Origin of the sequence: Neisseria subflava, assembly GCF_003044935.1 — a bacterium.
Lineage (GTDB): Bacteria > Pseudomonadota > Gammaproteobacteria > Burkholderiales > Neisseriaceae > Neisseria > Neisseria subflava_E.
The window spans coordinates 285,329-340,962 of record NZ_POXP01000001.1; the positions used below are offsets into that span (position 1 = coordinate 285,329).

The following is a 55,634-nucleotide window of genomic DNA, read 5'->3' on the forward strand; positions in this document are numbered from 1 at the left end:
ATGATGACAGGTTCGGTCGGTACATCGTCGTGGTAGCCGTGGCGTTTGGTAGAAACGCCTTCGATGGCATCGACAACGTCAAAACCGTCAACGACTTTACCGAATACGGCATAGCCCCAGTCTTGGACGACGGTTTTGCCGTACAGTTCTTTAGAGCGGAAGTTCAGGAAGGCGTTATCGGCAGTGTTGATGAAGAATTGCGCGCTGGCAGAGTGAGGATCGGAAGTACGCGCCATGGCGATGGTGTATTTTTCGTTGGGCAAACCGTTGGACGCTTCGTTTTGAATCGGATCGCGGGTTTCTTTTTCGTTCATGTTTTCATCCATGCCGCCGCCTTGAATCATGAAGCCTTTGATGACGCGGTGGAAGATTACGCCGTCGTAGAAGCCGTCTTTAACGTATTGCTCGAAGTTTTTAGCAGTAACGGGGGCTTTGTCGAAATCGAGTTCGATTTTGATGTCGCCTTTGTTGGTGTGCAGGATAATCATGGGTTTCCTTTCGTTAGAATCCGGTTTTAATCATTTTGTTAAATTGTGTCTGAACGACAAACTTCAAGGCCGTCTGAAAAATATTCTTTCAGACGGCCTCGACTATGTTTACGGGTTTACGGCATCAGGACGAAATAAGCCCACAGCGCAACCAATACGATACAGAGGACGTTCAGCAGCAAGCCGACGTTCATCATTTCGCGTTGTTTGATTAAGCCCGTACCGAACACAATCGCGTTAGGCGGCGTGGCAACCGGCAACATGAAGGCACAAGACGCGCCGATGCCGATGACGAATACCAAGACTTGTTCGGGCAGACCCATTTGCGTGGCGATGCTGGCGAAAATGGGTACGAGCAGCGCGGCGGAGGCAGTGTTACTGGTGAACTCGGTCAGGAAGATGATGAAGGCGGCAACCACGAAAATCACCAGCAATGCAGGAGAATGGGAGAAGGTGGAGGCAACCTGTTGACCCAATGCTTCGGACGCACCGGAAGATTGCAACAGTGCGCTCAAGCTGATACCGCCGCCGAAGAGCATCAATACACCCCAGTCGGTATTGCGGGCAACTTCTTTCCATTGAGCCACGCCGAATACGACGACGGCAACGGCAGCAATCAGGGCGATGACGGTGTCGGGGTTGGAAATACCGAATGCAGCTTTGATTTTGGAGCTGAATACCCAAGCAACGGCGGCAGCCAAGAAGATCAACAATGCGATCACGCGGTGCAGCGTCCAAGGGATAGACTCCTCTTTAACTTCCACGCGTTCGTTCAAATTAGGTTTGAGGATGACATACATGGAGAACAGCATCAGCGGCAGAATCAACAGCATCATCGGCAGGCCGAGCTTCATCCAGCCGACGAAGTCCAAGTTTAGCGCTTTGGCGGCAATCATGTTTGGCGGTGAACCGACCACGGTACCCAAGCCGCCGATACTGGCGCAGTAGGCGATGCCGAGCAGGACGAAAACGTAGGTTTTGCGTTCTTTTTCTTGATCGAGGTGGCTCATCATACCCATTGCCAAAGGCAGCATCATGGCGGCTGTTGCAGTATTGCTGATCCACATGGACAGGAAGGCGGTAACGGCAAACAGCATCAACACGGCCACTTTCATATTGCCGCGCGACAGGCGCAACAGGCTGACGGCGATTTTACGGTCGAGGCGCTGCATGTGCAGGGCGGTTGCAAGCGCGAAGCCGCCGAAGAAGATGTAAATCGTCGGATCGGCAAAGCCCGCCATCGCCTTTTTGATGTCCATGTCGGGGAAGCCGAGTACGACGGCGAGAATCGGCACCATCAATGCGGTTACCGTGATGTGGACGGCTTCGGTAAACCAAAGCGCGGCAACGAAAATCAACAGCGCGATGCCTTTGTTGGCGTCGGGGCTGTAGGGCAGGACGCTGTAAATGCCGAAACAGACGACGGCGGAAATGATGGTGGTCAGCAGGCCTTTAAAGTCGGTAATCGGCTTTTGTGCACTGAGCAGCTCGACGTTTTCCGGATGCTGGGTTTTGTCCTTTGCGTGCAGATCCATAGAATGTTCCTCTGAAGTTTGCTGGTTTTTCTTTTACGCTTGTGCCGACCGTTTTCAGACGGCCTGACAGCGACAGTATATTTGTAATTTAATGTAGTGTAAATAAATTGTAAATTATTTTTTAAAATAAAATAAAAAACGGACAAGCAGCAGGAGGGCTGTTTGTCCGTTCGATTAGGAAAGTGATTGGATTTTAAACGTTTTGTGTCGGGTTGTCTTGTGCTTTAACCAGTAGGCTGCACACGGCCAAAGCGGCTGCAGCCAAGAGTGCGCCTGCAATGCCGATATTGGAAAGGCCGAACCAAGTGGTCACGTAATGCCCCAAAAGCGCACCGCCGCCGATACCGACATTGTACAAACCTGAATAAATCGAGTTGGCCACATCTGTCGCATCGGAAGCAAACGACAATACTTTTGAGACCATGCCCAAGCTGACGATGACGATGGCCACGCCCCAAATAAACACCAGCGCATATACCGCATACGGGAAAGAGGCAAGCGGCAGAAGCAGCAGGGCGGAAAGCAGGATGACTGCCACTGCGCCGAGCATAAACAAACGTTGCGCTTTGGCAAACCATTTGCCGAACAGATAAGATGCAGCAAATCCTGCCAAACCGTACAGGCTCAAGACTATTGTTACTTGTTCGGCTTTAAAGTGGCCGATTTGCAAAACGAAAGGCTCGATATAGCTGTATGCCGTGAAATGGGCTGTAATAATCAACACCGTCATGACATAGAGCAGCATCAGGTTACGGCGTTTGAACAAACTCGGCAGGCTGCTTAAAGAGCCGGTATTTTGGCTGGGTAAAGCAGGCAGGTTTTTAGCCAACACCAGCATTACGCCGGCAGCGCAGACCCCGATCAGCAGGAAGCTGAGCTGCCAGCCGAAGTATTGCCCGACCACGCGCCCCAGCGGAATACCCAAAACCATCGCCAAAACCGAACCCGTACTGAGCAAGCCCAGAGCCTGATTGGTTTTGCCGGCGGGGGCAAGCCGTACCGCCAAAGAAGCCGTAATCGACCAAAAGATCGCGTGTGTCAGCGCAATCCCGACACGGCTGACCAAGAGGATGGTGAAGTTCCAAGAAAAGAACGACAGCGCGTGAAACAGCGCGAACAGTGCAAACAGCATCAGCAATAATTTGCGCCGTTCGATGTTTTTCGTCATCAGCATCAGCGGTAGCGATAGGAGCGCAACAATCCACGCATACACCGTGATCATCATGCCCACTTCCGTTGCCGGTTTGCCAAAGCTTTGACCGATGTCGCTCAAAAGCGCAATCGGAATGAATTCGGTGGTATTGAAAATAAACGCTCCCACCGCCAGCGCGCATACACTAACCCATTGTTTCAATGTTGAAGTCATTATTATGTCCGTTTGATGAAGTAAGGGACGTTATTATACGCCTATCTGCATTTTTCAGACGGCCCTAATGAAGAATTTGCAAGCTGTTTGTGTAAGGAGTAAAGTATTTGGCAACCATATTTGTTTGAATGAAAGGAAATACAAATGCAAACTGTTACCCTCAATATCGACGGCATGACCTGCGGCGGTTGCGTGAAAAGCGTAACCCGTCTTTTGGAAGGCGTAGAAGGCGTGGAAAAAGCAGAAGTCAGCCTGGAAAACAAAAATGCAGTGATTACTTTCGATGAAAGCAAAACAGATGCCGACGCGCTGATTGATGCCGTAGAAGACGGCGGCTACGACGTGGCTTTGTAACCGATAAGCGTATTTTGAAAAGGCCGTCTGAAACGCTTCAGACGGCCTCTGTCTCTTGATAACTTACTTTTTGCCATTATTTGGATTACACCGCCACACGGGTAAACAAAAGTTTTCGCGCATATCTGAAGCAAAGCGGCGGCAAGTGGCTGCCGTATTACGACGAGGCCTGTACCAAACCGTTAGCGGCCGACTAAGGCTACCTGAAACTTTTCAGGTAGCCTGTTTCTATTCTGCCCAAGCCGCCTAACGCTCCTCCAGCCCGGCCAAAATCGCACAATCCGGGCAGTCGTCTCCCGTGCAGGCATCGTGCCAACATTGCAGCTCGGCCACCATGCCCTGCAAGCGTTCAATTTTGGCTTCCAGCTCGGCGATGTGCCGCGCGGTGAGCGTTTTCACTTCGCGGCTGGTGCGCTGCGGGTTGTGTTGCAGGCTCAAAAGCTGCCCGATCTGCGGCAGCGAAAAGCCCACTTCCCGCGCATGGCGGATAAAGCGCAGCCGGACAAGGTCGGCCTGTCCGTAGCAGCGGTAGCCTGCTTCGCTGCGCGCGGCCGGGGCGATTAGGCCGTGCTTTTCGTAGTCGCGGATTTGTTTGGCGGAAAGGCCGCTCTCGGCCGCGGCCTGGCTGATGTTCATCATGATGCTTGACCTTTACTTCGGGTAAAGCTTTATAGTGGCGGCACTTAGCGGGAAAGCAAGAGCAGACCCATCATTTCAGGTTACCTGAAAGCTTTGGCTGCAACGGGCTTTAAAACCTCAGCCTCATTCCAACAGAAAGGAAACCCTATGCAAACCATCACATTAAACATCGAAGGCATGACCTGCGGCGGCTGCGTGAAAAGCGTTACCAGCATCCTCGAAGGCGTAAACGGCGTGGACAAGGCCGAAGTGAGCCTGGAAAACAAGAATGCCGTCGTGGAATTCGACCCCGCCCAAACCAACCCCGCCGCGCTGATAGAAGCGGTGGAAGACGGCGGCTTTGATGCGGCTTTGTAAATCGAATCGCAACAAATCGACCGCAACACCTCAAAGGCTACCTGAAAACCCTGCTCCGCTTTTTTCAGGTAGCCCAACCACATTCAGAAGGAAGAAACCATGCAACAAAAAGTCCGTTTTCAAATCGAAGGCATGACCTGTCAGGCCTGCGCTTCGCGTATTGAAAAAGTGTTGAACAAAAAAGATTTTGTCGAATCGGCGGGGGTGAACTTCGCCAGCGAGGAGGCGCAGGTTACGTTTGACGACAGCAAAACTTCCGCTGCCGACATTGCCAAAATCATTGAGAAAACCGGTTACGGCGCGAAGGAAAAAACGGAAGACGCGCTGCCGCAGCCCGAAGAAGCAGCGCATGTAAGCTGGCGGTTGTGGCTTTTGCTGGCCATTAATATTCCGTTCCTTATCGGCATGGCAGGGATGATGATTGGGCGGCACGATTGGATGATTCCGCCTGTATGGCAATTTGTACTGGCAAGCATAGTGCAACTTTGGCTGGCCATCCCGTTTTACAAAAGCGCGTGGGCGAGCATTAAGGGCGGACTGGCGAATATGGACGTGTTGGTTACCATCGGTACGGTGTCGATTTACCTGTATTCCGTCTATATGCTGTTTTTCAGCCCGCACGCGGCGCACGGCATGGCACACGTGTATTTTGAAGTAGGCGTGATGGTGATCGGTTTTGTGTCGCTGGGCAAATTTTTGGAACACCGCACCAAAAAATCCAGCCTGAACAGCTTGGGCTTGCTGCTCAAACTCACGCCGACCCAAGTCAACGTGCAACGCGATGGCGAATGGAAACAACTGCCCATCGACCAAGTGCAAATCGGCGACCTTATCCGCGCCAACCACGGCGAACGCATTGCCGCCGACGGCATCATCGAGAGCGGCAGCGGTTGGGCGGATGAGAGCCATCTTACCGGCGAATCCAACCCCGAAGAGAAAAAAGCGGGCGGCAAAGTGTTGGCGGGTGCGTTGATGACCGAAGGCAGCGTGGTGTACCGCGCCACACAACTCGGCAGCCAAACCCTGCTTGGCGACATGATGAACGCGCTGTCCGAAGCGCAGGGCAGTAAAGCGCCGATTGCGCGCGTGGCAGACAAGGCGGCGGCGGTGTTTGTGCCTGCCGTCGTGGGCATCGCGCTTCTGACTTTTATCGCCACTTGGCTGGTAAAAGGCGATTGGACGGTTGCTCTGATGCACGCCGTTGCCGTTTTGGTAATTGCCTGCCCGTGCGCGCTCGGTCTGGCAACCCCTGCCGCGATTATGGTCGGCATGGGCAAAGCGGTGAAACACGGTATTTGGTTTAAAGACGCGGCGGCAATGGAAGAAGCCGCCCACGTCGATGCCGTCGTGCTGGACAAAACCGGCACGCTGACCGAAGGCAGGCCGCAGGTTGCCGCCGTTTATTGCGTTCCCGACAGCGGCTTTGACGAAGACGCTTTGTACCGCATCGCCGCCGCCGTCGAACAAAACGCCGCTCATCCGCTTGCCCGCGCCATCGTTTCCGCCGCCCAAGCGCGCGGTTTGGACATTCCCGCCGCACAAAACGCGCAAACCGTTGTCGGCGCAGGCATTACCGCCGAAGTGGAAGGCGTGGGTTTGGTGAAAGCAGGCAAAGCCGAATTTGCCGAACTGACCTTGCCGAAGTTTTCAGACGGCGTTTGGGACATTGCAAGCATTGTTGCAGTCTCGGTCGATAACAAACCTATCGGCGCATTCGCACTTGCAGACGCGTTGAAAGCCGATACCGCCGAAGCCGTAGGCCGTCTGAAAAAACACAATATCGATGTCTATATTATGAGCGGCGACAACCAAGGTACGGTCGAATATGTCGCCAAACAACTGGGCATCGCACACGCCTTTGGTAATATGAGTCCGCGCGATAAAGCCGCTGAAGTGCAGAAACTCAAAGCCGCCGGCAAAACCGTGGCGATGGTCGGCGACGGCATCAACGACGCACCCGCGCTCGCCGCCGCCAACGTCAGCTTCGCCATGAAAGGCGGTGCGGACGTTGCCGAACACACCGCATCCGCCACACTGATGCAGCATTCGGTCAACCAGCTCGCCGATGCCCTGCTGGTGTCGCAGGCAACTTTGAAAAACATCAAGCAAAACCTGTTTTTCGCCTTCTTCTACAATATTTTGGGCATTCCGCTCGCCGCGCTCGGCTTTTTAAACCCCGTCATCGCAGGCGCGGCAATGGCGGCAAGCTCGGTTTCGGTATTGGGTAATGCCTTGCGCCTGAAACGGGTGAACATTGAGTGATAATATAAAGGCCGTCTGAAGATTGTTTTTTCAGACGGCCTGTCATCAAATATTTTTGGAGAAATAATCAGATGAAAACACTTCGTTTATTGTTTGGTTTAGCATTGGTTGCCACTGCATTTAGCGTGCAGGCTGAGGATTACAGCGAGAAGCAGCACGATAAGCTGATACGGGAATGCAATCGGAACAATCTGGAGAGTTGCGTCACTGCGGCCATTTGGATGCGCGATTATCTTGAAGCGCCTGCTCATGCGTATCCGTTTCTGAAAAAAGCCTGCGATGGCGGCAATATGCGCGGCTGCAATGTTTTGGGTAATCTGTATCTCAATCCGTCCAGCGGTTTGGGCATGGATTATGCCGCCGCAGTCAAGCTCTACGAGCGAGCCTGTAAAGGCGGTTATGAAAATGCCTGTACCAATTTTGAAGAAACTAAAGCAGAGATGGCGCAAGGCAATACACCAGACCGCGACAGCCGTTTAAACCAACTGAGCGAATCTTGTGCTTTGGAAAACGAATCCGCTTGTCAGGCGTTAATGATGGAAATGCAACGTTGAGCGTCACGCTGAGGCCGTTTGAAGATTGTTTTTCAGACGGCCTTTAATCCATATTTTCTGATTTCGAGACTTAAGCGGGAGTATGTCGTATGGACATGATGTTGTTTACCAATATTGTATTGATTGTTTTATGTATTTTTACCATGTTGCTGGTGTGGTCGCGTAACTGGAAACGCAAGCAGGCGTATTTTGAGAAAATCAAAAGCAATCCGGAAAACCTCAAATGGGTTGGGCAGAATCTGACTGGTCAGGAATGGAAGGATTTGAAAGCCGTGAGCGACCGTTTTGGGCTGCCCATGTTGCAGGCCAAGCAATTAATTGATTTTTATAAAAACAGTCAGCTCTAATTGATGATTTAACGATAGAACTTGACTGAAGTTAAGGCCGTCTGAAATAGCACTCTTATAATAATATAAGTGATATTTCAGACGGCCTTGCTGTTGATTCAAATAAAGGGAGGAGAACAAAAATGACCGTTTACTTAATCGGCGACTCCGTTCGGCTTGCTTCGGAGCCTTACACGCGCGCCGCTTTGCCTGAGGCGGAAATTGTTTCTCCATCGGAAAACTGCCGTTCGTCGCATGATGTGTTAGAGCATATCGGGCAATGGACAGAGGGCGCGACTGTGGGAGACATTATCCACATCAACTGCGGTTTGCACGACATCCGCCACAATCAAGGCTGTAACGGGCCGGTGGCCGATATAAAAACCTATCGCAGCAACCTGATTCAAATTTTCGATTATCTGAAACAGACAGGGGCAAAAATTATTTGGGCGAGCAGTACGCCGTTTTTGGAAAGCGTACACAATATCGTCAAACCCTCGCGCCGCTATCTGGCCGACTTGAAGGCCTATAACCGTGTGGCGGAGGATTTGGCAAGGCAATATGGTTTTACCGTCAATGATTTATACAGTCTGATGTTTGAGCAGGATTTGACCGATGTGATGCTGTGCGATGGACTTCATTTCAATGAGTTCGGCAGCAAGATGATAGGCGAGGCAGTAGCCGAAGCGATATTGAAACAGTTGTGCTAACTTGACGTAATCCATTTTTATTATGTTTTTAATATTGAGACAGACTTTAAGTTGCAACCCAATATCTATTGGGGTATAGTGATTACTCTTATCAACATGAAACTAAGAAGGAATAAATGATGACTGGCAAATTAGATCAAATCAGCGGTGAAGTAAAAGAGAAAGCCGGCGAAGTTCTTGACGATTCCAAACTCAAAGCTGAAGGCGTAGTTCAACAAGGCGTCGGTAAGACAAAAGAAGTTGCTGCGGATGCTAAAGAAAAAGCAGAAAACTTTGCAGGCGAGGCTAAAGAAAAAGTAGAAAACTTTGCAGGTGAAGCTAAAGAAAAAGCAGCTCATTTAGCCGGTGAAGCCAAAGAGAAAGTAGCACACTTGGCTGAAGAAGCCAAAGAAAAAGCTGAAGGCTTGATTAATGATATTAAAAGCAAATTTTAATATTTAAAGAATAAAAGGCCGTCTGAAAGATTTTTCAGACGGCCTTTGTTTATGGTTTTAAAGTTTAGGCAAACTGTTTGCCAAATTCGATAAACTCGTCTTTTTTGGCTTTGGCTTTGCCGGAGTCGATGGCTTCTTGCGCGGCTTTGACACCGTCCGCCAGCGATGCGACCACATTTCCTGCGTAGAGCGCGGCGGCTGCATTGAGGACGACGATGTCGCGTGCGGCACCGACTTTGCCATCCAGCACTTCGTTCATTTTTTGCAGGGATTCTTGCGCGTTTTCGACTTTGATTTCGTCCAAATTGCGGCGGATTTCCATGCCGAAATCGGCCGGGCTGATATCGTATTCGGTGATTTTGCCGTCTTTCAGTTCGGCAACGCGGGTTTTGCCGGTCAGCGTGATTTCATCCAAACCGCCTTCGCCGCACACAACCAAAACATGTTTGGAACCAAGCTGTTGCAATACGCGGGAAAGAATGCCGCACAAGTCGATGTGGAACACGCCCAAGAGTTGGTTTGCCGCGCCGGCAGGATTGGTCAGTGGGCCCAAGATATTGAAGATGCTGCGGAATCCGAGCGAACGGCGGACAGGGGCAACATAGCGCATGGCGCTGTGATGGTTGGGCGCGAACATAAAGCCGATGCCGGTTTGCTGAATGCTTTGGGCAACCTGTTCGGGGTTGAGATTGAGGTTGGCGCCCATTTGTTCCATGACATCGGCAGCGCCGCTGGATGAAGAAACGGAGCGACCGCCGTGTTTGGCAACTTGCGCGCCTGCCGCAGCCGCGACAAACATGGAAGTTGTGGAAATATTGAAGGTTTTGGCACCGTCGCCGCCTGTGCCGACAATATCGACCAAGTCATCGGCGTTTTCCAGCGGCACTTTGGTGGCAAATTCACGCATCACGCTGGCTGCGGCGGTAATCTCGGAAACGGTTTCAACTTTAATCCGCAGGCCGGTCAGGATGGCGGCGATTTGCTCGGGCGGAACTTGGCCGCTCATGATTTGGCGCATGAGGTCGGTCATTTCATCGTAGAAAAGTTCGTTGTTGCTGATGAGGCGTTCAATCGCTTGTTGAGGGGTAATCATGATTTTTCCTTTGTTCGTGTCCGATGTGATTCAGGCCGTCTGAAAATGCGGTTTGAACACTGTCAAACACATTTCAGACGGCCTTTCATTAAGATTTTTGCGGGTGATAATTTTTGAATTCTTCCAAGAAGTTTTTCAGCATATCGTGGCCGTGTTCGGTCAGCAGGGCTTCGGGGTGGAACTGTACGCCTTCAACGGCATATTCTTTGTGGCGTACGCCCATGATTTCGCCGTCTTCCGTCCACGCGGTAATTTCGAGGCAGTCGGGCAGGGTGGCGCGGTCGATGGCCAGGCTGTGGTAGCGCGTGCAGTTGACCGGATTGGACAGGTCTTTAAACATGCCTGTGCCGTGATGGAAAACGGGGGAGACTTTGCCGTGCATCATCGTTTGCGCGCGCACGACATTGCCACCGAACGCTTCGCCCATGGTTTGATGGCCGAGGCACACGCCCATGACGGGCAGCCTGCCGGCAAAGTGCTGCATGGCTGCAACAGAAATGCCTGCTTCTTTAGGGGAACAAGGGCCGGGGCCGATAACCAGATATTGCGGTTTTAGGGCTTCGATTTCTTCGATGGTGATTTCATCGTTGCAGCGAACCAAAACTTCCTGCCCCAATTCGGCAAAGTATTGGACGATGTTGTAGGTGAAGCTGTCGTAATTATCAATGAATAAAAGCATTTGCAAACCTTTAATGACATTTTGGCAGACAGGGTAAGGCCCGCCAAAAGTGTAAAAATCGTTTATGTTTGCATAATATCACAATCTTTACCTAAAGGCCGTCTGAAACGGCGGATAAGACAAAACAGCTAAAAAATGCTATGCTTTACGCTTTGAACCTAATCTGTTTGAAGTGATGAAAAAGTATCTTATCCCGACTGCCGCCGTCGTTGTCGCCGCTGCGCTCGGCACGCCTTATTATCTTGGTGTCAAAGCGGAAGAAAGCCTGACCGAGCAACAAAAGCTGTTGCAGGAATCCGGTTTCCTGACCGTTGAGTCCCACCAATACGATCGCGGCTGGTTCAGTTCAACCGAGACGACCGTCATCCGCCTCAAACCGACCCTGCTTCAAAATACGCAAAAATACCTGCCGGACAATTTGAAAACCGTCCTGCAAGAGCCGATTACGGTCGTCAACCACGTAACACACGGCCCGTTTGCCGGCGGCTTCGGTACGCGTGCCCATGTGGAAACCGAGTTCCAATACCATCCGGAAACCAAAAAAGTTTTAGACCGCTTCTTCGGCCAGCAAACGCCGTTGACCATGACCAATACGGTTTACCTTTCCGGCGACGGCAAACTCAGCCTCAATATTCCCGCCTTCGATTATGAAGAGCTTTCCGGTATCAAGCTCAACTGGAAAGGCTTTAGCGGCAATACCGATTACAGCCAAGGCTTCAAAAGCTATCGCCACGATTACCTTGCGCCGTCTTTACAAGTCAAATTGGCCGACAAAGGCGATGTGTCTTTGGAAAACCTGCGCTTCCAATCCGAGACGGAAGACGGCCTGACCAAGCTTGCTTTGGGCAAGAGCAGCATTACGCTGGATAAATTCCTGCTGCAATGGAAAGAAAACATCGATTACAACGTTAAGTTGAATGAGTTGGTCAACCTTGTGACCAACCTGCAAATCGGTGCATTTATCAATCCGACCGGCACGATTGCTCCGTCTAAAATCGAAGTCAACAAACTGCGTTTCGATACCCAGACCAGCGAAGTCGATAAATTCATCAACAGTGAAGGCCGCTTCCAATTTGAAAGCCTGACTTATGGCGAAGACAAATACGGCCCTCTGGACATCAATGTCGCTGCTGAGCATTTGGATGCGGCATCACTTTTGGCATTGAAAAACAAAATTGCCGAAGTGTCCGTGAAGAAAATGAGCGAAGAAGAAATTCAGGCTTCCTTGATTCAGACGGCCAAAAACGAGGCTTCGGGCCTGTTTACCAATAATCCGGTTTTGAACGTCAAAACCTTCAAATTCACCATGCCTCATGGTGATGTCGATGTCAGCGGCAAACTCGCGTTTAAAGGTTTGACGGCCAAAGACCTCAACAGCCTGGGCGATATGCTGAAAAAAACCGAAGCCGACTTCAACATGAGCGTACCGCAAAAATTGTTGGAACAACTCGCCGTCAACCAAGCAAGCAGCCTGTTTAGCGTCAATGCCGAAGATGAAGCCGCAGGCCGTGCCAGCATCGACGATATCAACGAGACCTTGCGCCTGATGGTGGACAGCACCATTAAAAGCATGGCAAGTGAGAAATATCTGACCTTAGAAAACGATAATGTCAAAACCCATCTGACTCTGCAAAACAGCGAGTTGAAATTAAACGGAAAAGTTCTTCAAAGCGACCCGGAACCCGAGTTTGACGAATCAGACTTTCCCAATAACTAATCCTCAATCACACAAACAGCGGTTTTAACTTCCCGGAAGTTAAAACCGCAAATCAACCCACAATCAAAAAGGAAACCCATGTTCCGTACCATGCTCGGCGGCAAAATCCACCGTGCCACCGTTACCGAAGCCGACCTCAACTACGTCGGCAGCATTACCGTTGACCAAGACCTACTGGATGCGGCAGGTATTTGCGTTAACGAAAAAGTCGCCATCGTCAACAATAACAACGGCGAACGTCTTGAAACATACACCATCCCCGGCGAACGCGGCAGCGGTGTCGTTTGCCTCAATGGCGCGGCCGCGCGTTTGGTTCAAAAAGGCGACATCGTAATTATCATGTCTTACGTTATGTTGTCCGAGCCTGAAATTGCAGCGCATGAGCCGAAAGTCGTCCTCGTCGATGAGAACAATAAAATCCGCGACGTGATTTCTTATGAGCCGCCGCACACCGTGTTGTAATATTCAAACAAAGGCCGTCTGAAACGTTTCAGACGGCCTGTTTCCCAAATTCAACTTATCTGAAAGGCTTTGCCGTGAATATCCAAATCAACAACATCACCGTCAGCAACGATGCGCCCTTTACCCTTTTCGGCGGCATCAATGTCCTTGAAGACCTTGACTCTACGCTGAAAGCCTGTGAGCAATACGTTAAAGTAACTAATAAACTCGGCATCCCTTACGTGTTCAAAGCCTCTTTCGACAAGGCAAACCGCTCTTCCATCCACTCTTTCCGCGGTGTGGGTTTGGACGAAGGTATGAAGATTTTTCAAGCGGTGAAACGCGAGTTTAACGTTCCCGTGATTACCGACGTTCACGAGCCTTACCAATGCCAACCGGTTGCCGAAGTCTGCGATGTCATCCAGCTGCCAGCCTTCTTGGCACGCCAAACCGATTTGGTGGTGGCAATGGCGAAAACCGGCAATGTCATCAACATCAAAAAGCCGCAATTCCTCAGCCCGTCTCAAATGAAAAACATTGTGGAGAAATTCCAAGAAGCAGGCAATGAGCAAATCATTTTGTGTGAACGCGGCGCAAATTTCGGCTACGACAATTTGGTGGTCGATATGCTCGGCTTTGGCGTGATGAAAAAAACGTGTAACAACCTGCCCGTTATTTTTGACGTTACCCATTCCCTGCAAACGCGTGAATCCGGCGCTGCTGCGTCAGGCGGCCGTCGCGCCCAAGTATTGGACTTGGCGCTTGCCGGTATGGCAACCCGATTGGCCGGTTTGTTTCTCGAATCCCATGCCAATCCCGACCAAGCCAAATGCGATGGCCCAAGCGCATTGCCGCTTGCCCAATTGGAAGATTTCCTGACCCGTGTTAAAGCAATCGATGAAACCGTGAAATCGTTTGCGCCTATGGATATTCGTTAAGGGCAAATAAGTTAAAAGGCCGTCTGAAAGCATTTTCAGACGGCCTTTTTATCGGCGTTACTGTCCGCGTAAAAACAACGCATCCAATTCTTTTAAAGTCAGTTTGACCCAAGTCGGACGGCCGTGGTTGCACTGGTTGCTGCGCGGTGTGTTTTCCATATCGCGCAGGAGTGCGTTCATTTCGGGCAAAGTCAGTTGGCGGCCGGCGCGGACTGAGCCGTGGCAGGACATGGTGGCGAGGATGTGGTTTTCGTGTTCCTCGATGGTTTGGCTACTGCCGACTTGGGCGAGTTCGCCCAATACATCTTTAGCCAGCGAAACAACGTCGGCTTTGCCGAGCATAGCGGGAACTGCACGGACGGCAAGGGTATTGCCGCCCATGTCGGACAATTCCAAGCCAAAGCCTGCCAGCATTTCGGCATGATCGGCAAGAGCGGCGCATTCTTCGTGGGATGCGGCAAAGGTTACGGGAATAAGCAGGCGTTGGCTTTGCAGGTTGCCGTTTTCCTGACGTTGGCGTTTCATTTTCTCGTAGTTGACGCGTTCGGCAGCGGCGTGCATATCGATGAGCAACAGGCTCTCTTCTGCTTGGGCAAGGATGTAGATGCCTAGTAATTGGGCAATGGCAAAGCCGAGCGGCGGTAATTCGGATTGGGAGGGAAGGCCGTCTGAAAGCGGCGTATCTGTTTTGGGAATAGGCGTTTCAGACGGCATATTGCCGAAACGTGCCTGCTCGAATTGGCTCAACTCAAGGTCAATGTCGTCGGTTTTTTTGTAGAGTTCGGCATAAGTATTCATGGCCGCGCGGCTTTCGCGCAGGGACAGGCTGCGTTGCTGCGGCGCGCGTGCGGCTTGGTAAGGCATGGGCGCGGTTTTGCCTGATGAGCCAAAGGCATTGCGTGTATTGGATTTGTTGCCTGTCGGGTAGTTGGATGTGCTATCAAACAGATTTTCGCTGTTGTTTTCAGACGGCATTGGTGCAGGCGTAACGCCGGTAATGTCATGCAACACTTCGCCTGCGTTGCTGACGCTTTCGGTCAAGTCGGCGCGCGTGTCGGCAAGGGCTTTGTTGAGCGTGTGGAACACGAGTTGGTGCACCTGTTGGCTGTCTCGGAAGCGGATTTCGGTTTTGGTCGGGTGGACGTTGACATCCACGGCTTCGGGCGGCAGATCGAGAAAGAGGACGAAAGCAGGCGTCAGCGCGTTGTGCAATACGTCGCGGTATGCCTGCTTGACGGCATGGAGCATGACTTTGTCGCGCACGAAGCGATGGTTGACGAAGCAGTATTGTTTGTCGGTTTTGCCTTTGGCGAAAGTCGGTTTGGCAATCGCGCCATAGAGCCGCAGCGCGCCGTTGCCGCTGTCGATTTCTAAGGATGCTGCCTGAAAGTCTTCGCCGACAATGGCGGCTATGCGTTCGTGCAGGCTTTGGGCGGGGAATTTGAACACTTGTTTGCCGTCGCGTTTGAGCGAGAAGGCGATGTGCGGATGCGCCAGCGCGAGGCGTTCGAGCATGGTGGCGCAGTGGGCGTATTCGGTGTTTTCGGATTTGAGGAACTTGCGCCGCGCGGGGGTGTTGAAGAAGAGTTCGGCGGCTTCGATGGTGGTGCCGACAGGGTGGGCGGCGGCGGTGGGGCTGCTGAGTTTGCCATCTTCGGCTTTGACTTGGGTTGCATGCGTGCTGTCTTCTTGACGGCTGGTCAGGGTCAGGCGGCTGACGGAGGCGATACTGGCCAAACCTTCGCCGCGAAAGCCCATGCTGGCAACGTGTTCCAAATCGTTTAAGGTTTTGATTTTGCTGGTGGCGTGGCGGTGTAGTGCAAGCTCGATGTCGTCCGGATGGATACCGCTGCCGTTGTCGCTGACGCGAATCAGGCGGATGCCGCCGCCGGCCAGCTCGACATCAATCGCCGTCGCGCCTGCATCGATGCTGTTTTCAACGATTTCTTTCAAGGCGTTGGCAGGACGTTCGACCACTTCGCCGGCGGCGATTTGATTGACAAGATGGTCGGGCAGGGCGGCAATTCGGGACATCGGTTTCTTTCAAAAAAGCAACGGAGGAAGAGAAAATTACAGGTATTTGCGCATCAATTCGCATTCGACGCGGACGGTTTTGTTCAGCTGCAACACGGCAGTACCGAGCGACTCGTAACGGTTGAGGCGATAAAAAGGCACGGAATTGAGCGAAGCATACAGTTTGAGAAAGCTGAGACCTGCATTTCGTGCCATTTCTTCGGCGCGGCTGAGTAGGGCCGTACCCAAGCCGAGATTGTGGAAGAGCGGATGGACGTATAAGGCGTCCAGTTGCGCTTCTTTGAAATCGACTTGGAAGAAACCTTGAATCAGCCCTTTGTATTCGACCACCCACAAAGCTTTGTTTTTATCGGAGATGGTTTCCAAATAGCTGTTGATGTCGAGCAGACTTTCCCATGTGTGCATAATGGTTTCATCGTAACTGCGGATGCAGGCGTATTGAACGGCATGCAGATGGGCGTTGTGTATGGCTTGGCAGTCTTTTTCGGTTGCCGGACGGAGGATGGTCAGAAGGCTCATGGCGGATGGTCGGAAAAATTGATTTCAGACGGCCTTTGGTAATCAAAGGCCGTCTGAAAAAAGTGGGTAAGGTTACAGGCTTTGATGTAAGGTTTGTGCGGTTTGGAACGCGTTGTCCGCATCATTGGCCAAGACGGTAAAGTGGCCCATTTTTCGACCTTTGCGCGCGGCTTTTTTACCGTAAAGATGCAGATGTGCATTCGGGTTACTTTGCAGCGGCAGCCATTCGGGGTCGCCGCCGTCTTCCTTCCAAACGTCGCCCAAAATATTCGCCATACAGCAAGAGCTCAGTAATTTGGTATCAGCCGGAGGCAGGTTGCACATCAGGCGGACCTGTTGCTGGAATTGGTCTGCCGCACAGGCGTCGATGGTATGGTGGCCGGAATTGTGCGGACGCGGGGCGATTTCGTTGACGACCAATTCATGCGTGTCGCCGACAACAAACATTTCTACTGCCAATACGCCGACGTAGTTCAATTCATCGGCCAAACGCTGCGCCATTTGTCGTGCCTGTTGCTGAATGTCGACACTCAGTCGGGCCGGGACGATGGAGTAGGCGAGGATACCGTTTTCGTGAATATTTTCGGCAGGGTCGAAAGTTTGCACGTTGTCATTGTTCAGACGGCATACGATAACGGAAATTTCGCCGCGCAAATCCACCATTTTTTCCAAAACGCAATCCACGCCGCCGTGTTCGGCAAATGCGGCTTTGAGTTCATCCAATGTTTTTACGCGGATTTGGCCTTTGCCGTCGTAGCCCAAAGTAGCAGTTTTCAGGATGCCGGGCAGAAATTGTACGCTTTCTTCAGTGATGTCTTCGGTCTTGCAAACTGCTTGATACGGCGCGGTTTGCAGGCCTGCTTTGCGTATCCATGCCTTTTCCTGAATGCGGTTTTGCGCGATGGCAACGCAGTCGCCGCTGGGGGAAACATTGGTATGTTTGGCGAGAAAACGCATCGCGTCGGCATTGACGTTTTCAAACTCGGTCGTAACAGCCGCGCATTTTGCCAATTCTTCCAAAGCTGCTTCATCATCAAACGGCGCGCATAAATGACGGTCGGCAAATTCCGCTGCCGGCGCATTCGGGTCGGGATCGAGTACAGTTACTTTGTAGCCCATGGTTTTGGCAGCAACAGTAAACATTCTGCCTAATTGTCCGCCGCCAAGAATGCCGAGCATAGCAGGAGGGAGGATGGGGGATGTGTTCATGGATAATCGCTTTATGAAGAAATTGGGTAGGGTGTTTGCAGACCGTCTGAAAATGGTTTTACAGCTTCAGACGGCCTGATGTTTTAAAGTTTGCCGATAAATTGCGGCGGAACGTTTTCAGTTAACCATACGCCGTTGTCCGCCAAATAAAATTGATGTCCTGCCGCAAGCATGGCGACAGTGTCGATGGTCAATACAAGCGGCTTGCCGTGTCGGGAGCCGACGTTGACGGCTGTTGTAGCATCGGCAGACAGATGGACAAAATGGCGCGAGGCAGAATGCAGGCCTTGTTCCAAAATAGACGAAACAGAGCGTTCAGCCGTACCGTGATACAAAATCTGAGGAGGCGTTGCCACTTTGTGTTCGACCTGAACTTGTGCCGTCGAATGACCTTGTGCCGCACGGATGCGTTTGCCGTCTTCAGAAAGGGTAAACCTTTTTTTATCGTTGTTTTCGACCACTTCCAACAATACTTCATAGGTCAGCGGATTGCCCGTAAAGCCGCGATCAGGATGGTTTACCTGCGTCAGTAAGGTATTAATATCCACCCAGCCGTCTTTATCCAAAGTAATACCAATTTGCTCAGGATGGTGGCGCAAGATGAAGCTGAGGAATTTGCTGATGGATTTTAGTTGTTTTTCGTTTAGTATCATAATCTTGTTGTTTAGTCATTTCAGAGCGCAGGCCGTCTGAAAATTATTTATCCAATCCTTCTTGCACCATTTGCGCTGCGCGGATTACTGCCCGGGCTTTGTTTTGGGTTTCCTGCCATTCGGATGTTGGGTCGGAATCAGCAACTACACCTGCGCCGCTTTGGACGAAGAGGGTATTGTTTTTAATCACGGCAGTACGGATGGCGATGGCCAAGTCCATGTCGTTGTTGAAACTCCATACGCCGACGGCGCCGCCGTAGATGCCGCGTTTGCTCGGCTCGACTTCTTCGATGATTTCCATGGCGCGGACTTTGGGAGCGCCGGAAAGCGTGCCTGCAGGGAAGGTGGCGGCAAGGATGTTCATGTTGGTCATGCCGTCTTTCAGACGGCCTTCGACGTTAGAGACGATGTGCATCACATGGGAGTATTTTTCAATCACCATTTTGTCGGTGACTTTGACTTCGCCGGTTTTACTGATACGGCCGACGTCGTTGCGTCCTAAGTCAATCAACATGACGTGTTCGGCAATCTCTTTGGCATCGCTCAGCAGGTCTTGCTCGTTGGCGAGGTCTTCGGCTGGTGTTTTGCCGCGCAGGCGTGTGCCGGCGATAGGGCGGACGATGACATCGTCGCGTTCGCGGCGGACGAGGATTTCGGGCGAAGAGCCGACAATATGGAAATCGCCGAAATCGTAGTAGAACATGTATGGCGATGGGTTCAGCGTACGCAGGGCGCGGTAGAGGGCAAGCGGATTGTCGGTAAATTCCATGCTCATGCGTTGGCTGGGGACGACCTGCATGCAGTCGCCTGCAAAGATGTAGTCTTTGATTTTGTTGACACAGGCTTTGAAGGGTTCTTCGCCGAACTCGCTGACTGCTTGGGTTTGCTTGCTGCCGAGGGAAAGCGGGATGGCGCAACTTTGGCGTAACTGGGTACGGATGTCTTCAAGACGTTCGCGTGCGCGTTCGTAGCCGTTGGCTTGAGACGGATCGGCATAAACAATCAGATAGATTTTGCCGCTTAGATTATCCACTACCGCAAGCTCTTGCGAGAGCATCAGGAGGATGTCGGGCGTACCGAGCGGATCGGCTTTAGCAGTATGTTTCAGGCGGTGGGAAAAATGTTCGAAATTATAGATGGTTTCATAACCGAAATAGCCGACCAGGCCACCTGTAAAGCGCGGCAGGCTTGGGATTTCGGGCGTTTTGAAGCGGTTGTGGAAGGCTTCGATAAAGGGTAGGGGATTACCGTCGTGTTGTTCGATGATTTCGCCGTTTTGATACACATCGACATGTTTGCCGCTGGTTTTGAGATAATGGCTGCAAGGCAGGCCGATAAAGGAATAGCGGCCGAAGCGTTCTCCACCGACAACGGATTCGAGCAGGTAGGTGAAAGGCTTGTTGGCAAGTTTTAGGTAGATTGAGAGCGGTGTGTCCAAGTCGGCAAGCAGCTCTTGAACGAGTGGAATGCGGTTGTAACCTTGTGCGGCTTGGGCTTGGTATTCTTGTTTGCTGATCATCTTGATAAGTCTTTCAGACGGCCTGTGTTAGGGTGTTAAATCGTGTGAAGAGTATAGCATTTTATTGGGATTGTTGACAGTCTGAGCGTTATGTCAAATATGGAAAACGCCGTCTGAAAAAGACGGCGCGAGGTATCAGGCAAGGGTATTGGAAATTTTGTTTTTCCGGCTTCGTTTCCACTTGAAGATATAAGCGGCAACAACGGGAATCAAGGCGATAATGGATTTGAATGTCCAGCCTGAATACCATGTGCCTTCGGGAACATCGCTTGCAAGCCAAGTGAAGTATGGCCACCAGCAGGCAACTAGGCTGCCGAGGAACAGCGGCCAAATATGACGGCTTAAGTTGCGCTGCCATAAAAGGAAACAGATGGCTGCCCAAACGAAAGTCAGTACGGTAATCAGGAGGATGGTGTAGGCATCTGAAATTAGGATGGCGGCAAAGTAGTAGCTGAGTGCGACCCATAATAGGGCAAGTATCAAGACGATGATTTCTTCTGGGCGTTTAAACATATTTTCTCTCTTTTATAAGACTGGCAATGCGTTAATACTATACCCTAAACAAGAAGCGATGATAAGAGTCTTTCAGACGGCCTTGTAGCCGGGTTTGCTATAATGTGCGCAATCAATTTTTTGGAAAGGACAAACCATGACGGCAAACTTTCAAGAAACGCTGAAGGCTTTGGGCAAACAGGCGAAAAAGGAAGCTGCGGAGCGGGAAGCGGAAGCGAAGGCTAAAAAGCAGGCAGAAGATGTGGATTTCAGCAAGGCGGTTGGTAAGGTTACGCCGTTAAAAAATGCCGGTAATTATTATGAACAGCCCCGTGATAAATCTCCGATCAAGCCGCGCCCCAAAGAAATGGCGACTTTGGAGCAGGAAGATTATTTTTATGTGGGCAGCGGCGGCTGGGAAGAACCGCCGGCTTCGTTCAGTAAAAACGGGCAGGGTAAAAATGATTTGATGCGTTTGCGAAACGGCCATTATCCTGTTGTGGCGGATGTGGATTTGCATGGCTATACGCAGGAAGAAGCGCAACAGGTATTGAACGAATTTATCGAGTTCACGAAAAAACGCGGCGTTTGCGGCGAAATTGTCCACGGTAGCGGCTTGGGTTCTTCAGGCTATAAACCGGTTTTAAAAAATATGACGCGCCGCTGGTTGATGCAGCATCCTGATGTGTTGGCTTATGTCGAGCCTCGACAAGGCAATGATGGCGCAGTCAGGATTTTGTTAAAACGCCAACGCCGAGACGATGATTGGAAGCAGTAAAATAAAAAAGCAGTGTCAGTAAGATGACACTGCTTTTTATGTTTGTCAGACTAAGAAGATTTCTTTTTGGAAACCGATTCGCAACCTTTGCCATTGGTCATTGTAGTTTTGGGATGTTTGGCAGAATCAATATCAGTACATTTGTAAGCATTGCCCAAACTATCCATCCAAACAGAAAGGGTATAGCCTTTTTTTGTGGGAATGGCTTTCAAAAGATAGGCCCGGCTTTTATTGGCATCAATCATTTCAGCAGAGTATTCATATTTGTCTGCCAAGTCTTTATGGCCTTTATATGAGGAAATAAATGTATCTAATTCTTTTTTAATCCTATCAGTTTTCCACTTTGGATTTTTAACCATCTGGTTTTTAAAAGCGGAATTGATGGCGACTAACTCGGCATGCGCTTGTGATTGGTGGCCGCGTTCAATGTAGCGGTTGTAAGAGGGAATGGCAATGATGCCCAGAATGGCTAAGATGGTGACGGCAATCATCATCTCAACCAGCGTAAAGCCTAGTTGTTTGGTAGAGGTGGTATTCATTATATTATTCGCTGGCAACGTAAGACTGAAGAACGACTTGGGTATTGGCATTCTTACCCCATGCTTTGGCGGTAACGCGGTAGGTGATTCGGCCTTCAGTAGTTTTACTTAAATATTCGATGATGTAGCGGGGATTGTTTGCGATGCCGCTTTTTTTATCTAAAGGATATTCCGTACCATTGGTGTCAATACACAGGTTTTTGTCGCATTTGCGCTTCCAAGCATCTACGGTTGGGCTACCTTCTTCAGTAAAATCGCCATTGGATTTGACGTTTGGCGTGGAACATAAACCTTTTTCACATTTTGCGGTAAAAGTAGTCTTTTTACCTTCAATATCAAAAATTTGATTTTCACCTTCACGCAGTGCCGCTTCGGCTAGGGTGGTTGCCAGTTTGCGGTCGGCATCATTGGTGCTGATACGCTGTTCAGTATTGTAGGACTGGGTGGCTGTGACCACGAGCAGGGCGATGACGACCATCATCATTAAAACGATAAACAAAGCATAGCCCTGCTGCCGGTTAGGTTTGATTAGAGTGATCGGTCGGCGCATACATTTCCTCCGCGGATGGTGGCATTAATATTGTAGATATCAACTTTATTGTCTTGTTCTTTCGATGGGTCAATACTGCCGTTATTCAGTACGATTTGGATAGAAGCCGGAGACTTAGCCTCAGCTGAGATATCCAATGCGTTTTTGTAATCAAATGATTCTGTATTTACTCCGCTGGCAGATGCATTTTCAGAATCATGACATTCTGCATAGATATAGTGGATATCCATGGTTGTAATGCCTTTAATCAACAGCTGCGGATTACTCCATGAACCATCATTTGATAATTGGAAACGGAACAAACCGCTCTCTTCACCAAGTTTACCGACAGCGTAGGCAATCATTTCATGTTTCATGATGGCGATACTGCCATTTTGATCAGGGTCGGTAATTTTCAAAGCTGTTTTTGCCGCATCTAAATCTTTAATTTCTGTTTGAGGTTTGGCAATGCCGAAACAGCTGCTGACAATAGCAGTTTTTGCAGCAGGGTTTGCTTTGTCGATTCCATATTGAAACAGCAGGGCTTTGCCGGTTTGAGCAAAACCTGCGTAGCCTAATTTATTGATTTCTTTAACTGGTAACAGCTTATTTACACCAGCTGTTTTCAATGTGTATTCATCCGAGCTTTTGTCTTCTATCACTGCAGAGGCAGGAAAATTCGACATATTGAAGCAGCCGAAATTGCCTGCCATACGCGCATCACGGACGATCATATTGGCGGTGTTACGCAAATCTTGTTGGATACCGATACGTGTGTTGGCAGATTTGTTCAATCCGCGTGCAGTAAAGTAGGTGGAGCTGACAGCCATTAAGACGATCATGCTGAGCAGGCTGGCAACCAGAAATTCAAGGATGCTGAAGCCGCGAATGGCGGTTTTATTGGGAATATGATTGAGTAAGCGTTTATTGTTCATTGTTAGTCTCTTACGCGTGATTGGTAGGTATAGACAACGTGATGCCCCGATGTGTTGAGATTTTTTGCTCTATTTTCTTCTTCGACATCTTGCAACCATAAAACTTTAACGATGGTTGTGTCGCCTTTGCCATCGCATTTTGCGTTAAACCCATTTTCGTAAGTCGGCTCTGCACCGGAAGAATCTTTGCAGATGGTCGAGAAGACTTGGGCTTCGGGAAGGGCTTTGTCTAAGTCGGCTTTAAACTGTGCAATTTGAGCCTGTGCAAGTTGAGTTTTGTTCATTTTGGCTTCAAATTTCGCAGTTTGTTTAGAGTCGGATTTTAGGTAGGCATCATAGGATTTTTTATAACGGGAGGTTTTTTCCCCTGCAGTATCGGTTTCTTCAGAGAGCGTCGGATTAATGAGCATGCCTTCAATCAGATTTTGCGTAATTTGGGCAACTGTGGTTTGATTTTCAGACTCACGCACGTTGGATACGGTACGTAATTGAACAGCTAAAAGGGCGAGCACACCGATGGCAAGGACAAACATGGCAATCAAAACTTCAATCAGGGTCATACCAGATTGAAGTTTTGGGGTAAAGCTTGTTGAGCTTGTTTTCAGACGGCCTTTAAATGATCTGAGATGAGTAGGATTAGTAATGTTCATAAGATACCGTTGTTATTCTTTGGAAGAGTATTCGCATATTTTGCGCTCATCGTTTTTAGCACAGATTTCGACATGCCCATTACCATTGATTAAAAGTACGGTAGCACGGGCTTTCTTGGTTTCAGCATCGGCGGCGGATTTATCCGTCAGGCTGATTTTGATGTGGCCGTCTGAAAATTGATAATTCTTTCCATCGGTTGAATGGCCAAATGTACCATTTGGTAGGAATCTCCACCAGACTTCTTTTGAAGCTGAGGTCGAGAGGGCAGAACGGTCATTGCTGATAGGGATGTAGTTGAAGCTGTATTCCACTTTGTCAGTATCTCCATTAAGGATAATGGAGCGGACGGATAAATCGACTGTATCGTTTTTATAGTTGGAATCTCCGTTTTTATCGGCGTAGGCCAACATACCATTACCGGCATATTTGGAATCGCAACCATTATTGGGCGAGCCATCGGATTTGATTTTGACCGGGCAGATGTAAACGGGAAGATTGAGACGGACGGCCTCATTTCGCGCGAAGCGCAGCAGATTGGCAATTTGCTCTGCTTGCGATGCTGCACGTCTGGAGGCAATCCATTGATTCATATTGGGAAGTGCGATGACGGCCATTACTGCTGCAATAGTAATGACGATCAGCAACTCAATTAGGGTGAAGCCTTTTTGTGTCTGATACATGAGTGATTTTTGGTAGTAATGTGTTGGGTAACTGACGTTTTCTCTTTTGCATTTGCCTGTGGCAATGCTTTTGCTTTTATTAGATTAATTCTAAACGATTTTGTAATGCGTGACTAATGAAATATGAAATTCGGTTAGTTTTTCAGACAATCTGTCTCAATCTTCCATCAACATGGATTCTGGAACATAGGCAGCATTATCAAATTTGGTAAATTGACCCATCCAAGTGAGGAATACTTTCCCGACGGGACCGTTACGGTGTTTACCGATAATACATTCCGCCAAGCCTTTTGCGGGTGATTCTGAGTTGTAGTATTCATCACGATACATGAACATAATCAAGTCGGCATCTTGTTCGATTGCGCCGGACTCGCGCAAGTCGGACATCATCGGGCGTTTGTCGGTACGCTGCTCAACTGTACGGCTCAACTGCGACAGGGCAATGACGGGAACTTGCAATTCTTTAGCCAATGCTTTGAGGGAGCGGGAAATTTCGCCAAGCTCGGAAGCGCGGTTGTCAGAACGGCCGGAGCCTGACATTAATTGCAGGTAGTCGATGACGATCAAGCCCAATTTGCCGTTGAACTGGCGCGCAAGACGGCGGGCGCGAGCGCGCAGTTCGAGCGCGGTCAAACCCGGAGTTTCATCGATATACATGGGTGCATCGGAGAGTTTAACGACCGCCTCGTTCAGACGGCCCCAGTGTTCGTCTTGCAATCTGCCGGTTTTTAAAACGCTTTGATCCAAACGTCCTACCGAACCCAGCATACGCATAACCAGCTGCGCACCACCCATCTCCATCGAAAATACGGCGACAGGCAGCTTGCCCTCTACGGCAACGTGTTCTGCAATGTTGATGGAAAAGGCAGTTTTACCCATGGAAGGACGGCCTGCGACGATGATCAAATCGCCCGGTTGAAGGCCTGATGTTTTTTTGTCGAGGTCGATAAAACCAGTCGATATACCGGTTACTTCATCAGGATTGTCGCGCGAATAAAGCATATCGATGCGCTCGACCACTTCTTTCAAAAGATCGGGCATCTCAAGAAAGCCTTGTTTGGATTTGGCGGTACTTTCGGCGATTTGGAATACTTTGTTTTCTGCCTCGTCCAAAAGTTGACCTGCATCGCGCCCTTGCGGATTGTAGGCGCTGCGTGCAATTTCCGTACCGACTTCGGCAAGCTGGCGCATGATGGAACGTTCGCGCACGATTTCGGCGTAGCGGCGGATATTGGCTGCGGATGGTGTGTTTTGCGCCAGCGTAATCAGATAGTTGAATCCGCCTGCCGCTTCCAATTCTTCATTGCGTTCCAAACTTTCTTGAACGGTAATGACGTCGGCAGGGCGGCTTTCGTTAATCAGGTTGGCAATGGCACGAAAAATCAGGCGGTGTTCGTGGCGGTAGAAATCTTCGCCGGAAACGACATCGGCAATACGGTCCCAAGCAGAATTTTCCAGCATCAGGCCGCCCAATACGGATTGCTCCGCTTCGGTGGAATGTGGCGGCAGTGACAATGCGCTGATTTCACGGTCTTCAGACGGCATATCGGAATAATTGCTCATGACGGGCATCTCTGGCTGGAAAATTGCAATCCACTATTATAGCGCAGTGTAAGTTCAATTGGTTTGTTTAGGCTAAAGCAGGTAAAATAGCAATGTTGTCGATTTGACAACACACACTACCAAAATATAAATATCAATAATTAGGAGCATAAAAATGGAACACAAGCTGCCACAATTGCCTTATGAACTGGATGCGTTATCCCCCCATCTGACCAAAGAGACTTTGGAGTTCCACTACGGCAAACACCATCAAACTTACATCACCAATTTGAACAATCAAATCAAAGACACTGAGTTTGAAGAAATGCCTTTGGAAGAAATCGTGAAAAAATCTTCCGGCGGTATGTTCAACAACGCTGCCCAAACTTGGAACCACACTTTCTACTGGCTGGGCTTTACCCCTAAAGGTCAAGGCAAACCTGCCGGTGAATTGGCTGCGGCCATCGACGCCAAATGGGGCAGCTTCGAGAAATTCCAAGAAGCGTTCAATGCTTGCGCGGCTGGTACTTTCGGCTCAGGTTGGGCATGGTTGGTGAAAACGCCTGCCGGTGAATTGGATCTGGTTTCTACTTCCAATGCAGGTACTCCGCTGACTACTGAAAACACTCCGCTGTTGACTTGCGACGTATGGGAACACGCTTACTACATCGACTACCGCAACAGCCGTCCTAACTACCTGAAAGGTTTCTGGGAAATCGTTAACTGGGATGAAGTTGCCAAACGCTTCGCCGCATAAAACGATATGAATGAAAAGGCCGTCTGAAGAATTTTCAGACGGCCTTTTTGTCGATATGGGTGTGAAGAAATGGTTTAGATGAATGTTTTTTCTGTTTGATGCGCAAAATTATCATGGAGCAGAAAAAAGGATAAAGGGGAGATTATGCTAAAATATTGTCAACAATTTTTTGGTTCCGCATGATATGGAATCAGCGTTTGACACACATAGACAAGAGGATTTTATGAAATTTCTAGACCGTGAGGCGACCATTGCCAAACCCGGCTTTAATCGTTGGCTGGTACCGCCTGCCGCTTTGGCCGTGCATCTTGCCATCGGGCAGATATACGCTTATTCCGTGTTCAATGCGCCGCTGACCAAGCTTATCGGTATTACTGAGTCGGCTGCAGGAGATTGGAAGCTGACCACGGTTGGTTGGATTTTCAGTATTGCCTTGGCGATGTTGGGCGCATCTGCCGCTATGTTCGGTACTTGGATGGAACGCGTTGGGCCGCGTAAGGCGATGTTTGTTGCAGCCTGCTGCTTCAGCTTGGGCTTTTTTGTATCGGCGATCGGCGTTCATACGCACAATCTGTTTTTGCTTTATTTGGGCAACGGTGTGATTGGTGGGGTTGGTTTGGGCTTGGGCTATATCGGGCCTGTATCGACTTTGATGAAATGGTTTCCCGATAAACCGGGTATGGCGACAGGCTTGGCGATTATGGGCTTTGGTGGCGGCGCGATGTTGGCCTCGCCTTTATCCGTGTCGCTGATGAATTTTTTCTCCAGTGAAACTTCAGTTGGCGTAGCGCAGGCTTTTGTCGTTTTAGGATTGTTTTATTTGGTGTTGATGATGTTCGGCGCGTTTACGATCCGTGTACCTGCCGATGGCTGGAAACCTAAAGGTTATGTTGCGCCGAAAAACAAAAGCAAATTGGTCAGCAGTAATCATGTCAATGTTTCACAAGCCATGAAAACGCCGCAATTCTGGCTCTTGTTTTGGGTATTGTGTTTGAATGTAACGGCCGGTATTGGTGTGTTGGGACAGGCTTCCGTCATGATTCAGGAGCTGTTTTCTGAAACTTCTGTCGGTAAACAGGCTGCCGTTGGTGCGGGTGCGGCGGCAGGTTTTGTGAGTCTGTTGAGCCTGTTTAATATGGGCGGCCGTTTTTTGTGGTCCAGTGTGTCCGACAAAATTGGCCGTAAAAATACTTATACTATTTTCTTTGTACTCGGCTCGCTGTTGTATTTTGCCATTCCGTCTATTGGCGATAGCGGTAACAAGGCTTTGTTTGTTATTGGTTTCTGCGTCATCATTTCCATGTATGGCGGCGGTTTTGCAGCCATTCCGGCGTATTTGAAAGATTTGTTCGGCACTTATCAAGTCGGGGCAATACACGGCAGGATTTTGCTGGCATGGTCAACTGCGGCTGTTATTGGCCCGGTGTTGGTCAACTATATCCGCCAAAGTCAAATTGAAAGCGGTGTTCCGGCTGCTGAAGCTTATAGCATTACCATGTATATTATGGCGGGTTTGTTGATTGTCGGTTTGCTGTGTAACTTGAGTGTTCGTTCGGTTCATGAAAAGCATCATGAGAAAAACATTAAAGTAGCGGCACATAGCCGCAATCCCGATGATGAAACCGCTGTATCCGATGCCTATCTGATTAGCAAAAAAGTATCAGCGGGCGGTATCGGTGTATGGTGGCGTTGGGCTTTAGTCTGCGTTCCTTTGGGCTATGGTGTCATTATGGTGTTTGTTAAAGCCTTAAGTTTGTTTAATTGATTACTGAAAATTAAAGGCCGTCTGAAAGTTTCAGACGGCCTTTTCAAATGTTAAATAACTAATCTTTCGATACGCTGATGGTATGTTTGATGTGTTTTAAATTCGCAACGATGGTAAAAGTCATCATCACCAGTAAAGCCCATGAACTCCATTTGCTGATGTGTACCGATGCCCATGCGCCGATTTGGTTGGGATAGCGCCAAACGCCGAAAAGGGTTCCCAAATTTTCCGCCAGCCAAATGAAAAATCCGATCAGGACAAAAGCGAGCAGGAGCGGCATTTTGCGAGTGGTGTCATAGGGCGTGTATAAGACCGTTGTCCGAGCGTATAGGCCGAGAGCAAAAGCAGCAAGATACCAGCGATAGTCGCCGATATAGTGATGGGTGAAAAAATTGATATAAATCGCCAGTGCGCACAAAGTACCCAACCAATATGGCGGATGGCTTTTGATTTTGAGGTCAAACAGCCGCCATGCTTGAATGATATAGCTGCCGACTGCGGCATACATAAAGCCCGCAAACAGTGGTACGCCGCCGATTTTGGTGTATGCCTCATCCGGATAGCTCCAAGACTGGATATCGCCTGAAGTCTTGAACCACTCTAAAGCAAAGCCCACCAAGTGAAACAGCGTAATCGATTTCACTTCATCCCAAGTTTCCAGCTTGAAATACAGCATGGCTGCTTGTACGGAGACGGCAAAAATCAGCAGCAGGTCGTAGCGTGAAATTCCCAACCAGCCTGTTTTCGGAATGAGGAACATGGCAATGAAAAACAAGCCTGCAAATAAGCAGGCTCGTGCTTCTTTCAAACCGAAAAACCAAAATTCAACAATAAAGCGTCGCCAACCATGCAAATCCTCGCGTTTAGGATGCTCAGTCAGCCAAGTATCCAGTTTGCCCAACATATTTTCAGACGGCCTCTTTATCTTGATAATGTTTTAGGCAGACTGAATCGGAATGACACGGTTTTGCTTACGTTTTGCGCCACCTTCGCAGTAGTTGGTTTTGACATAATCTTCAACAATTTGTAAAAACTCGGCAGCGATATTGTCGCCTTTGAGGGTAATTTTGCGTTCGCCGTCTACATAAACCGGCGCAACCGGAGTTTCGCCTGTACCTGGCAGGCTGATACCGATATCGGCAAGCTTGCTTTCGCCCGGGCCATTGACTACGCAACCCATTACGGCAACGTTCAATGATTCAACGCCTGGATATTCAGTGCGCCAAACAGCCATTTTTTGGCGTAAATAGTTTTGTACGTCTTGAGCCAACTCTTGGAATACGGTACTGGTGGTACGGCCGCAACCGGGGCAGGCTGTAACCATTGGCGTAAAGGAGCGCAAGCCCATGGTTTGCAGGATTTCTTGACCGACAATGACTTCTTGTGTGCGCGGGGAGCCGGGTTCGGGCGTAAGGGAAATTCGAATGGTGTCGCCGATGCCTTCTTGCAACAATACGGCCAGAGCTGCGGTGGAAGCCACAATGCCCTTGCTGCCCATGCCAGCCTCAGTCAGACCGAGATGCAGTGGGTAACGGCAACGGCTGCCTAATTCGCGGTAAACCTGAATCAAGTCTTGTACGGCGCTGACTTTGCACGACAAAATAATTTTGTCTTCAGGCAAGCCCAAAGCTACGGCTTTTTCTGCCGACTCCAGCGCCGAAACAATCAAAGCTTCTTTCATGATTTCTTCAGGCGGCTTCGGTGTAGCAGAAACTAGGTTGGCATCCATCATGCGCTTGGCAAGGCTTTGATCAAGCGAACCCCAGTTCACACCGATGCGTACAGCTTTATTGTTTTCTGCGGCAGTACGAATCATAAAGGCAAATTTTTCATCGCCTTTTGCACCTTTGCCGACATTGCCAGGGTTGATGCGGTATTTAGACAGGGCCTTGCCGCACTCAGGAAATTCGGCCAATAAGCGTTCGCCATTAAAATGGAAATCACCAATCAAAGGCGTGGTGTAGCCCATATCGTCTAAGCGGCTGCGGATTTCGGCTACTTTGGAAGCCGCTTCAGGAGTATTAACCGTGATACGGACCATTTCTGAGCCGGCATCGCTCAACTCTTTGACCTGTCGGGCGGTTGCTTCTGCATCTGCGGTGTCGGTATTGGTCATAGATTGCACAACAACGGGCGCATCGGAGCCGATGATGAGATGGTCAATTTTGACTTGATGTGTCTGACGGCGTTTAGGTGTGGTCATTTTAGTTTTTTCCTGCAACAAAAGAGGCGGATTTTTCACCGGCAACACGGTATTTCAAAGGTTCGATAGGTGTGCCGCCGTAATTGGCTTCCGAGCCGGCTGCAATACCGATCCAAACATTGTAAGGCGCGCCGCCTCTCAGACGTTGTTCGCTTCCGGCCGGAACGATACGGCTGAATACTACTTTTCCATCTTTGTCTGTAATAATCAGATTGCTTCGGTATTGGACTTTAATCCAAAGTTCGTCTTTCTCAACTTTGACGGCAGGCTTCTCATCTTGTACGACGGCGGAAGCTGCTGAGGTTGCTTGATCATTGGCCGTTTCAGGCTTATTGGTGATTTCTTTTTTGCCGTCTTCCGTCATTTCGCTAACGGCAACATTATCCGTTTTTAAGGCAGGCGTTTTCATCGTATCAGCAACATCTTTGCTGTTTTGAATATTTGCCTGCTCGTTTTCAAAACTGGATTTGCTTTGCCAAAAGTAAACACCGCCTACAGCCAAAGCCAATGCGGTTACTCCCAATATCCATTTGGGGAAGCCTTGCTTTTCAGTGTCTTTGTAGCTTAAGCCTGTGTTGGCACTGCGTGTTACCGCGTATACATGGTCTTCAAGTTGCGGAGTAATGGAGAGTAAATGTTTGGCGATGGTTTGTTCATCGATTTTCAGAAATCGTGCATATGAACGCAGATAGCCTGAAACAAAGACTAAACCGGGAAAGCCTGAATATTCCCCTTTTTCCAAAGCATCAATTTGTTCGGCAGATAGTTTCAAACGTGAAGCAACATCTTGAATATCGATTTTGGCATCAGTTCTGTGTTTGCGTAATTCATCCCCCAATGTTTTGGCGGCTTGTGTGTCGTAGTTGATTTTATCGTTATTTTCCATTTAGTGGCCTGTTGTGACGGTTTGTAGTTCGTCTGAATATGGGAAGTTTGCCCTAAGTTGGGCTTCGTATTCGTATGCGGCGTGTTTATTGCCCAAGGCGGTAGCCAAACGCCAGCCTAAGAGCAAATCGTCAGCCTGCAGGACATCGACTTTACTTTGGTATTGGCGGAAATAATAGTCGGCATCGTTGAGATTGCCTGCCATCATTTTGGTTCGGGCAAGTTCTTTGAAAGCAGGGAAGAATTGCGGATTCGCTGCTAAAGACCTTTCCAAATAGGCTTGGGCTAAAGAGTATTGGCCTAACCTTGCGCTGCAAATGCCTTTATTCATGTTGGCAATAAAGGGGCTCGGGTAGGTCGGGTCGGCCAGTGCTTTATCAAAATAAGCCATAGATTCGGCAGGTGCATTCATTTGATTGCATAAGAACCAACCGTAATTGTTGTTAACTTCAGCACTATCCGGTTTTAAAGACAATGCTTTAAGAAAGCTTTCCTGAGCTTTATCGCGGACTTTCAGATACTGATAAATTTCAGCGCGTACCAACCAAGCAATATCGTTTTTTGAATTGAATTTAAGCGCCTCTTCGATACTTTCGGTAGCTTGGCGATAGTTTTGGCCGCGCATATATTCTACGGCAAGCTGGGTTTTGATATTGGAAACCTGAATGGCACGTTCTTTGGGGCTTGGTCCGGAAGAGGATGCGCAGGCAGAAAGAGTCAGTGCGGTAAGTAAAGCGAATCCGAACTTGATTTTCATAATTAACCTTATTGTTCGACCAAAATTTGTTGCCATTTTTGTTGGCGGCGTGTTTTATCTTGTACTTGTCCGGCCAATTGTCCGCAAGCGGCATCAATATCGTCGCCGCGGGTTTTGCGGACAGTAACGACAAAGCCGGCTTGTTGCAGAATATCGCGGAAGATACGGATATTTTCATTGGTAGAACGTTCGTAGCCGGAATTTGGGAAAGGATTGAACGGAATCAGATTGAATTTGCAGGGTACGTCTTTAACCAATTCAATCAATTCACGCGCATGTTGTGCTTTATCGTTGATACCGTCGAGCATAACGTATTCAAAGGTAATAAAGTCACGGGGTGCTTTGACCAAATAACGTTGACAGGCCGCCATCAATTCTTTGAGCGGGTATTTTTTGTTGAGGGGAACAATCTGATCGCGCACTTCATCGTTGGATGCGTGTAAAGATACAGCCAAAGCAACAGGCATTGCATCACGCAGTCTGTCCATTTGTGGAACCATGCCCGAAGTGGAAACAGTCACGCGGCGACGGCTCAAGCCGTAGCCGTGATCATCCAGCATAATGCTCAAAGCAGTAACAACATTGTCAAAGTTTGCCATGGGTTCGCCCATGCCCATCATCACAACATTGGAGATAACGCGTTCATTTTTAGGGGTAACGCCCATGGCTTTATTGGCCCACCAAAGCTGACCGATGATTTCAGCGGCAGTCAGGTTGCGGTTGAAACCTTGTCGTCCGGTAGAGCAGAAGGTGCATTCCAATGCACAACCAACTTGGGAAGAGATACACAAAGTACCGCGGTCAGCCTCGGGAATGAAAACGGTTTCTACACCGTTGCCCGTGCCGACATCCAGCAACCATTTGCGTGTGCCATCAGTAGATTCTTGTGCCATCATTAATTTAGGCACCTCGATTGTGGCTTGTTCATTCAATTTGGCCCGCAATGATTTGGCCAAGTCAGTCATTTCTTCAAAGTTTTGTGCACCCGCTTGATGCATCCAACGCATTACCTGCTTGGCACGAAAAGGTTTTTCGCCCATTTCAGCAAAGTGTTGCGTCAGTCCGTTTAAATCGTAGTTCAGTAGATTGGTTTTCATGTATTTTTATGTTTCTCAGTAAAGCTTTTAAAGCAAAGGGGCTTATTGGGCAGCTTTGCTTTAAAAGCCTTTGGGTTTTCAGACGGCCTTTAATTTGTAGGATATACAAAGCAGTTTTGCCGTCCGATATGAATCGGACGGCCGTAAAGCGGCTACAGGCTTTTACTCTTAGCGTGGGCAGATTTCGCTTTGGCTGAAGAAGTAAGCAATTTCAATCGCAGCATTTTCAACGCTGTCAGAACCATGTACGGCATTAACACTGACAGATTCTGCAAAGTCGGCACGGATTGTACCCGGAGCTGCATCGGCTGGATTGGTTGCGCCCATCAATTCACGATTTTTTGCAACGGCGTTTTCACCTTCCAACACTTGAATCATGACAGGATTGCGTGTCATGAATTTAACCAAGTCTTCATAAAAAGGGCGGTCTTTGTGTACGGCATAAAACTCTTTCGCTTCACGATCAGAGAGATGTTTCATTTTCGCCGCAATAATGCGCAAGCCGTTTTCTTCAAAGCGGCTGTAAATCTTGCCGATGACGTTTTTTTCTACTGCATCGGGTTTGATGATGGAAATCGTACGTTCGATGGCCATGTTATGTCCTTGTTTTTATTGGTAGGTAAGTTGTCGCAGCCAAGAGGCGAGGGAAGTGTATTCTACCAAATTTCGCCCCTTTTGGGGAAAGGCATTATTTGCTTAAAGTCAGGTGTGGTTGTTCCAAATAGACTTCAGATTGCATTTCGATCATACGGCTGGCTGTACGGGTAAATTCTTCGGCGAAATCGCCTTCAACGTAAATATCGTTTACGCCAACTGTGCTGGTAGCGCACAGCTTCACACGGAAATCGTATAAAACGTCAATTAACCATGTCAGGCGGCGTGCTTCTGCTTTTTCTTGAGGGGTTAGGCGCTCTAATCCTGAAAGGAAAACCATCTCGTAATGTTCGGCTAAATACAGATAGTCAGCTTGTGAGCGCGGGCCAAAACATAATGCGCGGAAATCAAACCAGATGGCACGTTCTGACTGGGCTTTATGGGGAATTTCCCGTCCATGAATAATGCTGATGCCTGGGTTTAATTCAGAGATTCCGCTCATTTCTTTAAATAAAGCAGCCAGTTTTTGCTCGTTCTCTTCATTATTGGGGACAAAGAAAATTTCGGCAGGACGCAGCGTACGCAAGCGGTAATCTTCGCCTCCATCTACATTTAAAACGGTCAGGTTGGACTCGATAAGGGCGATGGTTGGCAGAAAACTGCTGCGGTTTTGGCCTTGAGGATAGAGTTCGGATGGGGCGTAGTTGGAAGTGGCTACCAAGACTACACCTTCACTCAACAGGTTTTCCAGCAAACGGCCTAGAATCATGGCATCTGCAATATCGCTGACATGAAACTCGTCAAAACATAATACGCGTGTTTCTTTGGCAATTTCTGTTGCAACGGCTTTTAAGGGATTGGCTTCGCTTTTTAAGACTTTCAGTCGTTGATGAATTTCGGCCATAAAGGCATGGAAATGCACGCGGCGCTTACGGCGATAAGGGAGGCAGCCAAAAAAAGCATCCATCAGGAAACTTTTACCGCGTCCTACGCCGCCATAAAAATAGAGTCCTTTTGGTACTTGGGGGGAGCGTAGGCTGCGGCCGAGAAAACGGTTGCGTTTGCGTTTGAACATCATCAACTCGGTCCACAAGCGATCCAAATATTCAATGGCTCGTGCTTGTGCTTCGTCACGGATAAAGTTGGGCTGTTCGGCTGCAGCTTGATACCAAGTCAATGGGCTGTGGTTTTCAAATGGAGGTGGTGTGAATAGTTGATCTCTATTGCTCATGTGTAACCTTTATTATGCTTTACTGGCGATAGTCGAAACATCATCCGCAATAGTTTGGACAGTAGTTGGAATGATGTTTTCATTACAGAATAGTCGGTCTATTATAAATGATTTCAGACGGCCTGCGTTTTTTGCAAAGGCTTTGTTGTCAATATAGTTGGAAAAGTGTGCGATTAAGGTATGCGTAAAAAGAGCTGGCTTTGGTATTTCTTGAAAAAACAAAAAACGCCGCATTTCTGCGGCGTTTTGCTACTAAGTATTAATGAGCACTTTCTTGCAATGCCAAGTCTACACGCTCACGCAACTCTTTACCCGGTTTGAAGTGAGGAACATGCTTTTCTGGCACTTCCACGCGTTCGCCGGTTTTGGGGTTGCGCCCGATACGGGCAGGGCGGTGGTTCAAGTCGAAGCTGCCGAAGCCGCGGATTTCGATACGTTGTCCACGAGCCAGTGAGCGGGTCATGGTATCAACCAAGACTTTTACACTGTATTCGACATCTTTAGCCAGCAGTTGGTTGCCATTTTTTTCGGCAAACACTTCTGCAAGGCGAACCATCAATTCAGACTTCGTCATGTCTGCAACCTTATTCTTGGTCGCCGGACAGTTTGGCTTTCAGCAAGTCGCCCAGGCTGGTAGTACCGGCATTGGCAGTCGCAGCAGCGTTAACTGAATTCAGCGCTTCGCGGTTTTCTTTAGCGTCTTTCGCTTTAACAGACAGGCGGATGCTGCGGTTTTTGCGGTCAACGGTAACGATAACGGCTTCAACTTCGTCGCCTTCTTTCAGTTTGGTAGTCAGGTCTTCAACGCGGTCAGCAGCGAATTCAGAAGCAGGCAGGTAGCCTTCAACTTCTTCAGACAGAGCAACTACGGCACCTTTGGCGTCAACAGATTTCACAGAACCTTTAACCAAAGAACCTTTGTCGTTTACGCTGATGAAGTTGCCGAACGGATCACCTTCCAGTTGTTTGATACCCAAAGAGATGCGTTCTTTTTCAACGTCGATTGCCAATACAACGGCTTCAACTTCTTCGCCTTTTTTGTATTTGCGTACAGCTTCTTCGCCGGCTTCAGTCCAAGACAGGTCAGACAAGTGAACCAGGCCGTCGATACCGCCAGGCAGACCTACGAATACGCCGAAGTCAGTGATAGATTTAACTGCGCCGGAGATTTTGTCGCCTTTGTTGTGGTTGGCAGCAAACTCTTCCCAAGGGTTAGCTTGGCATTGTTTCATACCCAAAGAGATACGGCGGCGGTCTTCGTCGATTTCCAGGATCATTACTTCAACTTCGTCACCCAGTTGAACAACTTTGCTTGGGTGTACGTTTTTGTTGGTCCAATCCATTTCGGAAACGTGTACCAAACCTTCGATGCCTTGTTCGATTTCAACGAATGCACCGTAGTCGGTCAGGTTGGATACTTTACCGAACAGGCGGGTACCTTGTGGGTAACGACGGGTCAGGCCGCTCCAAGGATCTTCGCCCAGTTGTTTCATACCCAGGGAAACGCGTTGTTTGTCTTGGTCGAATTTCAGGACTTTAGCTTCTACTTCTTGACCAACTTCCAAAACTTCGCTTGGGTGTTTCACACGGCGCCATGCCAAGTCGGTGATGTGCAACAGACCGTCGATGCCGCCCAAGTCAACGAATGCACCATAATCGGTGATGTTTTTAACGATACCTTTGATAACTGAACCTTCTTGCAGGTTTTCCAGCAAGGCTTTGCGTTCTTCGCCCAAAGTAGCTTCCAGAACAGCGCGGCGGGACACAACAACGTTGTTGCGTTTTTTGTCCAGTTTGATCACTTTGAATTCAATTTCTTTGCCTTCGAAGTGAGAAGTGTCTTTTACAGGACGTACGTCAACCAAAGAACCCGGCAGGAATGCACGGATGCTGTTGATCATAACAGTCAGACCACCTTTGACTTTGCCATTGATAACGCCGGACAGGATGTCGCCGTTTTCCATAGCTTCTTCCAAAGCGATCCAGTCGGCAGCGCGTTTAGCTTTTTCGCGGGACAGTTTGGTTTCGCCGAAGCCGTTTTCAACAGATTCGATGGTAACGGTAACGAAGTCGCCAACTTTAACTTCAATCTCGCCCTGAGCGTTTTTGAATTCAGCAACATCAATCAGAGATTCTGATTTCAGACCTGCGTTAACGGTAACGAAGTTTTGATCGATGCCGACTACTTCGGCAGTAATCACTTCACCTGGGTTCATCTCTTGCAGGGTAAAGCTTTCTTCCAGCAGCTGGGCAAAATTTTCCATAGTCATATATACTCTTTTCGGTACACCGCCAAGGGGTGCGGGTTAGGTTTGAAATGACCTGCCGTCCTTGGCGCGGCAGGTTGGGAAATGTTTTCAGACGGCCTTGTTATAGGGCTAACAGGCCGTCTGAAATGAAAACTTCGCGATTATACTCCAAATTTTAAACTTTATGATACCAATCAAGCACTTTTTTTACAGCTTCTTCGATAGAAAGGTTATCAGTATCTAAAAGCAGGGCGTCGGGAAGCTGTTTCAACGGAGCAACAGGGCGGCGGCGGTCTGCTTCGTCACGCGCTTCAATGTCCGACAAAATACGCTCGAATGCAACGCCTTCGCATGGGATACCGAGTTGTTTGGCACGACGTTGGGCGCGGACATTGGCACTTGCGGTCAGGAAAATTTTTAATGCGGCATCAGGGAAAATAACCGAGCCGATATCGCGGCCGTCGGCGACCAAGCCTTTTTCGGTTAGGAAGTCGCGTTGGCGTTGCAAAAGGGCGGCACGCACTTTAGGCAACTGCGCGACGGCAGATGCGCCCATGCCAATCGCTTCGGTACGGATTTGCTCGGATACATCTTCGCCGTTTAATAATACGGCGCTGCCTTCAAATTGTGCGGGCAAAGTTTCTGCCAGTGTGCTGACGGCATCTTCATCTGTCCAGGCAACATTTTGTTTTTGTGCGTAAAGCGCGGTCAGGCGGTAAAGCGCACCGGAGTCGAGGTAAAGAAAACCCAAGGCTTCGGCTACGCGTGAGGCAACTGTCCCTTTACCGGATGCGCTGGGGCCGTCGATGGCGATGACTTTTTGCTTGAGGCTCATGTGTTCTCCTGAATGCGATAGGTATTTGAATTAACCGTTTATTATACGTTGCTTTGGCCGTCTGAAAACGAAAATTTTTGTGTGATTTAGATTTGAGGGGAAAGCGGTTCGGCCTTATCAGGTATAATGGCCAAAATCATAATTTAACCGCTTTGTCTGATTGTTCGGGCCGTCTGAAACAACGGGTCGGGAACGGTCTTAGAATTTAGAAACATTATGTTACAAACCGATAATCTTACTTCTGCACAACCTCAGCGCATTATCACTGCTCAAAATATTTCCGCTCAGGAGGAATTGCTTGAACGTGCTTTACGTCCGAAAACTTTAAACGACTATATCGGGCAGGATAAGGCAAAAGAGCAGTTGGCCATTTTTATTCAGGCGGCGAAAAAACGTGGCGAAGCGCTTGACCACACTTTGCTGTTTGGCCCTCCGGGTTTGGGCAAAACTACTTTGGCACACATTATCGCCAAAGAGTTAGGCGTTAATTTGCGCCAAACCAGCGGCCCGGTTTTGGAACGTGCCGGCGACCTTGCAGCCTTGTTGACCAACCTCGAGCCTCATGATGTGCTGTTTATTGATGAAATCCACCGTTTAAGCCCCGTGGTTGAAGAAATCCTTTATCCTGCGCTTGAAGATTATCAGTTGGACATCATGATAGGCGAGGGTCCGGCCGCGCGTTCGGTCAAAATCGATTTACCGCCGTTTACATTGGTAGGTGCGACGACCCGTGCCGGTATGCTGACCAATCCTTTGCGCGACCGTTTCGGTATCGTGTCCCGATTGGAGTTTTATCAGAATAAAGATTTGGCGACTATTGTTGCCCGTTCAGCCCAATTGTTGCAGTTGGAAATGGGCGACGAGGGTGCGATGGAAGTGGCCAAGCGCAGCCGCGGTACGCCGCGTATTGCCAACCGCCTTTTGCGACGTGTACGCGATTACGCTGATGTGAAAAACAACGGCGTGATTGATGCGGAAATTGCCGATGCGGCCTTGAGTATGCTGGATGTGGACGGGCAAGGTTTGGATGTGATGGATAGGAAATTCCTTGAGGCGATTCTGCACAAATTCAGCGGCGGTCCTGTCGGTTTGGAAAACGTGGCTGCTGCGATTGGCGAATCGACCGATACCATCGAAGATGTGATTGAGCCTTATCTGATTCAGCAGGGCTTTTTGCAGCGTACACCGCGCGGACGCGTAGCAACCGAACGAGCCTATCTGCATTTCGGTTTGAAGGTTCAAGAATAATAATGAAGGCTGTCTGAAAACTGCTTTCAGACGGCCTGATACTTTCAATTTCATATGATTGTCGGCAAATATCTGCCGATAATCGGTTAAAATGTTCCCCTTTTCTTTTTTGAAGTTTCCCCATGAATATCTTATCCGTAGAAAATGCTTCTTTTGCTGTCGGTCATTTCGCCTTGCTCGACAAAACTTCTTTTCAACTCGACAGCGGCGAAAAAATCGGTTTAATCGGCCGCAACGGTGCGGGTAAGTCTTCGTTTCTGAAAATCCTCGCCGGTGTACAGAAGCTCGACGACGGGCAGATTATTGTTCAGAACAACCTCAAAATTGTTTATGTGCCGCAGGAATCCTTTTTTGATAAGGAAGCAACCGTATTTGATACCGTTGCCGAAGGTTTGGGCGAAATTCGCGATTTATTGCGCCGTTATCATCATGTCAGCCATGAGTTGGAAAATGGTTCGAGTGAGGCTTTGTTAAAAGAGCTCAACGAATTACAACTCGAAATTGAAGCGAAGGACGGCTGGAAGCTGGATGCGGCAGTCAAGCAGACTTTGGGGGAACTGGGTTTGCCGGAAAACGAAAAAATCGGCAACCTTTCCGGCGGTCAGAAAAAGCGCGTCGCTTTGGCGCAGGCTTGGGTGCAAAAGCCCGACGTATTGCTACTGGACGAACCGACCAACCATTTGGACATCGACGCGATTATTTGGTTGGAAAACCTGCTCAAAGCATTTGAAGGCAGCTTGGTCGTGATTACCCACGACCGCCGTTTCCTGGACAATATCGCCACACGTATCGTCGAACTCGACCGCGGTATTCTGCGCTCCTATCCTGGCTCGTTCTCCAAATACAGCGAGAAAAAAGCGCAAGAGTTGGCAGTTGAGGCGGAACATAACCGCCTCTTCGACAAATTCCACGCTCAGGAAGAAGCGTGGATACGCAAAGGCATCGAAGCGCGCCGTACCCGTAACGAAGGCCGCGTACGCCGTTTGGAAGAGCTGCGCCGCCAGCGTGCCGAACGCCGTAACGTACAAGGGCAGGTCAACTTTAAGCTCGACAGTGGCGAAAAAAGCGGCAAAATCATCGCCGAATTGGAACATGCTTCGTTTGCCTATGGTGACAAAGTCATCATGGACAAATTCTCCGCTATCTTGCAGCGCGGCGACAAAATCGGCTTAATCGGTCCAAACGGTATCGGTAAAACCACCTTCCTTAAGCTGATTTTGGGCGAATTGCAGCCGACCTACGGCAGAATCCGCATCGGCAGTAAACAGGAAGTTGCTTATTTCGACCAGTTCCGCAGCGCGTTGAACGAAAACGACACTGTGTTTTACACGCTGGGACAGGGCAATGATTACGTTGAAGTCGGCGGTAAGAAAAAGCATGTGATGAGCTATTTGGAAGATTTTCTATTCCATCCAGCCCGCGCGCAAAGTCCCGTTTCATCGCTCTCCGGTGGCGAACGTAACCGCCTCCTGTTGGCAAAACTCTTTACCCGCCCTGCCAATATCCTGGTCTTGGACGAACCGACCAACGACTTGGATATCGACACCCAAGAGCTGCTTGAAGACTTGCTGCGTGATTACCAAGGCACGGTATTCCTTGTCTCGCATGACCGTATGTTCTTGGATAATGTGATTACCCAAAGCATTGTTTTCGAAGGACAAGGCCGTCTGAAAGAATATATCGGCGGCTATCAGGACTATATCGACGCAAAATCGCGGGAAGATAAAATTCAGACGGCCTCTGCGCCTAAAGCGGTTGCCGAGCCTGAAAAAATCAAACCCAAAGCCAACCGTACGGTCAAACTTTCCTACAAAGAACAGCGCGAACTCGATGCCCTGCCTGATGAAATCGCCGCTTTGGAAACCGAACAGGCTGAAATCAATACCCAGCTTTCCGATCCTGAAATTTTCAAAGATTACGAAAAAGCAGGTGCATTGCAAAGCAGGGCTGAAGAAATCGAAATGCTGCTTTTGGAAAAGCTGGAACGCTGGGAATGGCTGGAAGCGAAACAAAATGGCGAAGCGGTTTAAATTAGGAATTTTGTCCCAAAGTAGGGCAGATATTTTTCTAAATCATGCCGTCTGAACCCCGAATATTCAAAAACAAGGTCTACAACCAACATGAAAAAAGTCGAGAAAAACGTATTGGTGCTGCATAGCACTAAGGAAATGTTTGAGCTGGTGGACAAAGTTGAGGACTATCCAAAATTTTTGCCGTGGTACAGCAAGACTGAAGTCATCGAACGCAAAGGCAATGAGCTAAAAGCGCGCCTGTTTATGGACTATATGCGTGTCAAGCAGTCGTTTGCAACGCACAACCACAATATCCCGGGGCAGGAAATCCGCATGGATTTGCTTGAGGGGCCGTTTAAAACCCTGCGCGGCACTTGGAAATTTATCGATTTGGGCGATGATATGTGCAAAGTCGAATTCAGATTAGAATACGATTTCTCCAATGCCGTACTCTCTGCCATGATTTCCCCGGTGTTCGGCCATCTTGCCGGTACGCTGGTAGATGCTTTTATTAAAGAGGCCGATCGCCGCTATGCTTGAGATTGAAATTGTTTACGGACTGGCCGACAGGCAAGTGTTGAAGGGCATGACCGTTGCCGAAGGTACAACCGTACGCGAAGCTGCCCTGCAAAGCGGTTTGGAGGTGGAGTTCCCAGAGTTGGATTTGCAGCAAGCGCCTTTGGGTATTTTCGGCAAGGCCGTGAAAGACGAGACAGCGTTGCGCGATGGCGATCGGATTGAGGTTTATCGTCCATTGTTGATTGATCCGAAAGAAGCGAGACGTAAACGCGCAGGGCAAGAATAAATCGAAGGCCGTCTGAAATTTTTTCAGACGGCCTGTCAAACTGAAAGAACAGTAATGAGCTTGAAAATTAAATTAATCGTCGGTTTGGGCAATCCAGGCCAAGAATACGAACAAACGCGCCACAATGTCGGCTTTTGGCTGTTGGACGAGCTGGCGTGGAAATGGAAAGTCAATTTTAAAGACGAAAAGAAATTTTACGGTGAAGTAGCGCGCGCCACTACGCCTGATGGCGATGTTTGGCTGCTCAAACCCATGACCTTTATGAACCGCTCCGGTCAGGCCGTTGCCGCTTTGGCTCAGTTTTACAAAATCAAGCCGGAGGAAATCTTGGTGGTTCATGACGAGCTGGATATTCCATGCGGCCGTATCAAATTCAAACTTGGCGGCGGCAACGGCGGACACAACGGCCTCAAAGATATTCAGGCTCGTTTGGGTACGCCTAATTTCTACCGCCTGCGCTTGGGCATTGATCATCCTGGCGACCGTAATCTGGTTGTCGGTTATGTGTTGAATAAACCGTCAGCGGAACACAGACAGCAAATTGATGATTCCATCGCCAAATCCCTGCAAGGATTGCCGGCCGTGTTGAATGGCGAATGGGAAGAAGCAACACGTTTTTTACACAGTAAGTAAGCGTACCCAAATCAAACGAGTAGCCTTGCACATCATGTTCAGACGGTCTGAAAACAGATAATGTGCCTGAATAGCGATAATCCAATTAAAGAAACAGTAAATATGAACGAACTGACCAGCCTTATGCAGACCGAAGCCCCAGGGATTGTTGGCGAGACATTAGACTTCTGCCTTTACGAATGCAGTATTGAAGATGCCCCGGATGCAGAAGAAGTGGCACAATGGCGTGATATTTTGAAGGCTCGAGGTGGGAAATTTGTCCGCTTGGCAGGTATTTGCCAAACATGGTTGGATGAAGAGGCCGACAAATGAAAGCCTTACCATTAAACAAATTCACTGCCGCTGCCTTGATTTGGTTTGCCGCCGCCATTTATGCCTTGCTTTTCAAAGAGGGCGGCAATAGCGCTCCACCATTTCCCCATTTTGATAAAGTCGGCCATTTCGGGCTGTTCTTCGGTCAGGCATGGTTGTGTGCAAAAATATTTATTCAAGACAATAGGACTATTCCCTATAAAGGCATTCTGTTTGCCGCTTTATTGTTTGCCATAGGAAGCGAGCTGGCTCAGGCATTTCTGACTGCTACGCGCCAAGGTTCGATCGCGGACGGCATTGCCGATATGGCAGGTACGGCTGCGGCACTGTGGTTTGCAGAAAAAATAAAAGCAGCAAAAAGTTAGATATATTTAAAGAAGTTAAAAGGCCGTCTGAAATCCTGAGGAACAGGTTTCAGACGGCCTTTTGTTACTGGATATTTGAAGCAATGATTGCTTCATACCAAGTATTCAAATATTAGAATTTTACGCGTACACCGGCAGATACTTCGTGGGAATGGAGCTTAACGTTATTGATCTTGCTCCAGTGGTTATAGCGATAGCCTGCATCCAGTGCTACATTTTGAGTTACATCATAACTTACACCAGCCATTGCACCTACGCCAATTTTAGTATCCTTACGTTCAGCTGTTTGTTCGGCTGTTTGATATTTATGAGTAGAGTGGTTAAGACCCAGGCGAACACCTACATAAGGTTTTACAGGAGCTTGCAGGTCAAAATCATAAATAGCAGATACACCGGCACTGTGATATTTAGCCTCAGCATATACCGAAGGTACATTAATCTTTGCAGATTTATAATGCGTATAGTCGGCAGCAACACGGAAATCGCCGAAATCGTAGCCTGCAGAAATACGAGGGCTAAAGCCTTTAATTGATGCGCCACCCAGTTTTACAGTAGCATGACCAGCATCAGCCTGAACATAAAAACCTTTGGTTTCATCAGCCAATGCAAATGCAGGCAGGGAAAGAGCAATCAGTGTTACCAGAACTTTTTTCATTGTTTTGTCCTTAATGTAGGATTAGGAGTAGTGGATAATCGCCGGGATTGTTCATTCCCAACAATTATTCTGATTGTATTTTCTTGTGGAAAATTAAGCAAATCTAAAAATGTGTCAGCTGTTGTAAAATCGCACTTATAAAAAACACTGTAACAAATCGTTTAAGAACAAACAGCCTTGTTCGGTCGGGCGGAACACGGTCGGGTCTGATTCAAGCAGGCCTTTTTGTCTGGTGGTTTCGATTTGAGCCATGATTTTTGCAGTGGGGACGCCGGTACGTTCCTGCAACATTGCAGCAGGTACGCCGTCGGTCAGGCGCAGGGCGTTCATCATGAACTCGAATGGAAGGTCTTCAGCAGCAACAGTTTTGCGTTCAACTGCTTCATGCGGATTGCTTTGTATGGCGGCAAGATAGTCGTTGGGATGACGACGGCGGACGGTGCGTTCGATATGGTCAGGATAGGAGATTTTGCCGTGTGCGCCCGCACCTATACCCAAGTAATCGCCGAACTGCCAATAGTTCAAATTATGGCGGCACTGCATACCAGGTTTTGCAAAAGCCGATGTTTCATAGTGAATAAAGCCTGCGCCTTCCAATGCACCGTGTACGGCATCTTCAATATCCAATGCTGCTTCATCTTGCGGCAATCCTTTTGGCGGCGTATGACCGAAAGGCGTGTTCGGTTCCATGGTCAGATGATATGCGCTGATATGCGATACGCCTGTTGCGATAGCCGTTTGCACATCGTTTAAGGCCGTCTGAACGGTTTGGTTTGGTAGGGCATACATCAAATCGATATTAACTTTTTCAAATAATTTCAAGGCAGTATCAATGGCTGTCAGGGCTTCTTTGCCGTTGTGAACGCGTCCCAATCGAGTAAGCATATCGTCATTAAAACTCTGTACGCCGATAGACAGGCGCGTAATACCTGCGTCTTTAAATCCTTGAAACTTCTCAATTTCAAATGTGCCCGGATTGGCTTCCAAAGTAATTTCCGCTTCGGGGTGCAAACGCACTAATGAACGCACGCCGCTTAACAAGCGGTCAATTGATTTCGCTTGAAATAGGCTGGGTGTGCCGCCACCGAAGAATATGGTTTCCACAGGTCTGCCCCAAATATTGGGCAATTCAAGTTGCAAGTCGGTTAATAGGGCATCGATATAGGCTTCTTCCGGCAGGCCGTTTTTCAGGCTGTGGGAATTGAAGTCGCAATACGGGCATTTTTTGATGCACCAAGGAATATGGATATAGAGTGATAAAGGAGGCAGGGCGGTTAGCTGGCCGGGACGTTGGAAGGTGATTTGGGTCATGATATGTGTTGAGGCTCGAGGCCGTCTGAAATTTTTAGGGCCTTATTTTAACTGAAATGTCGGCCGGGAAAATAATCAGTAGGAAATTTGCGCAGTCTAAGCGCTCAAAAAAGCTTCTATTTCTTCTTCTGATAATTTGGAATCGCAGACGGATTTTATTTTGCCTTGTGAGATGTTGAGTAATGCGGGAACAGTTTTGATGCCGTGTTGTTCACGAAAAGTTTTTAAAGCTGCTTTGTTGCTGCTGTCTGTAAAGCGGATAGTAAGCTGCTTGTTTATGGAAACAGTAAACAGTTTTGCAACAAAACGGCGACAGTATGAACAACTTGGTTTGCCTAGAAAGACGATAGCAGTTTCTTGACTATCAATGAGTTGAAGAAGTTCGTCAGGTGTGGTTGGGATGAAGGCAGCAACGTGTTTTGCAAAGGCTGCCAATTCTTCAGGTGTGGGCTTGGGCATGGGAGTGAATGTGAGGTAAGCCGTCTGAAGGTTTCAGACGGCCTGTTATCGATTTATAAGGATTCAATTTTTCTTAACAATTCACGCAATGCTTGGGCGCGGTGGCTTTCGGCATTTTTGATTTCAGGACCAAGCTCGGCGGCGGTGCAACCATGTTCGGCCAGATAGAAATGCGGGTCGTAGCCGAAGCCGTTTGTACCTGCGGCTTCTGCCTGCCATTGTCCGTGCCAGATGCCTTCGGCGATGATGGGTTGCGGGTCGTTTTCGTGGCGGACGAGGACGAGCACGCAGACGTAGTAACAGCTTTTATCGTCTTTATCGGCAAGATCGGCAGACAGTTTGGCGTTGTTTGCGGCATCGGATTTGGGGTTTTCGCCTGCATAACGGGCGGAGAAAATGCCGGGTGCGCCGTTTAAGGCGTTGGTGCAGATGCCGGAATCGTCGGCAAGTGCCGGTAAGGCGCTGTATTTGGCGGCATGGCGTGCTTTAGCCAGGGCATTTTCAACAAAGGTATGGTACGGCTCGGGACATTCGGGCGTATTGAACTGCGATTGTGGCAGGACTTCGATGTTTAAGTCGGTAAAGAGGCGGGAAAATTCTTTGAGTTTGCCTGCGTTGCCACTGGCAAGGACGATTTTTTCAAACATGGTTTTTCCTTAATGGGTTTCGGTTTGCTGCATACGGGCCATTTGTGCGCGTGCTTTGTGGCGGATGTAAAGGGCAAGGCTGCCGATTTGGGCAAAAACGGCGGCAAAGGCAAACAGAAAGGCGGCAACGGCAAATTGTTTGCTGTGAATGCTCAGAAGATAAGCGCCCAACAGAATCAGGACGATAAACATCAGGGTAAACAGGGCGGTCAGGAGCAGATAGGCTTTTTGTCGGGTCATGGCAGCTTGGTTAAGGGAGAAAAATATTCTGATTATAACGTCAGATTGGGAATTTGAAACCATGCCGTATCCGTTAAAAAGGCCGTCTGAATATTTCAGACGGCCTTAAGTCGAATAACGGATTAACGCAATTCTGTGTGCAGGCGGCTCAACAATGTGGAGGCATCGCTGCCTTTGTATGGGCTGCCGTCTTTGTTCAACAGATGGAGGCGTGCGCCATTGTTGATAGGCTCAACATATACGATGATTTCAGGATAAGTTTTTGGCGCTTCTGCTTTGCCTTTGCCAAATACGCGTTTGAACAGGCCTGGTTTTTTATTGGCAACTGCTTCGCCTTCGGTTGGCGCTTGTTGAACCAAGAAAGCGCGGCGTTCAGCATTTTGACCGATAACAGTCAGGCCGATGCGGTCAAGCGCAAGGGCGGTACGGCGCCAGTTGCGACCGTAATCGCCTGCCAGCAGCAGGGTGCCGTTGTCCAAACGGGCCAACTCGGAGGCATTGCTGCGGGCGGCAACGCTTTGGGTCAGTGCCTGTTCGGCTTGTTGGCCGTCAACGCCCAAGTATTGCATAAAGCGGGCGAGGAATGCGGCTTCGAGGTTAGGGTCGCTCTCGCTTGGCTGCCACATGGTGGTGTCTTTTTTACGGTCGGCATAAACTTCTTTCATGCCTTTATGGGCGAAGAAGATGTCAGTCGAACCGTTTTTGCCTTGTTCGATGCGGATGATGAATTTGTCGCGTTCGCTGGTGGAGTAGATGCCGCCCAAGCCGACTTTATCCAACAGGCGGCGCAGGCTGTCTTGAGGGATTTTGGCTCGGTTTTCAGCCCACTCGGTCTCCATTTGGCCGATGGCCGGTTCTTCGGATTTGATGTCAAAACCGTTCTCTTGCCAGAACACTTTCAGTAAAGGCCAAATTTCGCGAGGCGATTTGCCATCGACAACCAACCAGCGTTGGTTGCCGTCACGCTCAAGGCGTACGCCTTTAACGGATTTCAAAACTTCTGCATTGGCAGGTTGTTGTACGGCTTGGGTGCGGCGTTTGTTGAAGTCGCTGGCGCGGACGGCGCCGCTGCCTGCCGGTAATTGATAGAGGTTGCCTTGGTCCGGGTTGTTCAAATCAGGTGGTACTTCCAGTTTGACCAAGCGGTGCGATTGACTTTGATAGTCGAGTTTGGGTTGTTCTTTTTTGCTGCCGGAACAGGCAGTCATGCTAATCAGGGCGAGGGCTACTACGATGGGTTTGATATAGGTCATCTTGTTTTCCTGTGGATGAAGTTCTTAACAGGGAGGCCGTCTGAAAAGGATGTTTTGATTTCAGACGGCCTTATTTCCGGATCAGATTTGTCCTGATTTTTCCAGAGCGGCTCGGACTTTGGCTTGACCGGCTTCGGTCAGTGCTACCAAAGGCAGACGAACATGGGGTTCGCATTTGCCCAATAAGCTCAGGCCCCATTTGGGCGCGGCCGGGCTGGGCTCGCAGAACATGGTGTTATAAATTGGGATAAGTTGCTCGTTTAGACGACGGGCGGTCGCAATATCGCCCTCAAGGGCGGCTCGACACATGTCGGCAAAGAGTTTCGGTGCAACGTTGGCTGCAACGGTTACCACGCCATGACCGCCACACAGCATGAAAGGCAGACCGGTAGGGTCGTCACCGGAGAACACGGCAAAACCTTCAGGAACGTTGTTGATCAATTCGATGTTGTTGCCGATATTGCCGCTGGCTTCTTTCACGCCGACGATATTCGGAATCTCGGCCAAACGCAAAATAGTGTCGTTGCTCATGCTCACGACGGTACGGCCGGGAACATTATAGATAATCATCGGAATCGAAGTGGCTTCGGCGATGGCTTTGAAATGTTGGTAAATGCCTTCTTGCGAAGGTTTGTTGTAGTAGGGAACAACAGATAAGGTGTAGTCCGCACCGGCTTGCTCAGCGGCTTTGGAAAGGGCGATGGCTTCGACAGTATTGTTGGCGCCTGTGCCAGCGATAACGGGAACGCGCTTGTTGACGTGTTTGACAGTGGCTTCAATAACGGCCAAATGTTCTTCAACAGGCAGGGTGGCTGACTCGCCGGTGGTGCCGACTGCGACGATGCCGTCGGTACCGTTTTCAATGTGCCAGTCAATTAAGTCATGAAGTTGTTCGTAGTTGATGCTGCCGTCTTGATTCATCGGGGTAATCAGGGCAACTAGACTGCCTTTTAACATACGGAAACCTTTTAATTTTATGGTGTAGGTGAATTATGCAGTGGATTGTAGCTTACTTTGTTGTTTGTGTGAAACATATCCGCTATGAGGCTTTGCCGTTTAATGGTGACTTGTCATTATCTTAATGAATAATACATTTTTAAATCATTGGTTTGTTTGTTTTGGGATGGAAAAATGATGTCAAGAATTAAAATGTGTTAAGGCGGTTTGAGGCCGTCTGAAAACGGCTGGACGGAACTTTCAGACGGCCTGATGGTTTTGAATTTGCTGATACATTTCAAATTGGTTAAAATACGCATCTTAATATTTTTTAACGATTCTTGAGAGAAGGTTCAACATGGCCGGAATGACTGAAAAACAGGCGGAATCGCTTGATTTGGTTTATGGTTTGGAAGACAAGCCGCCGTTTGGGAATGCGTTGTTGAGTGCGGTTACGCACCTTCTGGCGATTTTTGTCCCGATGATTACTCCGGCATTGATTGTCGGCGGGGCGTTGGAGCTGCCGGTTGAAATGACGGCTTATTTGGTGTCGATGGCGATGGTGGCTTCCGGTGTCGGTACTTATTTGCAGGTCAACCGTTTCGGGCCGGTCGGTTCGGGTATGTTGTCGATTCAGTCGGTTAACTTCTCTTTTGTTACCGTGATGATTGCGCTCGGTACCGGTATGAAAGAGGGCGGCTTGACTGAAGATGTGATGATTTCAACGCTCTTGGGCGTGTCCTTTGTCGGCGCGTTTTTGGTGTGTTTCTCCGCTTGGCTTTTGCCTTATTTGAAAAAAGTGATTACGCCGACTGTAAGCGGCGTGGTTGTCATGCTGATTGGCCTGAGCTTGGTGCATGTCGGTATTACCGATTTCGGCGGCGGCTTCGGTGCGAAAGCAGACGGTACGTTCGGTTCGATGGAAAACTTAGGTCTGGCATCGCTGGTGTTGCTGATTGTGTTGGTTTTCAACTGCTTGAAGAATCCATTGCTGCGCATGAGCGGCATTGCGGTGGGTTTGATCGTCGGGTATATCGTTGCGCTGTTTTTGGGCAAAGTGGATTTTTCCGCCCTGCAAAACCTGCCGCTGATTACCCTGCCTGTTCCGTTTAAATATGGCTTTGCATTTGATTGGCACGCGTTTATCGTTGCCGGTGCGATTTTCTTGTTGAGCGTATTTGAAGCAGTGGGCGATTTGACGGCGACTGCGATGGTCTCCGAGCAGCCGATTGAGGGTGAGGAATACACCAAACGTCTGCGCGGCGGCGTATTGGCAGATGGTTTGGTATCTGTGATTGCGACTGCGTTGGGCTCTTTGCCTTTGACCACTTTTGCGCAAAATAACGGCGTGATTCAAATGACCGGCGTGGCTTCGCGTCATGTAGGCAAATATATTGCGGCGATTTTGGTATTGTTGGGCTTGTTCCCCGTTATCGGCCGTGCATTTACCACGATTCCGAGTCCGGTTTTGGGTGGCGCGATGGTATTGATGTTTGGCCTGATTGCGATTGCCGGCGTGCGGATTTTGGTCAGCCACGGTATTCGCCGTCGTGAAGCAGTCATCGCGGCGACTTCTGTCGGTTTAGGTTTGGGCGTGGCATTTGAGCCGGAAGTGTTCAAAAACCTGCCTGTATTGTTCCAAAACTCAATTTCCGCAGGCGGTATTATGGCGGTATTGTTGAACTTGGTTTTACCGGAAGATAAAACCGATAAAGCGGTTAAGGTGGAAACCGACAGTTTGGATCACTAAGAAAGCTTTATTCAAAGGCCGTCTGAAGTTTCAGACGGCCTTTTGGTTTTTCGGCTATAATATTGTTTTTATTTGTTATCCGAGTGGTTCGGATAGCTCTACCCGGAAAGGTTCTATATGACGGTTTATTCACTTTTTATTACTTGTCCTCGCGGTTTAGAAGCGCCTTTGACGCAGGAACTCGAAAGCATGGCATGTCAGGATATCCGCGCTGTTGACGGCGGTGTGGCATGTAAAGGCACCATGGAGCAGGTGTATCGCATCAACCTGCATTCGCGCGTTGCTAGCCGCGTTTTGTTGCGTTTGACCAAAGGCGGTTATCGCAACGAACACGATATCTACAAACTTGCACGAAATCTGCATTGGACAGGTTGGTTTAAGCTGGAACAGACCTTTAAAGTCAAAGTCGAAGGCAAGCGCGCCAATGTGAAAAGCTTGGATTTTGTCGGTTTGAAAATCAAAGATGCCGTCTGTGATGCCTTCCGCGATATTTATGATGCGCGTCCGAGCGTGGGCAAAATCAACCCCGATATCCGTATTCATGCCTTTATCGATGAGCGCAATGTGGAAATTTTTATCGATACTTCCGGCGAAGCACTCTTCAAACGCGGCTATCGTCAGGATACCGGCGAAGCGCCATTAAGAGAGAACTTAGCGGCAGGTTTGCTGCTTTTGGCAGGCTATGATGGTACGCAGCCTTTCCAAGACCCGTTTTGCGGCAGTGGCACGATTGCCATTGAGGCTGCATGGATTGCGACACACCGTGCGCCGGGCTTGATGCGCCGTTTCGGTTTTGAAAAACTGCAAAACTTCGACAAAGAAAAATGGCAAGCCCTGCGCCGTGAAGCTGAAAAACAAATCAAACCGGCCGCCGCGCCAATTTCCGGCAGCGACAACGACCGTTATATGATTCGTGCCGCATTGGCCAATGCCCAAGCCGCCGAAGTGGATAATTTCATCCGCTTTGACGTGCAAGATGCGCAGGCCGCTCGACCAAACGGCGAACACGGCATTATGATTTCCAATCCTCCTTATGGTGTGCGCCTTGCCGAAATTCAGGCTTTGCAGGCGCTTTATCCTCAACTGGGCACATGGTTGAAACAGCATTACGCAGGCTGGCTTGCTGGGATGTTTACCGGCGATCGCGATATGCCGAAATTTATGCGCCTTTCTCCGAAGCGTAAAATTCCATTGTTCAATGGCAACTTGGATTGCCGATTGTTTTTGATGGATATGGTTAAAGGCTCAAATCGGGGCTAAAACCTGAAATTGAGGCCGTCTGAAAGATGATTTCAGACGGCCTTTTTTGTTTTATTTATATAGACTTTGCTATAACGGAGTTTGCTTTTCTTATTTTAATTTTAGGCCGTCTGAATCGTGTTCAGACGGTCTTTTTATTGGTTTAAAACTGCTTTTTATAGTAATAGACAATCATATAAATAATAAAAATCTATTGCATAGGTAAAATACATTGTTAAATAAAAATACCATATCTAGTAGTCTTGTGTTTTAATTCGCACCATATTTTGTGTTTTGTGGTATTGCAATGAGTGGTTTGAAATTTACAATCGAGCAAATTGTATGGCAGGAAGTGCCGGGCGAAGTGTCGTTGGCATTTCTGTTTTCCGGCTGTCCGTTGCGTTGCAAAGGTTGCCACAGTGCCGATACATGGAAAGAGGGCATTGGCACAGAATTGACCGGGGATTATTTAAAAGGCCGTCTGAAACGCTATCGCGGATTAATCAGCTGCGTGTTGTTTATGGGTGGGGAATGGCAGCCGGAAGCCTTGCAGAAAATGCTGGCCATTGTGACACAGGCGGGTTTGAAAGCCTGCTTGTACACCGGTTTGGAGTGTGAGGAGTTGGAGGCGGTTTCAGACGGCATTCTGCCTTATCTGACGTATCTGAAAACCGGCCGCTGGCAGATGGAGCTGGGCGGCTTGGACAGCCCGACCACCAATCAGAAGTTTATTGATTTGCGTACGGGCGAAGTGTTGAACCGCTTGTTTATCAAAGACAAACCTGCGCCTAAAGTTTTTCCAGTGGCTTCAATTTAGCTCAATGCTGTATTGCACTGATTTAAATTGAATTTATTGTATTCGCTGACAGCGATGTTTCAGACGGCCTGACCGTCATTGCTTGATAAATCAACCAAACCATACAGGAGAATTAACATGATTCGGCTGCATCCCGAACAGTTAAACGGAAAACTACAATTCATGCGCGACTACATCAGCGCGCAAAACGCGGCGGACGGCTCGAAAATGGACGCCAACGCCAACGTTACCCAGAAGAACATCGCTACGATGGAAGCGGAAATCATGAAAGACTTTTTCGTGCAGATTAACCGCGCCCAAGTGTCGCGCAAAATTGCCGAAATTTTCGACCAATCCGTCGCCGACGAATACATCCGCCAGATTGAGGCACATGAGATTTATGTGCACGACGAAACCAGCCTCAAGCCTTATTGTGTGTCGGTTACGCTGTATCCCTTCCTGCTCGACGGCTTAAGCAAACTCGGCGGAGAATCTAAGGCGCCACAACATTTGGCATCGTTTTGCGGCTCGTTTATCAACCTTGTGTTTGCCATTAGCGCGCAGTTTGCCGGCGCGGTGGCGACGGTGGAATTTCTGACTTATTTCGACTACTTCGCCCGTAAAGACTACGGCGACGATTATTTGGAAACCCACGGCAAAGAAATCGCCAATCATATGCAGCAGGTAGTGTACAGCATTAACCAGCCCGCCGCCGCGCGCGGCTATCAGAGCGTATTCTGGAATATTTCCGTTTACGATCAATACTATTTTGATGCGATGTTCGGCGATTTCGTCTTCCCCGATTTCAGCAAACCGGTGTGGGCGAGTGTGGCGAAGCTGCAAAACTTCTTCCTCAAATGGTTCAATCAGGAGCGCACCAAAGCCGTTTTGACTTTCCCTGTCGTGACCGCTGCGATGCTGACCGACGGCGGTAAATGCAAAGACACCGTGTTCGCCGACGAAATGGCGAAAGAGTTGGCGGAAGGCAATTCCTTCTTTGTTTATCTTTCCGACAATCCGGACTCGTTGGCTTCCTGCTGCCGCCTGCGTAACGCCATCGAAGACCGAACCTTCAGCTACACTCTCGGCGCGGGCGGCGTAGCGACCGGTTCCATCAACGTCATCACCATCAATATGAACCGATTGGAGCAAGACGGGCGCGACCTTGCCGCCGAAGTGGCCAAAATCCACAAATACCAATACGCCTACCGCAAACTGATGGAAGAATACCAAGCCGCCGGAATGCTGCCCGTTTACGATGCAGGCTTCATCACGCTGGACAAACAGTTCCTTACCATCGGCATCAACGGCATGGCGGAAGCCGCCGAATCGCAAGGCATTAAAGTCGGCTACAACGACGATTACATCAACTTCGTCCAAGGCCGTCTGAAAACCATATTTGAAGCCAACCAAGCCGCCAGCAAACACTACGGCGTGAAATTCAACACCGAGTTTGTCCCCGCCGAAAACCTCGGTGTAAAAAACGCCAAATGGGACAAAGCCGACGGCTACAAAGTCAGCCGTGAATGCTACAACTCCTATTTCTACGTCGTCGAAGACGAAGAAATCAACGCGCTCGACAAATTCCTGCTGCACGGCAAAGAACTGGTGGACTGGCTCGACGGTGGCTCCGCGCTGCACCTGAACCTCGATGAAGCCCTGCCCGAATCCGGCTACCGCTCGCTCTTAGACATCGCCGCGCAAACCGGCTGCAACTACTTCTGCGTGAACGTGCGCATTACCATTTGCAACGAATGCGGCCATATCGACAAACGTACCTTACACGCCTGTTCCGCCTGTGGCAGCCACGACATCGATTACGGCACCCGCGTCATCGGCTATCTGAAACGCGTATCCGCATTCAGTAGCGGACGGAGCAAAGAGCACGCACTCAGACATTATCACCGTAAAGCGGCGTAATTGTTGAAAAAAGGATTACTTAAAAAAGCAGTGGCCGTCTGAAATTTCAGACGGCCTTGATCATGTTGAGATAGGCAGGCTCTTTCAATGATATAGTTTTGATTAAATTAAACAAAAATTCTTGACATCTTCATATAATGAATTAACATATAACATCCTTTAACCTAAATTTAAAAAAGTGAGAGACACATGAAAACATCAGCTTTATTGGCAGCTCTGTCCCTGTCAGCATGCGGTGGTTCAGGCTCATCTTCTTCTGCCGTTTGTGACGAGTACGAAAAAGCATTTGCCGAAGCAACTAAAGACGTAGATGCCGCAACCAAAGACATGATGCAAAAATCTTTCGAACAAACCAAAGAAGCATTGAAAAACCTGCCGGCAGACCAGCGTGATGCAACTTGTAAAACTTCTTTGGACGCTTTGAAAGGCGTTCCTGCTGCAGAAACTCCTGAAGAAAAAGCCGAAGAAGCTAAAGATGCCGCTGAAGAGGCTAAAGAAGAAGCAAAAGACGCAGCGGAAGATGCCAAAGAAGCTGCTGAAGACGCTAAAGAAGAAGCTAAATAATACGGCTAAGCTTTACAGAAAAACGGATTCCAATGATTTGGAATCCGTTTTTTGTTTTGTGAATTAGGATGGTTGTTTTAGATGAGCTTTTTCAGTTTTCAGACGGCCATTTCTTATGCCGTCTGAAAGCGTTAGTTTCAACT

At 48.9% G+C, this 55,634-nt stretch carries 60 protein-coding genes (1 of these 60 cut by a window edge); 25 read left to right on the forward strand and 35 right to left on the reverse strand.

The features are described 5' to 3' along the window. The 3 genes from DBY95_RS01390 to DBY95_RS01400 all read right to left on the reverse strand — a co-directional run. Nucleotides 1-488 carry the 5' portion of a peptidylprolyl isomerase gene (locus DBY95_RS01390; protein ID WP_003747093.1) on the reverse strand. It extends 22 nt beyond the left edge of the window, so 488 of the gene's 510 nt are visible here — the first part of the coding sequence; its start codon is at nt 486-488; the stop codon falls past the left edge of the window. 116 nt (nt 489-604) lie between these two features. Then, nucleotides 605-2,023, reverse strand: coding sequence for an SLC13 family permease (locus DBY95_RS01395; protein ID WP_003747091.1), 1,419 nt, complete (start codon nt 2,021-2,023; stop codon nt 605-607). Between the two features lie 193 nt (nt 2,024-2,216). Then, nucleotides 2,217-3,389, reverse strand: coding sequence for a sugar transporter (locus DBY95_RS01400; RefSeq protein WP_107723124.1), 1,173 nt, complete (start codon nt 3,387-3,389; stop codon nt 2,217-2,219). Between the two features lie 144 nt (nt 3,390-3,533). Here DBY95_RS01400 and DBY95_RS01405 point away from each other — a divergent pair, with 144 nt between their 5' ends. Next, nucleotides 3,534-3,743, forward strand: coding sequence for a heavy-metal-associated domain-containing protein (locus tag DBY95_RS01405; protein WP_049344680.1), 210 nt, complete (start codon nt 3,534-3,536; stop codon nt 3,741-3,743). 246 nt (nt 3,744-3,989) lie between these two features. Here DBY95_RS01405 and cueR read toward each other — a convergent pair whose 3' ends face one another. Further along, on the reverse strand, nt 3,990-4,382 hold the full coding sequence (gene cueR, locus DBY95_RS01410) for a Cu(I)-responsive transcriptional regulator (protein ID WP_107723125.1): 393 nt from the start codon (nt 4,380-4,382) through the stop codon (nt 3,990-3,992). A gap of 147 nt (nt 4,383-4,529) precedes the next feature. Between cueR and DBY95_RS01415 the strand changes: the two genes are divergently transcribed. The 6 genes from DBY95_RS01415 (at nt 4,530) to DBY95_RS01440 (ending at nt 9,025) form a co-directional block, all read left to right on the forward strand. After that, nucleotides 4,530-4,739 (forward strand): heavy-metal-associated domain-containing protein, encoded by a 210-nt coding sequence (locus DBY95_RS01415; RefSeq protein ID WP_003674677.1) that lies wholly within the window; start codon nt 4,530-4,532, stop codon nt 4,737-4,739. Between the two features lie 99 nt (nt 4,740-4,838). Continuing rightward, nucleotides 4,839-7,001, forward strand: coding sequence for a heavy metal translocating P-type ATPase (locus tag DBY95_RS01420; protein WP_107723126.1), 2,163 nt, complete (start codon nt 4,839-4,841; stop codon nt 6,999-7,001). Between the two features lie 71 nt (nt 7,002-7,072). Further along, nucleotides 7,073-7,555: a sel1 repeat family protein gene (locus DBY95_RS01425; RefSeq protein ID WP_070625391.1), complete on the forward strand. Its 483-nt coding sequence runs from the start codon at nt 7,073-7,075 to the stop codon at nt 7,553-7,555. A gap of 89 nt (nt 7,556-7,644) precedes the next feature. Then, nucleotides 7,645-7,902, forward strand: coding sequence for a hypothetical protein (locus tag DBY95_RS01430; RefSeq protein WP_049333330.1), 258 nt, complete (start codon nt 7,645-7,647; stop codon nt 7,900-7,902). A 122-nt stretch (nt 7,903-8,024) separates the two neighbouring features. Continuing rightward, complete coding sequence (locus DBY95_RS01435) at nt 8,025-8,591, forward strand: SGNH/GDSL hydrolase family protein (protein ID WP_107723127.1); 567 nt, start codon at nt 8,025-8,027, stop codon at nt 8,589-8,591. Nucleotides 8,592-8,707: 116 nt separating this feature from the next. Continuing rightward, nucleotides 8,708-9,025, forward strand: coding sequence for a CsbD family protein (locus DBY95_RS01440; RefSeq protein ID WP_371460129.1), 318 nt, complete (start codon nt 8,708-8,710; stop codon nt 9,023-9,025). A 64-nt stretch (nt 9,026-9,089) separates the two neighbouring features. Here DBY95_RS01440 and trpD read toward each other — a convergent pair whose 3' ends face one another. Further along, nucleotides 9,090-10,118, reverse strand: a complete 1,029-nt coding sequence (gene trpD / locus DBY95_RS01445) for an anthranilate phosphoribosyltransferase (protein WP_107723128.1) — start codon at nt 10,116-10,118, stop codon at nt 9,090-9,092. 88 nt (nt 10,119-10,206) lie between these two features. Then, entirely contained in the window at nt 10,207-10,797 is a 591-nt protein-coding gene (locus DBY95_RS01450) for an aminodeoxychorismate/anthranilate synthase component II (RefSeq protein WP_107723129.1), read from the reverse strand. Between the two features lie 175 nt (nt 10,798-10,972). Between DBY95_RS01450 and DBY95_RS01455 the strand changes: the two genes are divergently transcribed. The 3 genes from DBY95_RS01455 to kdsA all read left to right on the forward strand — a co-directional run bounded on the left by DBY95_RS01455 (nt 10,973) and on the right by kdsA (nt 13,893). Next, nucleotides 10,973-12,514, forward strand: a complete 1,542-nt coding sequence (locus tag DBY95_RS01455) for a YdgA family protein (RefSeq protein ID WP_101755538.1) — start codon at nt 10,973-10,975, stop codon at nt 12,512-12,514. Between the two features lie 78 nt (nt 12,515-12,592). Beyond that, the gene (gene panD / locus DBY95_RS01460) at nt 12,593-12,976 is read left to right on the forward strand and encodes an aspartate 1-decarboxylase (RefSeq protein ID WP_003678944.1); all 384 of its coding nucleotides are present in this window, start codon (nt 12,593-12,595) and stop codon (nt 12,974-12,976) included. Nucleotides 12,977-13,050: 74 nt separating this feature from the next. Then, nucleotides 13,051-13,893 (forward strand): 3-deoxy-8-phosphooctulonate synthase, encoded by an 843-nt coding sequence (kdsA, locus tag DBY95_RS01465; protein ID WP_107723130.1) that lies wholly within the window; start codon nt 13,051-13,053, stop codon nt 13,891-13,893. 57 nt (nt 13,894-13,950) lie between these two features. Here kdsA and mutL read toward each other — a convergent pair whose 3' ends face one another. The 6 genes from mutL to DBY95_RS01495 form a co-directional block, all read right to left on the reverse strand. After that, nucleotides 13,951-15,927, reverse strand: coding sequence for a DNA mismatch repair endonuclease MutL (gene mutL, locus DBY95_RS01470; RefSeq protein WP_107723131.1), 1,977 nt, complete (start codon nt 15,925-15,927; stop codon nt 13,951-13,953). A gap of 36 nt (nt 15,928-15,963) precedes the next feature. Then, the gene (locus tag DBY95_RS01475; RefSeq protein WP_003678948.1) at nt 15,964-16,446 is read right to left on the reverse strand and encodes a GNAT family N-acetyltransferase; all 483 of its coding nucleotides are present in this window, start codon (nt 16,444-16,446) and stop codon (nt 15,964-15,966) included. A gap of 72 nt (nt 16,447-16,518) precedes the next feature. After that, nucleotides 16,519-17,655, reverse strand: a complete 1,137-nt coding sequence (locus tag DBY95_RS01480; RefSeq protein ID WP_107723132.1) for a 5-(carboxyamino)imidazole ribonucleotide synthase — start codon at nt 17,653-17,655, stop codon at nt 16,519-16,521. An 83-nt stretch (nt 17,656-17,738) separates the two neighbouring features. Continuing rightward, a complete protein-coding gene (locus DBY95_RS01485; RefSeq protein ID WP_107723133.1) occupies nt 17,739-18,308 on the reverse strand; it encodes an RNA 2'-phosphotransferase in 570 nt (189 codons plus the stop codon). A gap of 43 nt (nt 18,309-18,351) precedes the next feature. Beyond that, nucleotides 18,352-19,827: an anthranilate synthase component I gene (gene trpE / locus DBY95_RS01490; RefSeq protein WP_107723134.1), complete on the reverse strand. Its 1,476-nt coding sequence runs from the start codon at nt 19,825-19,827 to the stop codon at nt 18,352-18,354. A gap of 135 nt (nt 19,828-19,962) precedes the next feature. Beyond that, nucleotides 19,963-20,340: a hypothetical protein gene (locus DBY95_RS01495; protein WP_107723135.1), complete on the reverse strand. Its 378-nt coding sequence runs from the start codon at nt 20,338-20,340 to the stop codon at nt 19,963-19,965. A gap of 136 nt (nt 20,341-20,476) precedes the next feature. Between DBY95_RS01495 and DBY95_RS01500 the strand changes: the two genes are divergently transcribed. Next, complete coding sequence (locus tag DBY95_RS01500) at nt 20,477-21,097, forward strand: Smr/MutS family protein (RefSeq protein ID WP_107723136.1); 621 nt, start codon at nt 20,477-20,479, stop codon at nt 21,095-21,097. Between the two features lie 50 nt (nt 21,098-21,147). Here the strand turns inward: DBY95_RS01500 and DBY95_RS01505 are convergent, their stop codons facing one another. The 6 genes from DBY95_RS01505 to dnaB form a co-directional block, all read right to left on the reverse strand. Continuing rightward, on the reverse strand, nt 21,148-21,636 hold the full coding sequence (locus tag DBY95_RS01505; protein WP_107723137.1) for a PilX family type IV pilin: 489 nt from the start codon (nt 21,634-21,636) through the stop codon (nt 21,148-21,150). 4 nt (nt 21,637-21,640) lie between these two features. Beyond that, entirely contained in the window at nt 21,641-22,186 is a 546-nt protein-coding gene (locus DBY95_RS01510; RefSeq protein ID WP_107723138.1) for a pilus assembly PilX family protein, read from the reverse strand. Further along, on the reverse strand, nt 22,165-23,100 hold the full coding sequence (locus tag DBY95_RS01515) for a PilW family protein (protein ID WP_107723139.1): 936 nt from the start codon (nt 23,098-23,100) through the stop codon (nt 22,165-22,167). The genes DBY95_RS01510 and DBY95_RS01515 overlap by 22 nt, the downstream gene beginning before the upstream one ends. Before the next feature lie 2 nt (nt 23,101-23,102). After that, entirely contained in the window at nt 23,103-23,750 is a 648-nt protein-coding gene (pilV, locus tag DBY95_RS01520; protein WP_199903842.1) for a type IV pilus modification protein PilV, read from the reverse strand. 12 nt (nt 23,751-23,762) lie between these two features. Continuing rightward, nucleotides 23,763-24,431 carry a GspH/FimT family pseudopilin gene (locus tag DBY95_RS01525; RefSeq protein WP_107723141.1) on the reverse strand — a complete coding sequence of 223 codons (669 nt, stop codon included), beginning with the start codon at nt 24,429-24,431 and terminating at the stop codon, nt 23,763-23,765. 156 nt (nt 24,432-24,587) lie between these two features. Next, nucleotides 24,588-25,994, reverse strand: a complete 1,407-nt coding sequence (gene dnaB / locus DBY95_RS01530) for a replicative DNA helicase (protein ID WP_036490624.1) — start codon at nt 25,992-25,994, stop codon at nt 24,588-24,590. 154 nt (nt 25,995-26,148) lie between these two features. Between dnaB and DBY95_RS01535 the strand changes: the two genes are divergently transcribed. Continuing rightward, nucleotides 26,149-26,730, forward strand: a complete 582-nt coding sequence (locus tag DBY95_RS01535) for a superoxide dismutase (RefSeq protein ID WP_107723142.1) — start codon at nt 26,149-26,151, stop codon at nt 26,728-26,730. Between the two features lie 223 nt (nt 26,731-26,953). Further along, nucleotides 26,954-28,495, forward strand: coding sequence for an L-lactate MFS transporter (locus DBY95_RS01540; RefSeq protein ID WP_107723143.1), 1,542 nt, complete (start codon nt 26,954-26,956; stop codon nt 28,493-28,495). Between the two features lie 58 nt (nt 28,496-28,553). On the opposite strand, the gene DBY95_RS01545 is transcribed toward DBY95_RS01540, so the two are convergent. The 10 genes from DBY95_RS01545 to cmk form a co-directional block, all read right to left on the reverse strand. Next, on the reverse strand, nt 28,554-29,399 hold the full coding sequence (locus tag DBY95_RS01545) for a DUF817 domain-containing protein (RefSeq protein ID WP_107723144.1): 846 nt from the start codon (nt 29,397-29,399) through the stop codon (nt 28,554-28,556). A 33-nt stretch (nt 29,400-29,432) separates the two neighbouring features. Then, nucleotides 29,433-30,698: a flavodoxin-dependent (E)-4-hydroxy-3-methylbut-2-enyl-diphosphate synthase gene (ispG, locus tag DBY95_RS01550; protein WP_070734804.1), complete on the reverse strand. Its 1,266-nt coding sequence runs from the start codon at nt 30,696-30,698 to the stop codon at nt 29,433-29,435. A 1-nt stretch (nt 30,699) separates the two neighbouring features. After that, nucleotides 30,700-31,584, reverse strand: a complete 885-nt coding sequence (locus DBY95_RS01555) for a helix-turn-helix domain-containing protein (protein WP_107723145.1) — start codon at nt 31,582-31,584, stop codon at nt 30,700-30,702. Continuing rightward, the gene (gene pilW / locus DBY95_RS01560; RefSeq protein WP_003683469.1) at nt 31,585-32,340 is read right to left on the reverse strand and encodes a type IV pilus biogenesis/stability protein PilW; all 756 of its coding nucleotides are present in this window, start codon (nt 32,338-32,340) and stop codon (nt 31,585-31,587) included. 8 nt (nt 32,341-32,348) lie between these two features. Continuing rightward, complete coding sequence (gene rlmN, locus DBY95_RS01565) at nt 32,349-33,437, reverse strand: 23S rRNA (adenine(2503)-C(2))-methyltransferase RlmN (protein ID WP_107723146.1); 1,089 nt, start codon at nt 33,435-33,437, stop codon at nt 32,349-32,351. A 168-nt stretch (nt 33,438-33,605) separates the two neighbouring features. Continuing rightward, nucleotides 33,606-34,031: a nucleoside-diphosphate kinase gene (ndk, locus tag DBY95_RS01570; protein ID WP_107723147.1), complete on the reverse strand. Its 426-nt coding sequence runs from the start codon at nt 34,029-34,031 to the stop codon at nt 33,606-33,608. A 94-nt stretch (nt 34,032-34,125) separates the two neighbouring features. Beyond that, nucleotides 34,126-35,262 (reverse strand): cell division protein ZapE, encoded by a 1,137-nt coding sequence (gene zapE / locus DBY95_RS01575; RefSeq protein ID WP_107723148.1) that lies wholly within the window; start codon nt 35,260-35,262, stop codon nt 34,126-34,128. 259 nt (nt 35,263-35,521) lie between these two features. After that, the gene (locus DBY95_RS01585) at nt 35,522-35,836 is read right to left on the reverse strand and encodes an integration host factor subunit beta (protein ID WP_003678992.1); all 315 of its coding nucleotides are present in this window, start codon (nt 35,834-35,836) and stop codon (nt 35,522-35,524) included. A gap of 10 nt (nt 35,837-35,846) precedes the next feature. Then, nucleotides 35,847-37,532, reverse strand: a complete 1,686-nt coding sequence (gene rpsA / locus DBY95_RS01590) for a 30S ribosomal protein S1 (protein ID WP_003678994.1) — start codon at nt 37,530-37,532, stop codon at nt 35,847-35,849. Nucleotides 37,533-37,686: 154 nt separating this feature from the next. Then, nucleotides 37,687-38,346, reverse strand: coding sequence for a (d)CMP kinase (gene cmk / locus DBY95_RS01595; protein WP_049344765.1), 660 nt, complete (start codon nt 38,344-38,346; stop codon nt 37,687-37,689). Nucleotides 38,347-38,562: 216 nt separating this feature from the next. On the opposite strand from cmk, the gene ruvB reads away from it, so the two are divergent. The 7 genes from ruvB (at nt 38,563) to DBY95_RS01630 (ending at nt 43,721) form a co-directional block, all read left to right on the forward strand. Next, the gene (gene ruvB, locus DBY95_RS01600) at nt 38,563-39,594 is read left to right on the forward strand and encodes a Holliday junction branch migration DNA helicase RuvB (protein WP_107723149.1); all 1,032 of its coding nucleotides are present in this window, start codon (nt 38,563-38,565) and stop codon (nt 39,592-39,594) included. Between the two features lie 122 nt (nt 39,595-39,716). Then, nucleotides 39,717-41,624 (forward strand): ATP-binding cassette domain-containing protein, encoded by a 1,908-nt coding sequence (locus DBY95_RS01605; RefSeq protein WP_107723150.1) that lies wholly within the window; start codon nt 39,717-39,719, stop codon nt 41,622-41,624. 90 nt (nt 41,625-41,714) lie between these two features. After that, the gene (locus DBY95_RS01610) at nt 41,715-42,146 is read left to right on the forward strand and encodes a type II toxin-antitoxin system RatA family toxin (RefSeq protein ID WP_107723151.1); all 432 of its coding nucleotides are present in this window, start codon (nt 41,715-41,717) and stop codon (nt 42,144-42,146) included. Further along, nucleotides 42,139-42,411, forward strand: coding sequence for an RnfH family protein (locus tag DBY95_RS01615; protein ID WP_107723152.1), 273 nt, complete (start codon nt 42,139-42,141; stop codon nt 42,409-42,411). The genes DBY95_RS01610 and DBY95_RS01615 overlap by 8 nt, the downstream gene beginning before the upstream one ends. Nucleotides 42,412-42,465: 54 nt before the next feature. Then, nucleotides 42,466-43,044 carry an aminoacyl-tRNA hydrolase gene (pth, locus tag DBY95_RS01620; RefSeq protein WP_003683307.1) on the forward strand — a complete coding sequence of 193 codons (579 nt, stop codon included), beginning with the start codon at nt 42,466-42,468 and terminating at the stop codon, nt 43,042-43,044. Nucleotides 43,045-43,146: 102 nt separating this feature from the next. After that, complete coding sequence (locus DBY95_RS01625) at nt 43,147-43,356, forward strand: dioxygenase (protein ID WP_107723153.1); 210 nt, start codon at nt 43,147-43,149, stop codon at nt 43,354-43,356. Beyond that, nucleotides 43,353-43,721 carry a VanZ family protein gene (locus DBY95_RS01630; protein WP_107723154.1) on the forward strand — a complete coding sequence of 123 codons (369 nt, stop codon included), beginning with the start codon at nt 43,353-43,355 and terminating at the stop codon, nt 43,719-43,721. Before DBY95_RS01625 ends, DBY95_RS01630 begins: the two co-directional genes overlap by 4 nt. Nucleotides 43,722-43,833: 112 nt before the next feature. On the opposite strand, the gene DBY95_RS01635 is transcribed toward DBY95_RS01630, so the two are convergent. The 7 genes from DBY95_RS01635 to dapA all read right to left on the reverse strand — a co-directional run bounded on the left by DBY95_RS01635 (nt 43,834) and on the right by dapA (nt 49,243). Continuing rightward, nucleotides 43,834-44,376 carry an opacity family porin gene (locus DBY95_RS01635; RefSeq protein ID WP_049344773.1) on the reverse strand — a complete coding sequence of 181 codons (543 nt, stop codon included), beginning with the start codon at nt 44,374-44,376 and terminating at the stop codon, nt 43,834-43,836. 135 nt (nt 44,377-44,511) lie between these two features. Further along, nucleotides 44,512-45,687: a radical SAM family heme chaperone HemW gene (gene hemW, locus DBY95_RS01640; protein WP_107723155.1), complete on the reverse strand. Its 1,176-nt coding sequence runs from the start codon at nt 45,685-45,687 to the stop codon at nt 44,512-44,514. Between the two features lie 96 nt (nt 45,688-45,783). Continuing rightward, entirely contained in the window at nt 45,784-46,146 is a 363-nt protein-coding gene (locus tag DBY95_RS01645) for a thioredoxin family protein (RefSeq protein WP_107723156.1), read from the reverse strand. A gap of 53 nt (nt 46,147-46,199) precedes the next feature. Further along, a complete protein-coding gene (rdgB, locus tag DBY95_RS01650) occupies nt 46,200-46,793 on the reverse strand; it encodes an RdgB/HAM1 family non-canonical purine NTP pyrophosphatase (RefSeq protein WP_107723157.1) in 594 nt (197 codons plus the stop codon). 9 nt (nt 46,794-46,802) lie between these two features. Then, nucleotides 46,803-47,033: an NGO_0222 family membrane protein gene (locus DBY95_RS01655; protein WP_036490655.1), complete on the reverse strand. Its 231-nt coding sequence runs from the start codon at nt 47,031-47,033 to the stop codon at nt 46,803-46,805. A gap of 122 nt (nt 47,034-47,155) precedes the next feature. Next, a complete protein-coding gene (bamC, locus tag DBY95_RS01660) occupies nt 47,156-48,286 on the reverse strand; it encodes an outer membrane protein assembly factor BamC (RefSeq protein ID WP_070585472.1) in 1,131 nt (376 codons plus the stop codon). A gap of 81 nt (nt 48,287-48,367) precedes the next feature. Beyond that, nucleotides 48,368-49,243 (reverse strand): 4-hydroxy-tetrahydrodipicolinate synthase, encoded by an 876-nt coding sequence (dapA, locus tag DBY95_RS01665; RefSeq protein WP_107723158.1) that lies wholly within the window; start codon nt 49,241-49,243, stop codon nt 48,368-48,370. Nucleotides 49,244-49,580: 337 nt separating this feature from the next. On the opposite strand from dapA, the gene DBY95_RS01670 reads away from it, so the two are divergent. The 5 genes from DBY95_RS01670 (at nt 49,581) to DBY95_RS01690 (ending at nt 55,491) form a co-directional block, all read left to right on the forward strand. Next, nucleotides 49,581-50,972 carry a nucleobase:cation symporter-2 family protein gene (locus tag DBY95_RS01670; RefSeq protein WP_036490659.1) on the forward strand — a complete coding sequence of 464 codons (1,392 nt, stop codon included), beginning with the start codon at nt 49,581-49,583 and terminating at the stop codon, nt 50,970-50,972. 117 nt (nt 50,973-51,089) lie between these two features. Beyond that, entirely contained in the window at nt 51,090-52,232 is a 1,143-nt protein-coding gene (locus tag DBY95_RS01675) for a THUMP domain-containing class I SAM-dependent RNA methyltransferase (protein WP_036490660.1), read from the forward strand. A gap of 286 nt (nt 52,233-52,518) precedes the next feature. Next, nucleotides 52,519-53,028 carry an anaerobic ribonucleoside-triphosphate reductase activating protein gene (nrdG, locus tag DBY95_RS01680; RefSeq protein WP_107723159.1) on the forward strand — a complete coding sequence of 170 codons (510 nt, stop codon included), beginning with the start codon at nt 52,519-52,521 and terminating at the stop codon, nt 53,026-53,028. 117 nt (nt 53,029-53,145) lie between these two features. Next, complete coding sequence (gene nrdD / locus DBY95_RS01685) at nt 53,146-54,927, forward strand: anaerobic ribonucleoside-triphosphate reductase (protein WP_107723160.1); 1,782 nt, start codon at nt 53,146-53,148, stop codon at nt 54,925-54,927. Between the two features lie 189 nt (nt 54,928-55,116). Then, the gene (locus tag DBY95_RS01690) at nt 55,117-55,491 is read left to right on the forward strand and encodes a DUF5339 family protein (RefSeq protein WP_107723161.1); all 375 of its coding nucleotides are present in this window, start codon (nt 55,117-55,119) and stop codon (nt 55,489-55,491) included. Nucleotides 55,492-55,634 lie beyond the last annotated feature (143 nt).

Excerpts from the sequence above, each read along its gene's own strand:
- DBY95_RS01395 (WP_003747091.1), bottom strand. The coding sequence starts at position 2,023 with ATGGATCTGCACGCAAAGGACAAAACCCAGCATCCGGAAAACGTCGAG.
- DBY95_RS01400 (WP_107723124.1), bottom strand. The coding sequence starts at position 3,389 with ATGACTTCAACATTGAAACAATGGGTTAGTGTATGCGCGCTGGCGGTG.
- DBY95_RS01405 (WP_049344680.1), top strand. The coding sequence starts at position 3,534 with ATGCAAACTGTTACCCTCAATATCGACGGCATGACCTGCGGCGGTTGC.
- cueR (WP_107723125.1), bottom strand. The coding sequence starts at position 4,382 with ATGATGAACATCAGCCAGGCCGCGGCCGAGAGCGGCCTTTCCGCCAAA.
- DBY95_RS01415 (WP_003674677.1), top strand. The coding sequence starts at position 4,530 with ATGCAAACCATCACATTAAACATCGAAGGCATGACCTGCGGCGGCTGC.
- DBY95_RS01420 (WP_107723126.1), top strand. The coding sequence starts at position 4,839 with ATGCAACAAAAAGTCCGTTTTCAAATCGAAGGCATGACCTGTCAGGCC.
- DBY95_RS01425 (WP_070625391.1), top strand. The coding sequence starts at position 7,073 with ATGAAAACACTTCGTTTATTGTTTGGTTTAGCATTGGTTGCCACTGCA.
- DBY95_RS01430 (WP_049333330.1), top strand. The coding sequence starts at position 7,645 with ATGGACATGATGTTGTTTACCAATATTGTATTGATTGTTTTATGTATT.
- DBY95_RS01435 (WP_107723127.1), top strand. The coding sequence starts at position 8,025 with ATGACCGTTTACTTAATCGGCGACTCCGTTCGGCTTGCTTCGGAGCCT.
- DBY95_RS01440 (WP_371460129.1), top strand. The coding sequence starts at position 8,708 with ATGATGACTGGCAAATTAGATCAAATCAGCGGTGAAGTAAAAGAGAAA.
- trpD (WP_107723128.1), bottom strand. The coding sequence starts at position 10,118 with ATGATTACCCCTCAACAAGCGATTGAACGCCTCATCAGCAACAACGAA.
- DBY95_RS01450 (WP_107723129.1), bottom strand. The coding sequence starts at position 10,797 with ATGCTTTTATTCATTGATAATTACGACAGCTTCACCTACAACATCGTC.
- DBY95_RS01455 (WP_101755538.1), top strand. The coding sequence starts at position 10,973 with ATGAAAAAGTATCTTATCCCGACTGCCGCCGTCGTTGTCGCCGCTGCG.
- panD (WP_003678944.1), top strand. The coding sequence starts at position 12,593 with ATGTTCCGTACCATGCTCGGCGGCAAAATCCACCGTGCCACCGTTACC.
- mutL (WP_107723131.1), bottom strand. The coding sequence starts at position 15,927 with ATGTCCCGAATTGCCGCCCTGCCCGACCATCTTGTCAATCAAATCGCC.
- DBY95_RS01475 (WP_003678948.1), bottom strand. The coding sequence starts at position 16,446 with ATGAGCCTTCTGACCATCCTCCGTCCGGCAACCGAAAAAGACTGCCAA.
- DBY95_RS01480 (WP_107723132.1), bottom strand. The coding sequence starts at position 17,655 with ATGAACACATCCCCCATCCTCCCTCCTGCTATGCTCGGCATTCTTGGC.
- DBY95_RS01485 (WP_107723133.1), bottom strand. The coding sequence starts at position 18,308 with ATGATACTAAACGAAAAACAACTAAAATCCATCAGCAAATTCCTCAGC.
- trpE (WP_107723134.1), bottom strand. The coding sequence starts at position 19,827 with ATGATCAGCAAACAAGAATACCAAGCCCAAGCCGCACAAGGTTACAAC.
- DBY95_RS01495 (WP_107723135.1), bottom strand. The coding sequence starts at position 20,340 with ATGTTTAAACGCCCAGAAGAAATCATCGTCTTGATACTTGCCCTATTA.
- DBY95_RS01500 (WP_107723136.1), top strand. The coding sequence starts at position 20,477 with ATGACGGCAAACTTTCAAGAAACGCTGAAGGCTTTGGGCAAACAGGCG.
- DBY95_RS01505 (WP_107723137.1), bottom strand. The coding sequence starts at position 21,636 with ATGAATACCACCTCTACCAAACAACTAGGCTTTACGCTGGTTGAGATG.
- DBY95_RS01510 (WP_107723138.1), bottom strand. The coding sequence starts at position 22,186 with ATGCGCCGACCGATCACTCTAATCAAACCTAACCGGCAGCAGGGCTAT.
- DBY95_RS01515 (WP_107723139.1), bottom strand. The coding sequence starts at position 23,100 with ATGAACAATAAACGCTTACTCAATCATATTCCCAATAAAACCGCCATT.
- pilV (WP_199903842.1), bottom strand. The coding sequence starts at position 23,750 with ATGAACATTACTAATCCTACTCATCTCAGATCATTTAAAGGCCGTCTG.
- DBY95_RS01525 (WP_107723141.1), bottom strand. The coding sequence starts at position 24,431 with ATGTATCAGACACAAAAAGGCTTCACCCTAATTGAGTTGCTGATCGTC.
- dnaB (WP_036490624.1), bottom strand. The coding sequence starts at position 25,994 with ATGAGCAATTATTCCGATATGCCGTCTGAAGACCGTGAAATCAGCGCA.
- DBY95_RS01535 (WP_107723142.1), top strand. The coding sequence starts at position 26,149 with ATGGAACACAAGCTGCCACAATTGCCTTATGAACTGGATGCGTTATCC.
- DBY95_RS01540 (WP_107723143.1), top strand. The coding sequence starts at position 26,954 with ATGAAATTTCTAGACCGTGAGGCGACCATTGCCAAACCCGGCTTTAAT.
- DBY95_RS01545 (WP_107723144.1), bottom strand. The coding sequence starts at position 29,399 with ATGTTGGGCAAACTGGATACTTGGCTGACTGAGCATCCTAAACGCGAG.
- ispG (WP_070734804.1), bottom strand. The coding sequence starts at position 30,698 with ATGACCACACCTAAACGCCGTCAGACACATCAAGTCAAAATTGACCAT.
- DBY95_RS01555 (WP_107723145.1), bottom strand. The coding sequence starts at position 31,584 with ATGGAAAATAACGATAAAATCAACTACGACACACAAGCCGCCAAAACA.
- pilW (WP_003683469.1), bottom strand. The coding sequence starts at position 32,340 with ATGAAAATCAAGTTCGGATTCGCTTTACTTACCGCACTGACTCTTTCT.
- rlmN (WP_107723146.1), bottom strand. The coding sequence starts at position 33,437 with ATGAAAACCAATCTACTGAACTACGATTTAAACGGACTGACGCAACAC.
- ndk (WP_107723147.1), bottom strand. The coding sequence starts at position 34,031 with ATGGCCATCGAACGTACGATTTCCATCATCAAACCCGATGCAGTAGAA.
- zapE (WP_107723148.1), bottom strand. The coding sequence starts at position 35,262 with ATGAGCAATAGAGATCAACTATTCACACCACCTCCATTTGAAAACCAC.
- DBY95_RS01585 (WP_003678992.1), bottom strand. The coding sequence starts at position 35,836 with ATGACGAAGTCTGAATTGATGGTTCGCCTTGCAGAAGTGTTTGCCGAA.
- rpsA (WP_003678994.1), bottom strand. The coding sequence starts at position 37,532 with ATGACTATGGAAAATTTTGCCCAGCTGCTGGAAGAAAGCTTTACCCTG.
- cmk (WP_049344765.1), bottom strand. The coding sequence starts at position 38,346 with ATGAGCCTCAAGCAAAAAGTCATCGCCATCGACGGCCCCAGCGCATCC.
- ruvB (WP_107723149.1), top strand. The coding sequence starts at position 38,563 with ATGTTACAAACCGATAATCTTACTTCTGCACAACCTCAGCGCATTATC.
- DBY95_RS01605 (WP_107723150.1), top strand. The coding sequence starts at position 39,717 with ATGAATATCTTATCCGTAGAAAATGCTTCTTTTGCTGTCGGTCATTTC.
- DBY95_RS01610 (WP_107723151.1), top strand. The coding sequence starts at position 41,715 with ATGAAAAAAGTCGAGAAAAACGTATTGGTGCTGCATAGCACTAAGGAA.
- DBY95_RS01615 (WP_107723152.1), top strand. The coding sequence starts at position 42,139 with ATGCTTGAGATTGAAATTGTTTACGGACTGGCCGACAGGCAAGTGTTG.
- pth (WP_003683307.1), top strand. The coding sequence starts at position 42,466 with ATGAGCTTGAAAATTAAATTAATCGTCGGTTTGGGCAATCCAGGCCAA.
- DBY95_RS01625 (WP_107723153.1), top strand. The coding sequence starts at position 43,147 with ATGAACGAACTGACCAGCCTTATGCAGACCGAAGCCCCAGGGATTGTT.
- DBY95_RS01630 (WP_107723154.1), top strand. The coding sequence starts at position 43,353 with ATGAAAGCCTTACCATTAAACAAATTCACTGCCGCTGCCTTGATTTGG.
- DBY95_RS01635 (WP_049344773.1), bottom strand. The coding sequence starts at position 44,376 with ATGAAAAAAGTTCTGGTAACACTGATTGCTCTTTCCCTGCCTGCATTT.
- hemW (WP_107723155.1), bottom strand. The coding sequence starts at position 45,687 with ATGACCCAAATCACCTTCCAACGTCCCGGCCAGCTAACCGCCCTGCCT.
- DBY95_RS01645 (WP_107723156.1), bottom strand. The coding sequence starts at position 46,146 with ATGCCCAAGCCCACACCTGAAGAATTGGCAGCCTTTGCAAAACACGTT.
- rdgB (WP_107723157.1), bottom strand. The coding sequence starts at position 46,793 with ATGTTTGAAAAAATCGTCCTTGCCAGTGGCAACGCAGGCAAACTCAAA.
- DBY95_RS01655 (WP_036490655.1), bottom strand. The coding sequence starts at position 47,033 with ATGACCCGACAAAAAGCCTATCTGCTCCTGACCGCCCTGTTTACCCTG.
- bamC (WP_070585472.1), bottom strand. The coding sequence starts at position 48,286 with ATGACCTATATCAAACCCATCGTAGTAGCCCTCGCCCTGATTAGCATG.
- dapA (WP_107723158.1), bottom strand. The coding sequence starts at position 49,243 with ATGTTAAAAGGCAGTCTAGTTGCCCTGATTACCCCGATGAATCAAGAC.
- DBY95_RS01670 (WP_036490659.1), top strand. The coding sequence starts at position 49,581 with ATGGCCGGAATGACTGAAAAACAGGCGGAATCGCTTGATTTGGTTTAT.
- DBY95_RS01675 (WP_036490660.1), top strand. The coding sequence starts at position 51,090 with ATGACGGTTTATTCACTTTTTATTACTTGTCCTCGCGGTTTAGAAGCG.
- nrdG (WP_107723159.1), top strand. The coding sequence starts at position 52,519 with ATGAGTGGTTTGAAATTTACAATCGAGCAAATTGTATGGCAGGAAGTG.
- nrdD (WP_107723160.1), top strand. The coding sequence starts at position 53,146 with ATGATTCGGCTGCATCCCGAACAGTTAAACGGAAAACTACAATTCATG.
- DBY95_RS01690 (WP_107723161.1), top strand. The coding sequence starts at position 55,117 with ATGAAAACATCAGCTTTATTGGCAGCTCTGTCCCTGTCAGCATGCGGT.